This is a genomic window from Formivibrio sp. oc-25 (assembly GCF_055810895.1).
In genome coordinates this window covers 1-49,124 of the sequence record NZ_JBVVOL010000019.1, presented here as the reverse complement: position 1 = coordinate 49,124, position 49,124 = coordinate 1, and the positions used below count along the sequence as shown (strand labels likewise).

General features: G+C 56.7%; 51 protein-coding genes, 2 tRNA genes and 1 pseudogene. 26 read left to right on the top strand and 28 right to left on the bottom strand.

The window, feature by feature from the left end:
- Positions 1–78: 78 nt before the first annotated feature.
- A complete protein-coding gene (locus AC0KVQ_RS12375; RefSeq protein ID WP_473421470.1) occupies positions 79–375 on the bottom strand; it encodes a helix-turn-helix domain-containing protein in 297 nt (98 codons plus the stop codon).
- 125 nt (positions 376–500) lie between these two features.
- Between AC0KVQ_RS12375 and AC0KVQ_RS12370 the strand changes: the two genes are divergently transcribed.
- Together AC0KVQ_RS12370 and AC0KVQ_RS12365 are read left to right on the top strand one after the other, a co-directional pair.
- Positions 501–914 carry a hypothetical protein gene (locus AC0KVQ_RS12370; RefSeq protein ID WP_473421469.1) on the top strand — a complete coding sequence of 138 codons (414 nt, stop codon included), beginning with the start codon at positions 501–503 and terminating at the stop codon, positions 912–914.
- A 435-nt stretch (positions 915–1,349) separates the two neighbouring features.
- Positions 1,350–1,798: pseudogene (locus AC0KVQ_RS12365) on the top strand (recombinase family protein); the annotation flags it as partial.
- Between the two features lie 99 nt (positions 1,799–1,897).
- Here the strand turns inward: AC0KVQ_RS12365 and AC0KVQ_RS12360 are convergent.
- The 4 genes from AC0KVQ_RS12360 to AC0KVQ_RS12345 all read right to left on the bottom strand — a co-directional run bounded on the left by AC0KVQ_RS12360 (position 1,898) and on the right by AC0KVQ_RS12345 (position 4,449).
- The gene (locus tag AC0KVQ_RS12360) at positions 1,898–2,158 is read right to left on the bottom strand and encodes a hypothetical protein (protein WP_473421468.1); all 261 of its coding nucleotides are present in this window, start codon (positions 2,156–2,158) and stop codon (positions 1,898–1,900) included.
- A gap of 670 nt (positions 2,159–2,828) precedes the next feature.
- A tRNA-Glu gene (locus AC0KVQ_RS12355) sits at positions 2,829–2,904 on the bottom strand.
- A 9-nt stretch (positions 2,905–2,913) separates the two neighbouring features.
- Positions 2,914–2,990 (bottom strand) — tRNA-Arg (locus AC0KVQ_RS12350).
- A 373-nt stretch (positions 2,991–3,363) separates the two neighbouring features.
- On the bottom strand, positions 3,364–4,449 hold the full coding sequence (locus AC0KVQ_RS12345) for an Hpt domain-containing protein (RefSeq protein ID WP_473421467.1): 1,086 nt from the start codon (positions 4,447–4,449) through the stop codon (positions 3,364–3,366).
- A gap of 228 nt (positions 4,450–4,677) precedes the next feature.
- Between AC0KVQ_RS12345 and mscL the strand changes: the two genes are divergently transcribed.
- The 4 genes from mscL (at position 4,678) to phbB (ending at position 7,347) form a co-directional block, all read left to right on the top strand.
- The gene (gene mscL, locus AC0KVQ_RS12340) at positions 4,678–5,106 is read left to right on the top strand and encodes a large conductance mechanosensitive channel protein MscL (protein WP_473421466.1); all 429 of its coding nucleotides are present in this window, start codon (positions 4,678–4,680) and stop codon (positions 5,104–5,106) included.
- Between the two features lie 246 nt (positions 5,107–5,352).
- Entirely contained in the window at positions 5,353–6,066 is a 714-nt protein-coding gene (gene folE / locus AC0KVQ_RS12335; RefSeq protein WP_473421465.1) for a GTP cyclohydrolase I, read from the top strand.
- 11 nt (positions 6,067–6,077) lie between these two features.
- Complete coding sequence (locus tag AC0KVQ_RS12330; RefSeq protein ID WP_473421464.1) at positions 6,078–6,506, top strand: BLUF domain-containing protein; 429 nt, start codon at positions 6,078–6,080, stop codon at positions 6,504–6,506.
- A gap of 100 nt (positions 6,507–6,606) precedes the next feature.
- Complete coding sequence (gene phbB / locus AC0KVQ_RS12325) at positions 6,607–7,347, top strand: acetoacetyl-CoA reductase (protein WP_473421463.1); 741 nt, start codon at positions 6,607–6,609, stop codon at positions 7,345–7,347.
- A 48-nt stretch (positions 7,348–7,395) separates the two neighbouring features.
- Here the strand turns inward: phbB and AC0KVQ_RS12320 are convergent, their stop codons facing one another.
- The 4 genes from AC0KVQ_RS12320 to AC0KVQ_RS12305 form a co-directional block, all read right to left on the bottom strand.
- Positions 7,396–9,033: a hypothetical protein gene (locus AC0KVQ_RS12320; protein ID WP_473421462.1), complete on the bottom strand. Its 1,638-nt coding sequence runs from the start codon at positions 9,031–9,033 to the stop codon at positions 7,396–7,398.
- Positions 9,034–9,236: 203 nt separating this feature from the next.
- Positions 9,237–9,962: a substrate-binding periplasmic protein gene (locus AC0KVQ_RS12315; RefSeq protein ID WP_473421461.1), complete on the bottom strand. Its 726-nt coding sequence runs from the start codon at positions 9,960–9,962 to the stop codon at positions 9,237–9,239.
- A gap of 210 nt (positions 9,963–10,172) precedes the next feature.
- A complete protein-coding gene (locus AC0KVQ_RS12310; protein WP_473421460.1) occupies positions 10,173–11,114 on the bottom strand; it encodes a DMT family transporter in 942 nt (313 codons plus the stop codon).
- A 60-nt stretch (positions 11,115–11,174) separates the two neighbouring features.
- Entirely contained in the window at positions 11,175–11,765 is a 591-nt protein-coding gene (locus AC0KVQ_RS12305; RefSeq protein WP_473421459.1) for a host attachment protein, read from the bottom strand.
- 26 nt (positions 11,766–11,791) lie between these two features.
- On the opposite strand from AC0KVQ_RS12305, the gene AC0KVQ_RS12300 reads away from it, so the two are divergent.
- The 6 genes from AC0KVQ_RS12300 to dapE all read left to right on the top strand — a co-directional run bounded on the left by AC0KVQ_RS12300 (position 11,792) and on the right by dapE (position 17,968).
- Entirely contained in the window at positions 11,792–12,421 is a 630-nt protein-coding gene (locus tag AC0KVQ_RS12300) for an orotidine 5'-phosphate decarboxylase / HUMPS family protein (RefSeq protein WP_473421458.1), read from the top strand.
- A 74-nt stretch (positions 12,422–12,495) separates the two neighbouring features.
- Complete coding sequence (locus AC0KVQ_RS12295; RefSeq protein ID WP_473421457.1) at positions 12,496–13,104, top strand: YitT family protein; 609 nt, start codon at positions 12,496–12,498, stop codon at positions 13,102–13,104.
- Positions 13,105–13,201: 97 nt separating this feature from the next.
- Positions 13,202–14,860: an NAD(P)/FAD-dependent oxidoreductase gene (locus AC0KVQ_RS12290; protein ID WP_473421456.1), complete on the top strand. Its 1,659-nt coding sequence runs from the start codon at positions 13,202–13,204 to the stop codon at positions 14,858–14,860.
- A gap of 429 nt (positions 14,861–15,289) precedes the next feature.
- Positions 15,290–16,453, top strand: coding sequence for a PilT/PilU family type 4a pilus ATPase (locus AC0KVQ_RS12285; RefSeq protein WP_473421455.1), 1,164 nt, complete (start codon positions 15,290–15,292; stop codon positions 16,451–16,453).
- Between the two features lie 43 nt (positions 16,454–16,496).
- The gene (locus tag AC0KVQ_RS12280; protein WP_473421454.1) at positions 16,497–16,841 is read left to right on the top strand and encodes an ArsC family reductase; all 345 of its coding nucleotides are present in this window, start codon (positions 16,497–16,499) and stop codon (positions 16,839–16,841) included.
- The gene (dapE, locus tag AC0KVQ_RS12275) at positions 16,838–17,968 is read left to right on the top strand and encodes a succinyl-diaminopimelate desuccinylase (protein ID WP_473421453.1); all 1,131 of its coding nucleotides are present in this window, start codon (positions 16,838–16,840) and stop codon (positions 17,966–17,968) included. The genes AC0KVQ_RS12280 and dapE overlap by 4 nt, the downstream gene beginning before the upstream one ends.
- A gap of 59 nt (positions 17,969–18,027) precedes the next feature.
- Here the strand turns inward: dapE and apbC are convergent, their stop codons facing one another.
- Positions 18,028–19,110 (bottom strand): iron-sulfur cluster carrier protein ApbC, encoded by a 1,083-nt coding sequence (gene apbC / locus AC0KVQ_RS12270; protein ID WP_473421452.1) that lies wholly within the window; start codon positions 19,108–19,110, stop codon positions 18,028–18,030.
- A 106-nt stretch (positions 19,111–19,216) separates the two neighbouring features.
- On the bottom strand, positions 19,217–19,507 hold the full coding sequence (locus AC0KVQ_RS12265; protein ID WP_473421451.1) for a PsiF family protein: 291 nt from the start codon (positions 19,505–19,507) through the stop codon (positions 19,217–19,219).
- 169 nt (positions 19,508–19,676) lie between these two features.
- Between AC0KVQ_RS12265 and AC0KVQ_RS12260 the strand changes: the two genes are divergently transcribed.
- Entirely contained in the window at positions 19,677–20,351 is a 675-nt protein-coding gene (locus AC0KVQ_RS12260; protein WP_473421450.1) for a glycerophosphodiester phosphodiesterase, read from the top strand.
- Positions 20,352–20,429: 78 nt separating this feature from the next.
- On the opposite strand, the gene AC0KVQ_RS12255 is transcribed toward AC0KVQ_RS12260, so the two are convergent.
- From AC0KVQ_RS12255 to leuC, 8 genes are all read right to left on the bottom strand, one after another.
- Positions 20,430–20,834, bottom strand: a complete 405-nt coding sequence (locus AC0KVQ_RS12255) for a bacteriohemerythrin (RefSeq protein ID WP_473421449.1) — start codon at positions 20,832–20,834, stop codon at positions 20,430–20,432.
- A 19-nt stretch (positions 20,835–20,853) separates the two neighbouring features.
- Positions 20,854–21,258, bottom strand: coding sequence for a bacteriohemerythrin (locus tag AC0KVQ_RS12250; RefSeq protein WP_473421448.1), 405 nt, complete (start codon positions 21,256–21,258; stop codon positions 20,854–20,856).
- A gap of 144 nt (positions 21,259–21,402) precedes the next feature.
- A complete protein-coding gene (locus AC0KVQ_RS12245) occupies positions 21,403–23,715 on the bottom strand; it encodes a Tex family protein (protein WP_473421447.1) in 2,313 nt (770 codons plus the stop codon).
- A 98-nt stretch (positions 23,716–23,813) separates the two neighbouring features.
- On the bottom strand, positions 23,814–24,734 hold the full coding sequence (locus AC0KVQ_RS12240) for an AEC family transporter (protein ID WP_473421446.1): 921 nt from the start codon (positions 24,732–24,734) through the stop codon (positions 23,814–23,816).
- 120 nt (positions 24,735–24,854) lie between these two features.
- Positions 24,855–25,916, bottom strand: a complete 1,062-nt coding sequence (gene leuB / locus AC0KVQ_RS12235; protein WP_473421445.1) for a 3-isopropylmalate dehydrogenase — start codon at positions 25,914–25,916, stop codon at positions 24,855–24,857.
- Between the two features lie 107 nt (positions 25,917–26,023).
- Entirely contained in the window at positions 26,024–26,662 is a 639-nt protein-coding gene (gene leuD, locus AC0KVQ_RS12230) for a 3-isopropylmalate dehydratase small subunit (RefSeq protein WP_473421444.1), read from the bottom strand.
- Between the two features lie 13 nt (positions 26,663–26,675).
- Positions 26,676–26,801 carry an entericidin A/B family lipoprotein gene (locus tag AC0KVQ_RS12225; RefSeq protein WP_473421443.1) on the bottom strand — a complete coding sequence of 42 codons (126 nt, stop codon included), beginning with the start codon at positions 26,799–26,801 and terminating at the stop codon, positions 26,676–26,678.
- A gap of 23 nt (positions 26,802–26,824) precedes the next feature.
- Positions 26,825–28,231, bottom strand: coding sequence for a 3-isopropylmalate dehydratase large subunit (leuC, locus tag AC0KVQ_RS12220; protein WP_473421442.1), 1,407 nt, complete (start codon positions 28,229–28,231; stop codon positions 26,825–26,827).
- A 174-nt stretch (positions 28,232–28,405) separates the two neighbouring features.
- Between leuC and AC0KVQ_RS12215 the strand changes: the two genes are divergently transcribed.
- A complete protein-coding gene (locus tag AC0KVQ_RS12215; protein ID WP_473421441.1) occupies positions 28,406–29,203 on the top strand; it encodes a helix-turn-helix transcriptional regulator in 798 nt (265 codons plus the stop codon).
- A 404-nt stretch (positions 29,204–29,607) separates the two neighbouring features.
- Here AC0KVQ_RS12215 and cimA read toward each other — a convergent pair whose 3' ends face one another.
- The gene (gene cimA / locus AC0KVQ_RS12210) at positions 29,608–31,185 is read right to left on the bottom strand and encodes a citramalate synthase (protein WP_473421440.1); all 1,578 of its coding nucleotides are present in this window, start codon (positions 31,183–31,185) and stop codon (positions 29,608–29,610) included.
- A 157-nt stretch (positions 31,186–31,342) separates the two neighbouring features.
- On the opposite strand from cimA, the gene AC0KVQ_RS12205 reads away from it, so the two are divergent.
- Together AC0KVQ_RS12205 and AC0KVQ_RS12200 are read left to right on the top strand one after the other, a co-directional pair.
- Positions 31,343–31,771, top strand: a complete 429-nt coding sequence (locus AC0KVQ_RS12205) for a ribonuclease domain-containing protein (RefSeq protein WP_473421439.1) — start codon at positions 31,343–31,345, stop codon at positions 31,769–31,771.
- Positions 31,762–32,037 (top strand): barstar family protein, encoded by a 276-nt coding sequence (locus AC0KVQ_RS12200; protein ID WP_473421438.1) that lies wholly within the window; start codon positions 31,762–31,764, stop codon positions 32,035–32,037. Before AC0KVQ_RS12205 ends, AC0KVQ_RS12200 begins: the two co-directional genes overlap by 10 nt.
- Positions 32,038–32,081: 44 nt before the next feature.
- On the opposite strand, the gene AC0KVQ_RS12195 is transcribed toward AC0KVQ_RS12200, so the two are convergent.
- The 3 genes from AC0KVQ_RS12195 to AC0KVQ_RS12185 form a co-directional block, all read right to left on the bottom strand.
- Positions 32,082–32,954 carry a radical SAM protein gene (locus tag AC0KVQ_RS12195; protein ID WP_473421437.1) on the bottom strand — a complete coding sequence of 291 codons (873 nt, stop codon included), beginning with the start codon at positions 32,952–32,954 and terminating at the stop codon, positions 32,082–32,084.
- A 9-nt stretch (positions 32,955–32,963) separates the two neighbouring features.
- A complete protein-coding gene (locus tag AC0KVQ_RS12190; protein WP_473421436.1) occupies positions 32,964–33,425 on the bottom strand; it encodes a universal stress protein in 462 nt (153 codons plus the stop codon).
- Between the two features lie 110 nt (positions 33,426–33,535).
- Positions 33,536–33,994: a universal stress protein gene (locus tag AC0KVQ_RS12185; RefSeq protein WP_473421435.1), complete on the bottom strand. Its 459-nt coding sequence runs from the start codon at positions 33,992–33,994 to the stop codon at positions 33,536–33,538.
- Between the two features lie 98 nt (positions 33,995–34,092).
- On the opposite strand from AC0KVQ_RS12185, the gene AC0KVQ_RS12180 reads away from it, so the two are divergent.
- Both AC0KVQ_RS12180 and AC0KVQ_RS12175 read left to right on the top strand, forming a co-directional pair.
- A complete protein-coding gene (locus AC0KVQ_RS12180) occupies positions 34,093–34,554 on the top strand; it encodes an acyl-CoA thioesterase (RefSeq protein ID WP_473421434.1) in 462 nt (153 codons plus the stop codon).
- Positions 34,551–34,964, top strand: coding sequence for a hypothetical protein (locus AC0KVQ_RS12175; protein ID WP_473421433.1), 414 nt, complete (start codon positions 34,551–34,553; stop codon positions 34,962–34,964). Before AC0KVQ_RS12180 ends, AC0KVQ_RS12175 begins: the two co-directional genes overlap by 4 nt.
- A gap of 36 nt (positions 34,965–35,000) precedes the next feature.
- On the opposite strand, the gene AC0KVQ_RS12170 is transcribed toward AC0KVQ_RS12175, so the two are convergent.
- A complete protein-coding gene (locus AC0KVQ_RS12170) occupies positions 35,001–36,590 on the bottom strand; it encodes an ABC transporter ATP-binding protein (protein ID WP_473421432.1) in 1,590 nt (529 codons plus the stop codon).
- Between the two features lie 104 nt (positions 36,591–36,694).
- Between AC0KVQ_RS12170 and amrB the strand changes: the two genes are divergently transcribed.
- From amrB to AC0KVQ_RS12150, 4 genes are all read left to right on the top strand, one after another.
- On the top strand, positions 36,695–37,492 hold the full coding sequence (gene amrB / locus AC0KVQ_RS12165) for an AmmeMemoRadiSam system protein B (protein ID WP_473421431.1): 798 nt from the start codon (positions 36,695–36,697) through the stop codon (positions 37,490–37,492).
- Positions 37,489–38,040 carry an AmmeMemoRadiSam system protein A gene (amrA, locus tag AC0KVQ_RS12160; protein WP_473421430.1) on the top strand — a complete coding sequence of 184 codons (552 nt, stop codon included), beginning with the start codon at positions 37,489–37,491 and terminating at the stop codon, positions 38,038–38,040. The genes amrB and amrA overlap by 4 nt, the downstream gene beginning before the upstream one ends.
- Positions 38,025–39,098, top strand: coding sequence for an AmmeMemoRadiSam system radical SAM enzyme (gene amrS, locus AC0KVQ_RS12155; protein WP_473421429.1), 1,074 nt, complete (start codon positions 38,025–38,027; stop codon positions 39,096–39,098). The genes amrA and amrS overlap by 16 nt, the downstream gene beginning before the upstream one ends.
- A 72-nt stretch (positions 39,099–39,170) precedes the next feature.
- Complete coding sequence (locus AC0KVQ_RS12150; protein ID WP_473421428.1) at positions 39,171–40,118, top strand: AEC family transporter; 948 nt, start codon at positions 39,171–39,173, stop codon at positions 40,116–40,118.
- On the opposite strand, the gene AC0KVQ_RS12145 is transcribed toward AC0KVQ_RS12150, so the two are convergent.
- The 3 genes from AC0KVQ_RS12145 to AC0KVQ_RS12135 form a co-directional block, all read right to left on the bottom strand.
- On the bottom strand, positions 40,110–40,910 hold the full coding sequence (locus AC0KVQ_RS12145) for a polysaccharide deacetylase family protein (protein WP_473421427.1): 801 nt from the start codon (positions 40,908–40,910) through the stop codon (positions 40,110–40,112). The genes AC0KVQ_RS12150 and AC0KVQ_RS12145 overlap by 9 nt on opposite strands.
- Before the next feature lie 121 nt (positions 40,911–41,031).
- A complete protein-coding gene (locus tag AC0KVQ_RS12140) occupies positions 41,032–42,057 on the bottom strand; it encodes an ABC transporter permease (protein WP_473421426.1) in 1,026 nt (341 codons plus the stop codon).
- Positions 42,054–43,103: an ABC transporter permease subunit gene (locus AC0KVQ_RS12135; RefSeq protein ID WP_473421425.1), complete on the bottom strand. Its 1,050-nt coding sequence runs from the start codon at positions 43,101–43,103 to the stop codon at positions 42,054–42,056. Before AC0KVQ_RS12135 ends, AC0KVQ_RS12140 begins: the two co-directional genes overlap by 4 nt.
- 774 nt (positions 43,104–43,877) lie before the next feature.
- On the opposite strand from AC0KVQ_RS12135, the gene AC0KVQ_RS12130 reads away from it, so the two are divergent.
- From AC0KVQ_RS12130 to AC0KVQ_RS12115, 4 genes are read left to right on the top strand one after another with little or no spacing between them, the layout of a single operon-like run.
- Positions 43,878–44,456 (top strand): 2-oxoacid:acceptor oxidoreductase family protein, encoded by a 579-nt coding sequence (locus tag AC0KVQ_RS12130; protein ID WP_473421424.1) that lies wholly within the window; start codon positions 43,878–43,880, stop codon positions 44,454–44,456.
- Complete coding sequence (locus AC0KVQ_RS12125; protein WP_473421423.1) at positions 44,449–45,705, top strand: transketolase C-terminal domain-containing protein; 1,257 nt, start codon at positions 44,449–44,451, stop codon at positions 45,703–45,705. Before AC0KVQ_RS12130 ends, AC0KVQ_RS12125 begins: the two co-directional genes overlap by 8 nt.
- A gap of 12 nt (positions 45,706–45,717) precedes the next feature.
- The gene (locus AC0KVQ_RS12120) at positions 45,718–46,716 is read left to right on the top strand and encodes a thiamine pyrophosphate-dependent enzyme (RefSeq protein ID WP_473421422.1); all 999 of its coding nucleotides are present in this window, start codon (positions 45,718–45,720) and stop codon (positions 46,714–46,716) included.
- A gap of 18 nt (positions 46,717–46,734) precedes the next feature.
- Positions 46,735–48,372, top strand: coding sequence for an NAD(P)-binding protein (locus tag AC0KVQ_RS12115; RefSeq protein WP_473421421.1), 1,638 nt, complete (start codon positions 46,735–46,737; stop codon positions 48,370–48,372).
- 228 nt (positions 48,373–48,600) lie between these two features.
- On the opposite strand, the gene AC0KVQ_RS12110 is transcribed toward AC0KVQ_RS12115, so the two are convergent.
- Positions 48,601–48,933: a hypothetical protein gene (locus tag AC0KVQ_RS12110; RefSeq protein WP_473421420.1), complete on the bottom strand. Its 333-nt coding sequence runs from the start codon at positions 48,931–48,933 to the stop codon at positions 48,601–48,603.
- Positions 48,934–49,124: the final 191 nt, after the last annotated feature.

Genomic DNA, 49,124 nt, shown 5'->3' with positions numbered 1-49,124 from the left:
TCAGGCGCTCAAGGAGTGGCAGAAAAACAAGCCAGGATTATTCAATAAGCGCATTATCAATCGTCCGGGACTGGACAATTACCCCACAAAATTGCTCCGCTGAATGTCGGCCAGCTCAGCAATCGCGTCGGAGATTTGTTGTGATAGCAGTTTATCCTGGTGCTTTTGTGCATAGATGGCCAGGAAAAAGGTGAGCGGCTGTATGTCCATTTTTGCAGCCAGTCCTTCTATCATGACCAGCGTCGGATTCTTGAGCTCACGCTCAAGCTGCGAAATGTATTCCCTGCTGGCGACATCCTGAAAATCTTCCTGAGTCATTCCTTTGGCCTTGCGCAATTGCCGCAGAACGAGAGCAAACGCTGCATGCGTATCCACAGTTATCTCCGGTAATAGATAGATGTGGATCAGGCCATATTGCGCACCATAGTAACAGGTACTATAGTGCGCATTTATAACCACAGAAGGCTGTGGAATATTTGCTTGATACAGGAGACATGCTCATGACAAATCAAGAACCAGACGTTCCCGTGGAACTCCCCATTCCGCAAGACATTCACAAAAAGATAAAACGCATTCCATCCCTTGAACTGCAAGCTCTGGCTTTTATTGCCATCGCACGCAAGCAGAATACGCTTCAGGAAATTAAGCTCAGCAGAAATGGATTTCATGTTTCGGTTGTCTTTGAGCCCGAGCCCGGGATCGAAAACCTCGAATACATTGTCTGTATCCATGGCGTGCATGTCCCGACCCAATATCGTCATCGCGGCTGGTTCACGCAATTCTGGCAAATTTGTCAGCAGGCTGCCGGAGGCGTGTTAGGCATCATCGGCAAGCCACCACACCCATTGCGCGACAACATGCTCCGTCATGGGTTCAAAGACATGGGGAAATCATTCTGGTTGATCCAACCATAAGATCCGGGGAAAAGGAGGAAACCTTCCTTTTCGGTGACCACCAATTTTTTTCTGATTTATCGCGTCATGCTCAAAGTGCGTTCCTATACTCACCGATGCCCATTGAAAGGGCAGCGTTAAGACTAACGCACCGTGCCGGGTTTATCAGGCCAGTTATTTCGTATTCAGGTAGTTCAAGGACACATTCGCATTCCCTCGCATTTGGTGCTCTGATGGAGCATCCCTGTGTCCTTGCTTACCTGTTTTACCCGGCCTGCATCGAGTAGGTCGTTTGCCGTTTTACTTTGGGCGGGTTATGGCATCCCGTGGCTACCGACTTCGCGCAATCACATTGCCCGGAGGGTGCAATGAACCTGCGCGCCCTCCCCTCCATTGGCAGCCCCGATGTCAAAAAAGCCGTTTCTTTAGCCCTATATTTTTTGGACGATTTAGACCATGAGCACGAAAACGAATGTGAAAGCAGCCCTGTACCTGCGGAGCAGCAAAGACCGATCCGATGTGAGCATCGATGCACAACGCCGGCAATTGCAAGAACTTGCAACTGAGCGCGGCTATGTCATCACGGCTGAATTTCGGATGTAGTGGAGTCAGGCAAAGACGACCAGCGCCCTGGCTTTCAATCGCTACTTGCAGCGGTGCGCGATAAGAAGCGTAGCTGGGACACCCTTTTGATTCTCGACACTTCCCGGTTGGCGCGACGGCGCCATCTTGCTCTTATCTTTGAAGAGGTCGAATGCCGCAAGCACGGGGTCAAGATTGTTTTCAAAAGCTTGCCCGATGTCGACCCGATCACCGAAATGCTGTTGAAGTCCATCTTGCAAGCGATGGACGAATGGCACAGCCTGACTTCAAAAGCCAAGGGATTGGCGGGCATGGCCGAGAATGTACGCCAGGGCTGGCGTGCAGGGGGTCGTGCGCCAACGGGCTACCAGCTTGAGAGCGTCGAAACCGGTGCGATACGCGATGGCGAGCCGGTGGTGAAATCACATTTGGTACTGGCCGATGATGCCGAGAAGGTCAAGACCTACTTGAAGGCCAAGGCGGCAGGCGTTTCCCGTAAGTTGGCACTGGAAGAGGCAGGCTTGGAAATTTCGCAATCGACTGCGATTGGCATCGAGTGGAATGCCCTGACCTATGCAGGTCATACGGTATGGAACCAGCGCAATGAATTTGCCAATGGCAATTATCAAGGCGGTGAGAAGCGCCGGCCGCGCAGTGAATGGGTAATCCAGCATGACACACATGATGCCCTCATCACCGAGGAAGAAGCCGAAGCCATCTTGGGAGCGCTGGAAAATAGCAGCCGCTCTAAAGGCCGGCGCACGCCGGCCAACTATTTGCTCTCGGGAATTTTGAAATCGCCCGACGGCACGGCATGGCATAGTGACGGGGAAGGCAACTATCGTGCTGGCAAAGGTAAGCGCATTAAAGCGGCGACGGTGGATACTGCCGTCTTAAGCCAACTGGCTGAGAACTTGCAGGCTGAAGACTTTGTGTCGGCCTTTACTGCTGCGGCCAAGACTCAGGTGGAATCGCGGATGCGCGATACCGAACTGCCACGTCTGCGCAAGGAGCTGGCAAGTATTGATCGGCAAATCAGTCGGGTGACCGAGCTATTGGCCCAGACTGCAACCCCGGCACCCCTGCTGCGGCAGATTGAAACCTATGAACAACGCCGGCAGGCTTTGGAAGAGGATGTGGCGCAACGAGCAGAACTCGAAAAGGAGGCCCAAGCCGTCCGCAATCTCACCGAAATGCAGGTTGCACGCATTATGAAAGGATTGGCGGAAGACATGGGGTCTCTGGATCGAGACCACCTGAAAGACTTCATTCGTGGATTGATCGAGAAGGTTGAACTCGATCCTGATGCTGCCACTATCCAGTTGACGTATTACCTCAACGCCGGGGATAGAGTGGCGTCCCCACGGGGATTCGAACCCCGGTTATCGCCGTGAAAGGGCGGTGTCCTAGGCCTCTAGACGATGGGGACTGAGGCAAGTGGCGCGGCCGAAGAGATTCGAACTCCTGACCCTCTGGTTCGTAGCCAGATACTCTATCCAACTGAGCTACGGCCGCGCTGTCGAGAAGCGGGACTATACCTGCCTAGGCAGGTCGTGTCAAACACCCGCACAAAAAAATAATGATTTCCCACGTACTCTGGGACGCTCCAACCGGTTCAACTCTAGGCTCTGTCGACATTTGATTAATTTTTACGCGGCTGGGTATTTTGCTCCAGTACCAGGCATTTCCCAGGCCGCGGTACGGGTACCGCAAGTGGGAAATAACGCCGTAATGGAGCAAAAGACCCAGCCGCCCGAAGGGCAAGTCCGCCAATTTTGCCGGATGCTTTGTCGCCAATGCTCGCAATACACCAGTATTGCTTGCGCTTGGCTTCTCGCCCCGGCAAGTTGGCGGGCTTGCGTAAAAAACAATCAAACGTCAACAGAGCCTATGGGTTTCCAATCAAACGACGCGCCACAACTTCATAGGCGCCAATCAAGGCACTATCAAAGCGCGTCTCAAAACCCGCACTGACATCCAGCACCGTGCGCAAGATGGCGCGCCGATAATCCTCGCCTGCCAGACCTGCCACTCTGTCGGCAAATATATCGGCACAGGCCAGCATCAGCGCGCCTGGATGCGGTGGCAGCGGGTACGGCAATGCTTGAATGCCGGCACCGTTAAACCAGAGGTGATGCTGGCAAATGATCTGCATCGATTCCTGACAATCCGGCGCCACTTTTTGCAGCCAATCAGCAGCAAGCTGCGGATGATTTGCATAGGCAGGCCATTGGGCAGATTTTTCATCCGGCGGATTTTCAAGCACGGAATCCGGCAATGCCAGCAGCGCGACATCATGCCAATACACGGCAATTTCAAGTACGTCCGGATCAACCGGATAGAGGTACTCCCGATTGAGGGCAAGAATAAGGTTCTTTTGCTGAGCTGCCCGGTTGCGCCATTTGGGGTGACGGGCTTCCAACGCCTCCGCCAGCGCCCGACCCAAGGAGAGTGCACGCGTCACACTTTCTGGCGCAGCGGGCATGGGCATGACATAGCCATGGCCTCGCTCGCCCAATGCTTCATCATTCAGCGCCAGCAGAATATGCCGGGCGGCCTGGTCTGCCGCCTCCTGACTGCCCGCCGAGGCCAGATCCCCGATCAACTTGCCCAGCGCGGTGCGGGGCTTGGGATCAAATTGATGCGTGCTGGCCAGGATCTCCATCATCAGCAACACCTGGTCCATGTTCTGGATGATTGCTTCTGCAATCAAGGGTGTGCATCGAAATACCCGACTGCGCAAACTCTGCATCACACCCTCAAGCTGATGAATAAAATCAACGATCGGCTGTGCGTTGCAATAGCCAAAATCACCTTTGATGGTATGCATGTGCCGAAAGGCACTTGATAGCAGATCTTGTGATTCCGGGCTTGTCACCAAACGATGCAGATCATGCTCCAGCTCGCCGGCATGCTCCTGAACTTCAGTAATGACTTCGGGCAACAAACTGAAATCAACGTCGGCAGCACGCATGTTCAATGACCTCGAAGAAAGGCTTCCAATAGTAAATTTAATCCTGTGCGGCAACTGTGCAAGACCGATCCTGTTTACAAGCAGACCGGATGCGGCTTGCCGCAATCCATCACGCGTTGCATTGACAAGCACTGCTGCTACTTCTAGCCTTGCATAAGTAGTTCACAACCAGTCAGAAATATCATTTCATCATACATTTGAAACAGCATACGCACGGGGGTTGTCATCATGCTCGAGGAATTCAAGAAATTTGCCATGCGCGGCAATGTGCTGGATCTGGCCGTTGCAGTGGTCATCGGCGGCGCTTTTGGGAAAATCGTCACCTCGCTGGTCAATGACATCATCATGCCACCAATCGGCATGCTGCTTGGCAAAGTTGATTTCACCAATCTGTTTTTTGTGTTGCATGCCGGCACTGCCGAAGGCCCATATGCCACTCTGGCCGATGCGCAAAAGGCCGGTGCAGTGACCTTGAATATTGGCCTGTTCCTGAACCAGGTCATCAGCTTTCTGATTATTGCTTTTGCGGTTTTCCTGATCATCAAGCTGGTTAACCGGCTCAAGCGCGAGGAAGAGAAAGTCGAGGAAGCACCAGCTCCGACGCCGGAAGATGTCGAATTGCTGCGCGAGATTCGCGATCTGCTGAAAAACAAGTAAGCAATCCTCTCCTGCCAGCCATCTTCGCCCAGCCGCCTGGCTGCGTTAATCAATCCGTGTGGATGATGCTCAAGTGATTGCCACTTACGTGTCATCCACACGCGGCCCCAACCATTTCCATCACCCACTGCAACCGACCTTGCCCCAGGCGAGCCAGCATCAATAAAGATTCTCATCTTCTCTTGCAAAGAAAAAAGCCGGATCCATCTGCTAATCTGATATGGACAACGCAACAGGATGACCGGCATGACTGATTCCACTGCCTCCCCGCAATCCTCACGCTACACCCCTGCTTCTGCGCGCATTCGCGATCGCATCCGCAAGGCGCAGCACCGATTTCACGCCAACGACAATATTTCGGCCTTCATCGAACCCGGCGAACTCGACGAGTTGCTGACCGAGGTGGAAGCCAAAATGAAGGATGTGCTGGAAAGCCTGGTCATCGATACCGAAAGCGATCACAACACGCAGGATACGGCACGACGTGTGGCCAAGATGTACCTGAATGAAGTTTTTCGCGGTCGTTACGTTGCGGCTCCAACGGTAACTGAATTCCCGAATGCCGAGCATCTGAACGAGCTGATGATCGTCGGCCCGGTCAAGGTCCGGAGTGCCTGCTCGCACCACTTCTGCCCGATCATCGGCCGGCTGTGGATAGGTATCCTGCCCAACGAGCACTCGAACCTGATCGGGCTATCCAAATATGCGCGCCTGGCCGAATGGATCATGAGCCGGCCGCAGATCCAGGAAGAAGCCATCACCCAGCTGGCCAATGTGCTGATGGACAAGGTCAGTCCGGATGGTCTGGCCGTGGTGATGGAGGCGGACCACTTCTGCATGCACTGGCGCGGCGTGAAAGATGATGAAAGCAAGATGATCAACAGCGTGATGCGCGGCACTTTTCTGACCGATGCCAGCCTGCGCCGCGAATTTCTCTCCCTGATCAACCTGAACAAATAAGGATGCCCACCATGCTTGTCCGTCTGCTCTATGCAAGCCGCGCCGCCCAGCCGCTCACAGCGGAAGTCATCGATGGCATTCTGGCCCAATCGCGTGCGCACAACCCCGAACACGGCATCACCGGCATCCTGTGCTATAGCGGCGATATCTTTATGCAGGTGCTCGAAGGCGGACGCGATGCGGTGTGCGATCTGTACAACACCATCGCGCGCGACGAGCGTCACCGCAATGTGCGCATTCTCAGCTATGAGGAAATCTTCGAGCGCCGCTTCGCCAACTGGACGATGGGCCAGGTCAACCTGGCCAAGGTCAATCCTTCGCTGATGCTGAAATATGCCAAGAAAGCCGAACTCGATCCGTTCAGCGGCAGCGGTCAGGCCTCGATGGCACTGCTCGATGACCTGATTGCAACCGGTGCAGTGCTGGGCCGAGCATCCTGAACGTGAATACGTCACACACCTGCAACTTGTAAGGTTGAGAATCACTTCTTATAACGAATCCGTAGCCATACATTCACCCACATCAAAAAAGTGAGGAAGCATGCAACGCGTTGCATTGATTACTGGAGGCATGGGCGGTCTCGGTGAGGCTGCCTGTCTGAAACTGGCTGCATTGGGCGACAAGGTGATCACTACCTACAGCCCGCACAACACCAAGGCACATGACTGGCTGCGCCGCATGAATGACATGGGCTATGGCTTCAAGGCCTATCCATGCGATGTTTCCGATTTTGATTCCTGCAAGGAATGCGTAGAACTGGTCGTGGCAGAGAACGGCCCGATTGACGTACTGATCAACAACGCCGGCATTACGCGGGACATGACCTTCAAGAAGATGACCAAAGCCGATTGGGATGCGGTGATGCACACCAATCTGGATTCGGTCTTCAACATGACCAAGCAGGTGCTCGATGGCATGGTCGAGCGTGGCTGGGGCCGCATCATCAATGTTTCCTCAGTCAACGGCACCAAGGGCGCATTCGGGCAGACCAACTATTCTGCAGCGAAAGCCGGCATGCACGGCTTCACCAAGGCGCTGGCACTGGAAGTGGCTAAGAAAGGCGTCACCGTCAACACGATCTCGCCCGGCTACATCGGTACCAATATGGTCATGGCGATTCCGGAAGACGTGCTGGAAACCAAGATCATCCCGCAGATTCCGCTGACCCGCCTCGGCCGCCCCGAAGAAGTCGCTGGTCTGATCGCCTATCTGGCCTCCGATGAAGCAGCCTTCATCACCGGCGCCAATATCTCGATCAACGGCGGCCAACACATGTTCTGATGCAGCCGAAATCAAACAAAACCCCGGGTTTACCGGGGTTTTGCATTATTAGTCGATCATTTGCGTATAGATGGTTTTGAGGTCGGTGGTGTTCTTGCTGTGGCCATCAGGCAACAGCATGTCGCCATGTACATAACCGCCGCGACCGCGATAGACCGGCATTTCAGCGGCCTTGCCCTGCAAGGTTCCGATCAATGTGGCGAGCGCCAGCGCTTCGACATCATCGAAGCGGCAAAAAACATGCTTTTCACTCGGCGTGAACATGCCACGGTGGGCATGTGCATGGAACAGGTTATCCCCGATCACGCAGGCCAGATCCAGATAGGCCGGCAATCCGGTAGCGCGGAACATTTCCAGCGCGGCATACAGGAATACGGCATCGGCTGCGGGCGTTGCCAGATTCACGGCGGGCTTGGCAGCGTTCCAGTCACCCAGCTCAAAGTTTTTGGCCATCGCGCACATTACCGGCCAAAGCTTTTCACTGCGACCGACCGCCCAGTTGGTCACATAGGCCAGGAACACATGTGGGGGTAATGGGCGGCGCACAATGGGCGTACCCTGCTTGCCATAGTAGCCATAACGCGGAATCACCTGTCCGGTGAGATCACGCCCATCGGCGAACATCGGCTTGATTTCATTGCTGGCCGGGTCATAGGCATAGTGTGCCCAGGCTTCCATGCCTTCCGTGGTCCAATCGAGCATCTGCTTGCCGGCGGCGCCCAATTCACGAGCAAGTGTGGTCTGCGCATAGGCACAATCGCCATAGATGCCTTCCGGCCCGTTGAGTGCTTCATCATCCATCTTGAACAGCACCCAGGCTTCCTTGGCCACTTCGCCGTACTCCAGCCCAAACTGGCGCTGCGCCCGATCACCGAAGAAAGAAAAGGTATAGCGCGGATCATTTTCATCTGCAGGCGGCTCTGCTGTCTTGAGCGGGCGGTTGTACTGATAGACACCCAGCCTGGTCTGCGGGTGGCGGCTGTTGACGTACTGGCGCATCAGGAATTCGCCCCAGCCCAGCGCCTTATCGTCGCCATTGAGACGGTATTGCATGCCGGCGGCGAAGATCAGGTCATTACCAATATTGACGAAAGACAGGCCAACCATTTCACGCAGCGGCTCGAGCGCCTGATTCTTTGGGCGATCCCAGATGGTGGATTCGTCAAAAGTCTGGCCATACTCACCATGGCGGGACATCTGCATGATGTTCCAATCGGTAACATGACAATTCCAGATCGCCTTGATCATCCTCGCGGTAGCTGCCGGATCGACTTCATGCATCAACTCGTAGAATGGGCAGTGGTGCTTGAGTTCGTGGTAACGGTTTTTGTTTTCCGGGCCGACGACCTTCAGCGTTTTCAGGTCAAGGAAGCAGTGCCCGCCCCAGTGCACCAGACCGCTTGAATCGGCATGCTCAAAATGCCATGCAATCGCATCCTTGGCAGCCTGCTTGTACTTTTGCTCGCCGGTCAGTGTCGTCAGTGCGGTCAGGAAACGGAACAGGTTCTGCTGCGAGGCCAGATTGGAGAGCACCCATTCTGTTCCGTCGACATTGCGCCAGGTCACCGGCTCGCCGGTGAAGGTATTGCAGCCATCAAAAAACAACGGGGTACCATGCCATTGATCGCGATAACGATTCAGGATGGTATTGGCATATTCCAGCAGGTAATCAAGAATTTGTTGCATGGTGATCGGTAACATCTGTGATGCGCAAGCATAACTCAACTCATCTGCCGGCATGATCTGGATGTACAAAATACCGCACAATTGTCAAAAAAACCGGCAGCGGCATGACCACTCTCGTTTTTTAAAAATCTATTCAATGTCTGTAGCGAGAAGCCATCAGCGGGTTGAAGCGCGGCGCATGAATCCTGACCAGGCTCTGCGTCTTAATTCAGATATTTGCGGGCGAGTTCCCCATGCCGTGCAGATTTCACCTTATCCAGCGCACGCTGCCAGCGCCGGATCGTTTCATCATCCACATCAGCGGAAAAGGCAATATACAGCACCGAATCATAGAGCTTGAAACCCGTATTCTCGATCATATCCCTTGCGATACCTTCAGTTCGCAACAAGCTGCGTAGTGCGTTTTCACTCAGCGGAATTACATCGACACGTTTGTTGATCAAGGCGCGCAAGGTCAGCGCCCGGGTGCTGGCGTAGTGCAGATTGGTCAAACCAAGTTTGCTCAACACGTAATCGTCACGGATACCTTGTTGCACCCCGATACGTGTCAGTGCGCGCAGATCATCAAGGCTGTCCACACGGAGGGATTCGCCCTTGCGCTTGAACAGATAGACATCGCTTTCGATCAATGGCCCTACCCATTTGACAAGGCATTCGCGCTCGGATGAGCGAGAAACCGGAAACAGTACGGTAGATTTGGCTTGTCGTACCTGTTGCCAGCCACGATTGAACGAGGTCAGTTTAACCTCGGCAGAGACATCCAGTTCATGCTGGATTTCGCGTACCAGTTCATAGGCATAGCCATAGAAGCGCCCTGCCTCTTGCCAACTATAGGGGCGCAAATCATGCATGAGCACGGTCGGTTCGCTCGCCAGAACCGGCCTGCCCAGCAAGAGTACCAACACCACAGATACCAGCCCGCGCATCATTTCCCCTTATTCTATTTTTGGCCGCAAACATAACTGTAAGCTTGCTTGTAATCTTAGCCAGCACTGGTTAGGTCACAACCACATTCCTGACAGGCGGTCTCGTCTACCGATAACCGAGAACCCGGTCATGAAAAATTGCGGGAAAGATTCACTGGGGGGCTAGCACAGGAACCTGCGCTTGAGGGTGACAAAAGAGGATTTCGGGCAGCCCTATGCCACTTTCTGGCCGAATACACGCACACCGAGCATCACGCCAATCACCAGCAAGGTAATGCCGCCCAGTACCAACCAGCCTGGCAGCAGGCCGCGCCAGAGAAAAGCGTACAGAAACGCCGCCAGGGTTTCGAACACGATCAACTGGCCGGTCAATGCCGTCGGTAGCAACTGACTGGCACGATTCCACAACAGGGTACCCAGCCAGGAAGCCAGCAAGCCGATAGCCAGCATCAAACCTGCATACAGCAACGGTCTGGGCCCGAGCGGAAAATCAAACTGGCTGGAGTCGGCGAACCACCAAGCGGCCAACAGCATGCCAAGCAAGGACAAAGGCAGCGTCGCCAACCCTTGGGCCGTGGCCCACACGTCCGATCGGATCTGTGGTCGCAACTTGAGCCAGCGCGCATTGCGCACCGGATACCAGGTCCAGCACAGCATGGCGCAGACCGCCAACACAATACCCAGGACATAATCCCTGGTTACCACGCCCTGCAAGAGTGCCAGTTCCTGCTGATTGACCAGTACAATGCCCAGCGCAATCACGCCCAGCGAAGGTAACAGGCGCCGCCAGGGCAAGGTCCCCTCATGGAAGTTGGAAACCACGGCGATTACTACCGGCAATGTACCGATGATCATGGTCGGCAGTGGCGCTCCGGCCAATTGGATGGCAGCAGCCAGGCACAGGTAGTAGAAAATATTGCCGACCAGTGACAACTCCAACGCGGCGTACCAGTCACGCCGGTCAAGTGCCATCAGTTGCTGTCGGCCACGCAGGGCGAGTGGCAGGGCAATCACGCCAAACGCCAGGTAGCGGCCAAATGCCAGCATGGCAGGCGAATAATCATGCAGGATAAGCGGGGCTACAAAAACCAGACCCCACAGGAGCCCGGCCCCCAGTGCGCATAGCACACCAAAAAAAACAGGACGGGAATTCATTCTGCGATTTTATCAGCGAATGAATTCCCGTCCGACTTCGTGAGCAATCTGTTACGTTCTCTACTCCAGGCTGCCGATCAAGGTTTTCTCATCGGCCTGTGTGTAATCCTTGCCGATCTTGCCATCGATCAGCTTGGCGGTTTGCGTGTCGATCTTTTCCCCCAACAAACCCATAAATGCGGGCGGGGCGACCAGGACGATGCGTTCGAACTGCTGGCTGCACCGCCCCGAATTCAATTCTTGCGCCAATTCCTGCGCGAAATGCAGCGCTTCATTCTGTTTGGGCTCGGTCTGGGGCTGCTTGGAGCCATGACTATTGCCCGTACCTTGCATATAACCGGCCCGATCCGTGACTAGTTCTGAATTTTTCATTCTGCTTTCCGGATGCATCAACTCCTTCACCAAAGTCAGCTCCTGCTTGATACCGTTACGAAAAAAAATCCGTGCCTGGCTGGCATTGGCGACGAGAATCCATGTTTTGGCCATAATCCGCTCCCAAGTGAGTGACATAAGCACTTTCAGCGTAGGGCGAAGATAGCTCTCTGGCAAAGTGAATACCGTGCGCAAAAGATGGACGGCCATTTTTTGTAGTTGGCCATGCGCCAATACATTTTTTTGCCAAGGCCGACGACAATCGGCGACAATACCCATGCACAGAAAACAAAAAACCAGACATCATGAAACTCATTTTTGTGGTCGATCCGCTTGATGAAAAAACCGCCATGGATGCCGTGGCCAAGGTCGGCCATTACTTCGATCTGATTGAAATCGGCACCAACCTGCTGCACTTGTGCGGTCTGGGAATCATCAAAAAGATTCAGGCACTGTGCCCAGGCAAACCTATCTATGTCGACAGCAAGATCATCGATGGCCCGGAACGCGCCGCCACGCTCATGTGCCGATCCGGTGCACAAATGTTTTCCATGCTGGCATTGGCCTCTGATCAGGCCATTTCTTCCGTACTGAAAATTGCCAATGCCCACGGAGTGGATGTGATGTTCGACATGCAGCGCGTGCAGGATTACAAGGCCCGCTCGGCACGGCTCAAGGCACTGGGTGCGCGCTACCTGTGCGTGCATAAGAACGCCGATTGCGGCGACAGCCTGATCAGCAGCTTCCGCGAATGCCTCGACATCCAGAATCTCGGCGGCATCCACATGGCGATTGCCGGTGGTGTTGACGTGCCGACGCTGGAGCAGATCAAGCCGATCCTGACCCCGGAATACGTGATTGTCGGCAAATCGGTAATGAATGCCGAAGACATGGAAGCCACGGCCCGCCAGTTCCGCGAAATGGCAGACCGCTGATCGCGGCAAACCCTGATTGTTGTGCAACGCACACTCGACGATACTCGCCCGGTTCTGGCAACCGGGCGATTTTCATGGCTGACGTTACCCCCATTCCGCATACTTGGCAGGAAGACATTCAGGCTCTGCTGGTCAGCACGCTATTCATGGCGCTATCCGTCACACTGTTTCGCCATGCCGGTCTGCTGACCGGTGGTACCGCCGGCCTGGCCTTCCTGCTGCATTACCTCAGCGGCTACGCTTTCGGGCCGATCTTCTTCGTCATCAACCTGCCCTTCTACATTTTTGCCGTACGCGCACTGGGCTGGGCATTCACATTCAAGACCTTTGCCGCCATCGCCCTGCTCTCGATCTACAGCGAAATCTTGCCGGGCTGGATACAGCTTGGGAACCTGAACCCGATCTTCGCCGCCATCATGGCGGGCTTGCTGGCCGGTGTCGGCTTGCTGATGCTGATGCGACACCGGGCCAGCCTGGGCGGCATTGGCGTACTGGCCATCTACCTGCAGGAAAAACATGGCTGGCGCGCCGGCAAGGTGCAGATGGCCGCGGATTGCGCCATCGTACTGGCAGCGCTGCTGATCAAGGATTTTTCGCTGGTGATTCTGTCCATTCTGGGTGCGGTGGCACTCAATCTGGTCATCGCCGTCAATCACCGCCCGGGCCGTTATCTGGGCTTTTGACTGACGCATCCGGCAACGGGCGCTACAATGGCGGCCTCAGAACTTGTTCACGATCTGCGGCCACCTTGTGGCACCACCAGCTTTCTGGAAGACCCCCATGCTGCGCATTACCGAAATCAAACTCCCGCTCGACCACGCCCCCGAAGCCCTGCAAGCAGCGCTTCTCAAGAAACTGGATATCGCCGCCAGCGAACTGATCAGCTTCAGCATCTACCGCCGCGGCTTCGATGCGCGAAAGAGAAGCGACATCCTGCTCGTTTATACGCTTGATGCCGAGGTCAAGAACGAAGGCAGACTGCTCAAGAAATTCGCCGACGATCATCGCGTGAACCCGACGCCGGACATGACCTACCAATACGTCGCCCAGGCACCGGCAAACCTGGCCGAGCGCCCGGTGGTGATCGGCATGGGTCCATGCGGCTTTATGGCCGCACTGACACTCGCGCAGATGGGATTCCGGCCAATCGTGCTCGAACGCGGCAAGGCCGTGCGCGAACGCACCAAGGATACCTGGGGCCTGTGGCGCCAGGGCAAGCTTGATCCCGAATCGAACGTACAGTTCGGTGAAGGCGGTGCCGGCACGTTCTCCGACGGCAAGCTGCACAGCCAGATCAAGGATCCGAAATTCCACGGCCGCAAGGTACTGCAGGAGTTCGTCAAGGCCGGCGCGCCCGAAGAAATCATGTATATCAGCAAACCGCATATCGGCACCTTCCGCCTGGTGGGCATGGTCGAACATATCCGCGAGCAGATCGTGGCACTGGGCGGCGAGATCCGCTTTTCGGCCCGGGTGGAAGAAATCCTGCGCGAAGGCGATGCCGAGAATGGCAAGGTCACCGGCGTGAAACTCGCCAGCGGCGAAGTCATCGCTACCGGCCATGTGGTACTGGCGGTGGGCCACAGCGCGCGCGACACCTTCCAGATGCTGTTCGACAAGGGTGTGTACGTAGAAGCCAAGCCGTTCTCGATCGGCGTGCGCATCGAGCACCCGCAATCGATGATCGACAAGGCACGCTTCGGCAGATTTGCCGGCAACCCGATCCTGGGCGCGGCCGATTACAAGCTGGTGCACCATGCCAGCAACGGCCGGGCTGCCTACAGTTTCTGCATGTGCCCAGGCGGCACGGTCGTCGCGGCCACCTCCGAAGAAGGCCGTGTAGTCACCAACGGCATGAGCCAGTATTCGCGCAACGAGCGCAATGCCAACAGCGGGCTCGTCGTGAATGTCACCCCCGAAGTCGATTTTCCCGGTCACCCGCTTGCGGGGATCGCTTTCCAGCGAGAACTGGAGAGCAAGGCTTTCGTGGCCGGTGGCAGCAACTACAACGCGCCTGCCCAGTTGGTTGGCGATTTTCTTGCACGCCGGCCTTCCACGCATCTGGGGCATGTGATTCCGTCCTACACACCGGGCGTAACACCCACCGACCTGCGCCAATGCCTGCCGGAATTCGTGGTGAAAGCCATCCGCGAAGCCTTGCCGGCGTTCGACAAGCAGATCAAGGGCTACGCAATGGACGACGCGGTGCTCACGGGTGTAGAAACCCGTACCTCGTCACCAATCCGCATCAAGCGCGGTGATGATTTCCAGAGCATCAATACGCGCGGTCTCTATCCGGCCGGCGAAGGTGCCGGTTATGCCGGTGGTATTTTCTCGGCCGGGGTAGATGGCATCAAGGTGGCCGAAGCGGTGGCGCTCGACATGACTGGCGGGCCGGCCGCAACCGGCGGAAGCCGCAAGGGCGAGGACTGGAGCTGACGACCTTCCACTCCCACCGTGCACTACGGTAGACACACATCTATCGAATTGTGGGAGGAAGGTTAAAACAGTTGCGTGGTATTGCATGCAGCGATTGACCGGGAGTTCACCCCGGCAGGTGAGTTACTTTCTTTGCTTCTGCAAAGAAAGTAACCAAAGAAAGCAGCTCCGCGCTGCCCTGCGTCGATCGCGAGCCAGGGTCTCACTCTCTCCTCGGCGGCCTTGAAGGGGTTCAGGGTGTTCTTCCATGACGGTGAGCAATCGAACACGGACAACAAGCGTCAATGATATGTGCACACCGTAACCCGCCATACAGGAGAGGAAATCCACCTGACCTGATCACAATAACCATCCACCCGCCCAGATTTGCCACCCCAGCATCACACATGTCATCTAAAATCCGGAAGAATCCATCTCGCGGACTGTGCCATGAATCTGTTGCCGTTCTTCAAACTGATGGCGGAGCGCAATGCTTCCGACCTGTTCCTTTCCGCCAACTCGCCCATCATCATCAAGATTCATGGGGCCTGTCATCCGGTCAACAACCAGATTCTCAATGCCGAGCAGGTGAAATATCTGGTCTACCAACTGCTGCCGCCCGAGCGCATAGCCGTTTTCGAGCGTGACTGGGAGCTGAACACTGGCTATGAAATTCCGGGGGTAGGCAACTATCGGATCAATGTCTTCAGAAGCCGGGGTTCGGTTTCCATGGTGGTGCGCTTCATCAAGCCCAAGGCACCAACGATCGAAGAATTGCGCATGCCGGAAACGCTCAAGGATCTGGTGATGGAAAAACGCGGTATCGTGCTGGTGGTTGGCGCCACCGGCTCGGGCAAATCGTCCACGGTGTCGGCCATGCTCAATTACCGCAATGAAAATCACAGCGGCCATATCCTGACAATCGAAGACCCGGTCGAATTCATCTACACCCACAAGAAATCGCTGGTGAACCAGCGCGAAGTCGGGCTGGATACCAAGAGCTATTCCGATGCCTTGAAGAATGCCATGCGCGAAGCACCCAACGTGTTGATGATGGGCGAAATCCGCGACCAGGAAACCATGAGCTATGCGTTGCAATACGCGCTGGCAGGCCACTTGTGCATCAGCACGCTGCACGCCAACAACAGCTACCACTCGCTGGCGCGTATCGTGAATTTCTTCCCGCTCGAAGCACGCGAAAGTCTGCTCTACGATCTATCGAACGCCTTGCGCGCAATCGTGTCGCAGCGGCTGGTACGCAACAAGGCCGGCCAGCTGATCCCGGCCGTGGAAATCATGCTCAATACCAGCTATATAGCGGAACTGATCCGCAACGGCGATCTTTCCAAGATCAAGGAAGCGATGGAACAAAGCCTGACCGAAGGTTCGCAAACCTTCGAGCAATCGCTCTATCGTCTTTACCGCAATGGCGAAGTCGATCTGGATGAGGCATTGCGCAATGCGGATTCCGCCACCAATCTTTCCTGGATGGTCAACAACGCCCAAACCGTCGACGAGCGCGAGCAGCAGGCGCAACCTGCTCCACAGACCGTCAGCAAACCTGCCGGAAAAGAAGGCGATGACACGCTGATGTTCGACATGTCACTGCACTGATCGCCGCTACTGAAAACAAAAAACACCAAACACCGGAGAAACCATGAAGCTTTATGGCATCACCAACTGCACCACGGTCAAGAAGGCCCGTACCTGGCTGGAAGAACAGGGCCAGACGTATGAATTCCATGATTTCAAAAAATTCAGTGTCAGCCACGAACTGCTGCAAACCTGGATGAGCCAGACTGGCTGGGAAACACTACTGAACCGGCAAGGCACGACCTGGCGCAAACTCGATGCCGCCACCCAGGCAGGCATTGTCGATGCCGAATCGGCAATGGCACTGATGCAAGCACAACCATCGATCATCAAGCGGCCAGTTCTTGACAAGGATGGTAGGATATTCGTCGGTTTCAAACCTGAACTTTACGAGAGCCTGTTCCAATGATCACGCCTACCCTTGCGCTTGCCCAGGAATTGATTCGCCGCGCTTCCGTTACACCGGAAGATGCCGGCTGCCAGCCCTATATCGCCGAAAGATTGGCCAGACTGGGCTTCAATAACGAACACATGCCGCGTGAAGACGTGAAAAACCTGTGGGCACGCTTTGGCAGCAGTGGCCCGGTGCTGGTATTCGCTGGCCATACCGACGTAGTGCCTACGGGTCCTGTCGAGCGCTGGAAATCCCCCCCGTTTGCCGCCGAGATCATTGATGGCAAGCTGATTGGACGTGGTGCCGCCGATATGAAGGGCTCGATTGCCGCCTTTATCGTCGCGGTGGAAAACTTCCTGCAGAAGCACCCGAACCCGAAAGGCTCGATTGCCCTGCTGCTGACTTCCGATGAGGAAGGCCCGGCCGTGGAAGGCACCGTGCGCGTGATCGAAGCCCTCAAGGCACGCGGCGAAGCCATCGATTACTGCATTGTCGGCGAACCCACTTGCGAAAAGGTAGTGGGCGACACGATCAAGAACGGGCGGCGCGGCTCGCTTTCCGGCACGTTGCACGTGCATGGCATCCAGGGGCATATTGCCTACCCGCATCTGGCCAAAAATCCGATTCATATGGTTGCCCCGGCGGTAGCCGAGCTTTCCACCACAGAGTGGGACAAAGGCAACGAATTCTTCCCGCCCACCACTTGGCAGGTCTCAAATATCCGTGGTGGCACCGGTGCCACCAACGTGATTCCGGGTACCGTGGAAATCCTGTTCAATTTCCGTTTTTCCACCGCCAGCACCGAAGCCGGCCTGAAAGCACGCGTGCATGAAATATTGGATCGCCACGGGCTGCAGTACGATCTGAAATGGGAACTCTCGGGCGAGCCTTATCTGACTGGCAGCGGTGCGCTGGTCGACGTGATGCGGACAGCCGTTGCCGACGCCTGCGGCATCACCCCGGCGCTGTCGACCAGCGGCGGCACATCGGATGGCCGCTTCATCGCCAAGCATTGCCCGGAAGTGGTCGAATTCGGCCCGCTGAATGCCACGATCCACAAGATCGACGAATGCGTCGGCGTGGAAGATCTGGACCTGATCCGCGAAGTGTTTGAAAAAACGCTGGAACGATTGATTGCCTGATAATCAGGCAAGGAAAACAAAGGCGGCTCAAAAGCCGCCTTTGTTTTTATCCAAACCCGCTATTTCTTGATCACGATCGTCGGGAATTTGCTGCTGTAATCGCGCGCCTTGTCGGCAATCTTGATCGCAGTCTTGCGCGCGATTGCCTTGTAAAGCCCGGCAATCCTGCCATCCGGCTCGGCCGCCACACTGGGGCGACCACCATCGGCGCCGACTCGAATCGACAGATCCAGCGGTAACTGGCCCAGCAGTTCCACCCCGTAATCGGCACACATCTTGGCCGCACCACCTTCGCCGAAGATGGGCTCGACATGGCCGCAGTTCGAGCAGACATGCATGCTCATGTTCTCGACGATTCCCAGAATCGGCACGCCGACCTTTTCGAACATCTTCAGCCCCTTGCGCGCATCCAGCAGGGCAATATCCTGCGGCGTGGTCACGATGACCGCACCGGTCACCGGCACTTTTTGCGACAGGGTAAGCTGGATATCGCCAGTACCCGGCGGCAGGTCGATGATCAGGTAATCGAGCTCGCCCCATTCGGTATCGTTGAGTAACTGGGTCAGCGCCTGCGTGACCATGGGTCCGCGCCAGACCATCGGCTGTTCCGGATCGATCATGCTGCCGATCGACATCACTTTCACGCCGTAGTTGCGCAGCGGCAAAATATGCTGGCCATCGGTTTCGGGTTGCTGCCCGGCCACACCCATGATAAGCGGCTGCGATGGGCCATAGATGTCAGCATCGAGCAGACCGACTTCCGCACCTTCCGCCGCCAGCGCCAGTGCCAGGTTGGCCGAGGTGGTCGACTTGCCCACCCCACCCTTGCCGCTGGCCACGGCGATGATGTTCTTCACACCCGGCAGCAGCTTCACGCCCGGTTGCACGGCATGGGCGATGATCTGGCTGGAAACCTCGACCCTGACTGTTTCGACTCCGGGCAATCGCACCAGCGCGTTGACAACTTGTGCGCGCACTTGCTCGAAGCGGCTGCGAGCCGGGTAGCCGAGCGCAATTTCCAGGCTGATCTGGCCTCCATCACACTTCAGGTTCTTGATGCATTTGGCGGAGACATAATCCTTGCCGGTTTCCGGGTCGATCAGGTTGGCAAGGGCTGACTGGATAACATCTAGGGACGGCATGGCAAATTCCGGGTTATGTGAATCAGAAAACGAGATGGCATCCAAACCCTTTTTTTCAAGCTGCCGGATGCCACGCAGGCCATTATCGCCGAATTCGTTTACCAGACTATTTCTTCAGGCACTCGCTCATGAACTGCTTGCGCTCGTCGCCCTTGAGCGCCTTGGCCGATGCGTCCTTATTGCAGACAGTCATCTTTTGCTGCTGGGTCAAGGGGGCAGGCTTGGCATCCGCCTTCAGACATTCGCTCATAAACTGCTTGCGTTCATCGCCTTTGAGCGACTTGGCCGTTGCTTCCTTGTTGCAGGCCGCCATCTTGTTTTGCTGGGAATTGGCAGCATACACGTTAGTTGCGAGCACCATGGCAAGACCGCATGCCATCAAACGAGACGTGATCATGAAATTTCCTCCTGGTCAGATTAAGCACCGAAATGGGCTGATTTCAGTTTAGACAACCCTGCGCAAGACACATGGCGTACATTTATCGCCCCACAAGAAGGAATTCATTTTTTTTGCCTGGAATGGTTCTAGACTGGGGATAGGATTTTTCCAGGTTATTGCTTTTGCCATGCGATTGATTGCTCATCGAGGTCTTGCACATCTCGCGCAGGAAAACACCCTAGCGGCCTTCGCCTGCGCGCTGGCGACGGGTTTTCATGGCATCGAAACGGATGTCCGCCTTGCTGCCGACGGCGAACTGGTACTGTTTCACGACCGCACGACTCCGGATGGCCAATCCGTTGCGGGCCTGAGCCGCAATGAGTTGTCGCTGGCGCTTGGTTATCTCGTCCCCACCCTGCCCGAGGCGCTTGAGGCATTCCCCGATGCCGTCTGGAACATTGAAATCAAGACCCCTGCCGCCGCCCCGGTGATTTTTCCGCTACTGGAACTGATCGCCGACCAGCGCAAGATCCTGCTGACCTCTTTTCGGCACGAACTGATCATGCAGGCAGCAGAATCACTGGATGTGGATTGCGGCCTGTTGCTGGCTCATCGACCGGCAGCACTCGGCTCGCTACTCTACCCTGCGCTACCACACCCGCGCTTGCGTACACTGGTCTGGCACTATGAAGTGCTGGACCCGCAACTGCAGCAGCAGGCACAAGCATTGGGATTCAACAACTGGGCGTATGGTGCCGAAACCGATTTTGAACATGCGTTATGCAGCGAATTCGGTTTGAACGGCATCATCACCGATTATCCGGAATTCGTGGGTCTGCGAACGCAATGCGGCCTGCAGTGAATGCAGGTAGTGGCGCATAAACAAAACGCCGGCAATGCCGGCGTTCTTATGATCTGCAATCATCCGATTGGGTACGTTTCAGGCAGAAGCCTTGGCGATTGTTGCGGCAAGTTTCTTGTCCAGCCCCAAGATGTGCTTCACCAGCCAGTCGGACAGGAAATTGCTCACACTGACGGTAATGGTGATCGTGCCGGCATTGAAGCGGGATTGCAGATCCCTCACCTCACGCAGCAGACGTTCATGCTCGGCCTTGTGTGGCAGATAATCCACATAATTGATCTTGAGCATGAAGCCTTCCTCGCGCTCAAAATGCTCCTCGGTGCTGCGGACCAGATCATCCAGAATGGCACCCACAACTTCCTTGCTTTGCCCGGTTCGCATGGCCTCATGCAAACGTCCGACGGTGTCGATCAACACCTTGTGATCATCGTCGATATTCTGATTGCCTACGCTTAGCGCGCCATCCCATTGATACGTTGCCATGCCCTTGCATTCTCCTGCGCTATTCGGCCGCAGCATTGGCTGCTTCGGCCAGTTTTTTATCTGTGGTCGCGGTGTGGAAATTCAACCATTCCGACAGGTAGTCGAACAGGTTCTCCGAGAGCGCAATTGAACCGGAATTGAAACGCACTTGCAACTCCCGTACTTCCTCGAGCAGCATATCGTGCTCGGCCTTGTGCTTGGCAAACCCCGTATAAGCGATCCGCTGCATCAGCGCCTCTTCATGGCGAAAATGCTCGGCAGTGCGCTCGATCAGCGTATTGAAGATCTGGCGTTGATCCTCCAATGCCCACTGCTCGGTGATTGCATCATGAAGGCAATTCATCTGCTCGACCAGTTCACGGTGATCGGCATCGATCAATTCATGGCCCGTGGTAAATTTTTCCGGATTATCAACCTGCACCATCTCGCTGCTCCCTGCATACCAATATCGCTATTATGGCCTCTCCGTTGCCAGAAAGGGAAACCGCTTTTGAGTACCTGTTCCAGGCCTGTTACGTGAGGCCCTCAGCCAGGCGCATGAACCGCCTGGCAAGACAATGAACGGGTCTCAGCGCTTCAGCTTCAGGCCGGCCAAGGCTGCCGACAGGGCATTCTGCGGTGCATGCTGACTGCTGGTTTCCTTGCGTGCACGCGGGCTGGCCGCTTCGTGCCGGATCTCGCCGCTTGCGTGATCGCGTGCGGAATCACTCAGGCGCATGGTCAGCGCGATGCGACGGCGCTTGATATCGACTTCCAGCACCTTTACCTTGACCACATCACCCGCCTTCACCACCTCGCGCGGGTCTTTCACAAAGCGGTTGGCCAGCGCCGAAATATGCACCAGGCCATCCTGATGCACGCCAATATCCACGAACGCGCCGAAGTTGGTCACATTGGTCACCACGCCTTCAAGCACCATGTCCGGCTGCAGGTCTTTCAGATCTTCCACGCCTTCGGCAAAACTGGCGGTCTTGAATTCAGGACGCGGATCGCGACCGGGTTTTTCCAGTTCCGCCAAAATATCCTTCACCGTGGGCAAGCCGAATTGCGCGTCGGTGAATTCTGCCGGATTGAGCTTCTTGAGGAAGGCAGTATCGCCAATGATGGTTTTCACTTCGCGCTGCACGCGCGCCAGAATCTTTTCGACCACCGGGTAGGCTTCGGGGTGCACGGCCGAGGCATCAAGCGGATTATCGCCATTGCTGATGCGCAGGAAACCGGCGGCCTGCTCGAATGCCTTTTCGCCCAGACGCGGCACTTTCAGGATCTGGCGCCGATTGGCAAATGCGCCGTTGCCATCGCGATAGCTGACGATATTGGCCGCCAGCGTTGGTGTCAGGCCGGAAACCCGCGCCAGCAAGGCTGCCGATGCCATGTTCACGTCCACGCCGACCGCGTTCACACAATCCTCAACCACGGCATCGAGCATGCGTGCCAGATCAGTCTGATTCACGTCATGCTGGTACTGGCCCACGCCAATGGCCTTCGGATCAATTTTGACCAGCTCGGCCAGCGGATCCTGCAGGCGGCGTGCAATCGATACCGCACCGCGCAAGCTCACATCCAGTTGCGGAAATTCCTTGGCTGCCAGTTCGGATGCGGAATACACCGAGGCGCCAGCTTCGGATACCACCAGCTTTTGCAAACCGAGTTCAGGATGACGCCGGATCAGCTCGGCGGCCAACTTGTCCGTATCACGACTGGCCGTACCGTTGCCGATCGCGATCAGCCGGACCTGATGCTGGGCACATATCTTGGCCAGGATGGCAATCGACTGATCCCACTGATGACGTGGCTCATGCGGGTAGATGGTTTCAGTATCCACCAGCTTGCCGGTGGCATCGACCACGGCCACTTTCACGCCGGTTCGCAGGCCCGGATCGAGCCCCATCGTCGCTTTCGGGCCTGCCGGCGCTGCCAGCAGCAGGTCTTTCAGGTTGGTGGCGAATACCTTGATTGCCTCGGTTTCCGCCGCCTCGCGCACGCGGCCAAGCAGTTCGGTTTCCAGGCTCAGGAAAATCTTGGCGCGCCACGCAAGGCGCACGGTATCGGACAGCCACTTGTCGGCAGCGCGCCCTTGGCTGGCAACACCAAAACGCGCAGCAATCTTCTGCTCGCATACGCCTGGGCCAACGGGTTTGGTGGCAGCCTCCAGCTCTTCTGGCAACACCAGCGCCACCTGCAGCACACCTTCATTGCGACCGCGCAGAACGGCCAGCGCCCGGTGCGAGGGCATCTCGCGTATCGGTTCGTGGTAATCGAAGTAATCGGCAAACTTCGCACCTTCGCTGGCCTTGCCTTCGGCCACGGTGGTTTTCACGTGCGCATGTGTCCACAGGAAATCGCGCAACAGGCCGATCAGCTCGGCATCTTCGGAGAATTGTTCGATCAGGATCGCACGCGCGCCATCCAGCGCAGCCTTGGCATCGGCCACGCCTTTTTCAGCATTCACATAGGCGGCGGCTTCGGCTTCAGGATTCAGATCAGGATTGGCAAGCAGTGCCTCGGCCAAGGGTGCCAGGCCCGCTTCCCGCGCAATTTGCGCCTTGGTACGGCGTTTCTGCTTGTACGGCAGATACAAGTCTTCGAGACGCTGCTTGTTGTCGGCTTCGAGAAACTGCGCATGCAGCTCGTCGGTGAGCTTGCCCTGCTCGCGCACATTCTCGATGATCGATGCGCGGCGTTCTTCCAGTTCGCGCAGATAACGCAGACGCTCTTCCAGGAGGCGCAATTGCGTGTCATCCAGCCCGCCGGTGACTTCCTTGCGGTAACGCGCGATGAACGGCACAGTCGCCCCGTCATCGAGCAGTTGCACGGCAGCAAGTACCTGGGCTTCGCGGCAGGAAAGTTCTTCGGCAAGACGCTGGCTGATCGATTTCATGGACTAGGCACCTGTAACGGAAACGAGCGCGGATTGTAGCGAGCTTGTTCCCCGGTTGCACTTACTCTGGAATCTACGTCCCCGAATTGGCTAACTCATCAGGCATAACGCAAAGCCATGCCTATCACCAGCGGCATCGACACGGCGCTCAGCAGCGTCGAAAACAGAACGGTTTTGGATGCGAATTCCGCATCGCCCTTGAATTCAAGTGCCAGCACCACCGTATTCACGGCCGAGGGGGCGCCGGAGCAGATGATGATCACCTGCGCCGCCACGCCCTCGATCCCCAGCAAACGCACAATAGCCCAGGCAACCAGCGGGCCAATCAGCAGGCGCAGAAAACCGGACACCCAGACATCGAGCGGAAACTGCCCGATCTTCGAGGTAGCAAGCTGCGCCCCCAAGGTGACCAGCGCCAGCGGGACCAGTCCGGATGCCAGCACGTTCAGCGACACCATCATCGGCTGCCACACCGTGACATCCAGCAACCGGCAGGCCACGGCAGCGAGCATGGCCAGCGTGGTCGGCATATACAGCACTACCCGCAACAGCTTGGCCAGATTCAATCCCTTGGCATCGGTGTTGTAGATGCCAAAGGTATTGGTCAACACCGATTGCACCAGCACGATCACGATCTGCACCGAATACGAAAACGGCGTGTTGTAGAGCAACTGGATCAGCGGGATGCAGTAGTTGCCGCTGTTGTAGATGGTCACCGCGTTATACAGCGCATGGCGTTTTTCCATGTCGAGCCGCGCACCGCGGACCACCAGCCAGGAAATTCCGAACAGCGTCAGCGCAACCAGCACGCAGCTCGCAATGATTGCCAGCAGCAGGCTGCCACCCAACGTGGTTGTATACAGGCTGGTAAAGGCAATCGCCGGAATGAACACGTAGAACTGCACCTTGCTCAGGCTGCCGATTTCAGTCGGAAAGCGTTTTTGCAGCAGGAAACCTGCAAAGACCTGCAGGAAAATCGGCATCAGCACATTGAGGAACAGATAGCTGGCTTGCTGCATGGGCAGTTACTCTGAATTTTCATTAAATCGAACAGGAACTTGCACTGCACATTCCATGTGCAACAAAACAAAAGGCGCGGTAACTTCCGCGCCCTTGTCTGTAATTTATTGCACTGCCGTTTACAGCGCAGCAATCACGGCATCGCCCATTTCCGAGCACGATACCTTCTTGGTGCCTTCTTCGTAGATATCGCCGGTACGCAGACCATCGGCCAGGACCTTTTTCACGGCATTTTCGATGCGGGTTGCGGTGGCTTCGTCAGCAAAGGTGTAACGCAGCATCATCGCCACCGACAGGATCATGGCCAGCGGGTTGGCCAGGTTCTTGCCAGCGATATCCGGGGCCGAGCCGTGGCACGGTTCGTACATGCCCTTGTTGTTCTGATCGAGCGAAGCCGACGGCAGCATGCCGATCGAGCCTGTGAGCATGGACGCTTCATCGGACAGGATGTCACCGAAGATATTGCCGGTGACGACCACGTCGAACTGCTTCGGATTGCGCACCAGCTGCATTGCGGCGTTATCAACCAGCATGTGGCTGAGTTCGACATCCGGATACTCGGCCGAAATCTCGATCATCACGTCACGCCAGAGCTGGGTAGTCTCAAGCACGTTCATCTTGTCGACCGAACACACCTTTTTGTTGCGCTTTTGCGCAGCCTTGAACGCGACATGGCCGATGCGGCGGATTTCGTCTTCGTTGTAGATCATGGTGTTGCGACCTACGCGCTTGCCGTCTTCCACGCTGATGCCGCGCGGCTCGCCGAAGTAGATGTCGCCAGTCAGTTCACGCACGATCATGATATCCAGGCCCGACACCACTTCCGGCTTGAGCGTGGAAGCATTGGCGAGTTCCGGGTACAGCACGGCCGGGCGCAGATTGGCAAACAGGTTCAGATCCTTGCGGATGCCAAGCAGGCCACGTTCCGGACGTTGCGGGCGCGGCAGGCTATCCCACTGCGGGCCACCCACGGCTGCAAGCAGCACGGCATCGGCTTCACGCGCCAGCTTCTGCGTGGATTCCGGATACGGCGAACCGGTGGCATCGACGGCACCACCGCCGAGCATGCCTTCGGTCAGCTCGATATCCATGCCTTCTTTCTTGAACACATCCAGCACGCGCAGCGCCTGCGCCATGATTTCCGGACCAATGCCATCACCCGGCAGATAACAGATTTTCATTGTTTTTCCTTGTAGGGCAGGTTCGCTGCCTTGCGGCGTAACCCGCCTTGATTCATGCAAACATTCGGCGGGTTACGGCTGCGCCTAACCCGCCCTGCATTAATTGATTACGCGAACAGCCAAGGCTGACTTGCCTTGTGCTTTGCTTCGAACGCCTTGATTTCATCCGCATGCTGCAGTGTCAGGCCGATATCATCCAGGCCATTGAGCATGCAGTGCTTGCGGTGCTCGGTGATATCGAACTTGAAGCTGAAACCGGATGGCGTGGTCACGGTTTGCTCGGCCAGATTCACATCCAGCTTGTAGCCTTCGGTCGCCTCACACTCCTTGAACAGGCGATCAACGATCTCGGCACTGGCCACAATCGGCAACACGGCATTCTTGTAGCAGTTGCTGAAGAAGATATCGGCAAACGACGGGGCGATGATCACGCGAAAACCGTAATCCTCAATCGCCCACGGCGCATGTTCGCGCGAGGAGCCACAGCCAAAATTATCGCGTGCGATCAGAATCTGTGCGCCCTGATAACGCGGCTGGTTCAGCACGAACTCCTTGTTGAGCGGGCGGTTGGTACAATCCATGCCCGGCTCGCCATAGTTGGTGTAACGCCATTCATCGAACAGGTACGGGCCGAAGCCGGAGCGCTTGATCGACTTCAGGAACTGCTTGGGGATGATCGCGTCGGTATCGACGTTGGCACGATCCAGCGGGCACACCAGCCCGTTGAGTTGCGTAAATGCTTTCATGGGAAATCCTCGCTTATTTCTTGGCGGCATCGCCAATTTTTTCGCCAACCTTTTCCAGATCCCTGCCAAAGCCCTGAACGGTGTTGCAGCCGGTCAAGGCAATCATGCTCAACAAGGCAACAATCAGAATTCGCTTCATCACAAGATCCTCCAGGAAAATGATTACTGTGCGCGCACGTCAACGAAATGACCGGCAATCGCAGCAGCAGCAGCCATGGCCGGGCTCACCAGATGGGTACGGCCACCCGGGCCCTGACGGCCTTCGAAGTTGCGGTTGGAGGTCGAAGCGCAACGCTCGCCCGGCGAGAGGCGGTCGGCATTCATCGCCAGACACATCGAGCAACCCGGTTCGCGCCATTCGAAACCGGCTTCGATAAAGATCTTGTCCAGGCCTTCGGCTTCGGCCTGGCGCTTGACGATGCCCGAACCCGGCACAACCAGCGCCAGCTTCACATTGCCAGCCACTTTCTTGCCCTTGGCCACGGCAGCAGCAGCGCGCATGTCTTCAATACGGCTGTTGGTGCAGGAACCAATGAAAACCTTGTCGATCTGGATGTCGGTGATCGGCATGTCAGCCTGCAGGCCCATGTACTGCAGGGCGCGCTCAATGCCGGCACGCTTGACCGGATCGGCTTCGTTGGCAGGATTCGGCACCTTGCCGCCTACTGCCAATACCTGCTCGGGCGAAGTGCCCCAGGTCACTTGCGGCTCGATTTCTTCAGCCTTCATCTCGATCACGGTATCGAACTGGGCATCAGCATCGCTATGCAGGGTGTTCCAGTATTCAACCGCACGATCCCAGTCTGCACCTTGCGGGGCATGCTTGCGGCCCTTGAGATAGGCAAACGTGGTTTCATCGGCGGCGATGATACCGGCGCGGGCACCGGCCTCGATCGCCAGGTTGCACACGGTCATGCGGCCTTCCATCGACAGACCCTTGATCGCGGAACCGGCAAATTCGATACAGTAACCGGTGCCGCCAGCGGTACCGATCTTGCCGATGATGGCGAGTGCTACATCCTTGGCGGTCACGCCGGCACCGAGCTTGCCTTCGACCTTGATCTGCATGGCCTTGGATTTCTTCTGCACCAGCGTTTGCGTGGCCAGCACGTGCTCGACTTCGGAAGTGCCGATACCATGCGCCAGCGCGCCGAAGGCACCGTGGGTGGCCGTATGGCTGTCTCCGCACACCACGGTCATGCCCGGAAGGGTGGCGCCGTTTTCCGGAGCGATCACGTGGATGATGCCTTGGTTTTCGTGCTTGAACGGGAAGTAGATCAGCGCGCCGAATTCCTTGATGTTGGCATCGAGCGTATCGACCTGCGCCTTGGAGATCGGATCTTCGATATCGCGATCCCAGTGGTTGGTCGGGGTATTGTGATCCGGCACAGCCACGATCGAGGTATTACGCCATGCCTTGCGGCCAGCCAGACGCAGCCCTTCGAAAGCCTGCGGGCTGGTCACTTCGTGCATCAGGTGACGATCGATATAGAGAAGACAGGTACCGTCGCTTTCCTCGCGGACAACGTGCGACTCCCACAATTTGTCATACAGCGTCTTGCCAGCCATGGGTGACTCCTTGATTCGGCCTGGAAAATTGAAATACTACCGATCCATCAGACACTTGCATCCAGATTTGGTGCATTTGCCGGATCAGTGTTGATTCGCATGGTAGGCAGTCTTTGATACCAGAACAAGACTAGCAGTTATACTAGTATCAAAACTAATAGCCACGAGGAAGAAATGGATACCCGTCGCAAGGAGCTGGGCGATTTTTTGCAGGTATTGCGCCAGCGCTGCGCGCCGGAATCATTCGGCTTTCCCGCCGGCAGCCGACGCCGCACGCAAGGCCTGCGCCGCGAGGAAGTCGCCCAGCTCGCCGGCATCAGCCCTACTTGGTATACCTGGATCGAGCAAGGGCGTGAAGTCAATGTTTCGGCCGAAGTACTCGATCGGCTTGCCCAGACGCTGCAACTGACGCGCACCGAACGTGCCTACCTGTTCGAAATGGCCGACCGGCGCGACCCGCAAGCGAGCGAAACAGGCGAAGACGATGCGCCGCCGTCGCTGACCGGTTTACTCGACGACATCCACATTCCTGCCTACATCATGGGCCGCTACTGGGACATGCTGGCCTGGAACACACAAGCAGCAGAGCTCTTCAGTGGCTGGCTCGATCAACCGCATCCAACACCACCCAATCTGCTGCGTTATGTGTTCCTGATGCCACAGGCACGCCACTTTCTGGTTGATTGGGAAACGCGCGCACGGCGCATCACCGCTGAATTCCGTGCCGATTGCCGCTCACGTCTGGAAGAACCGGCATTGCAAAAACTGGTGGAAGAACTCACCAATGCCAGCCCCGAATTCGTGCGTTTCTGGAAGCAGCATGACGTACTGGAAAGACAAGGTGGCCGGCGCGAATTCAACCATCCGAAGCACGGTTTGATCGCCTGCCTGCAGACAACCTTGCGCCCTGTCGAGCAGGAACAGTTGAAGCTGGTGATGTTGAAGCCGGTGGTAGATCAAGGGAATCCTTGATCACAAGGTGCAGTTTGCGTCTCAAGCGCAACTGATTTGTATGCCAATCCAGCTGGCGCCCTTGAAGGAGTTAATGTGTTCTTGTGCGGCTCAGGTATTCGATACAGTGTCTAATACCACCCTTCCCCTTGCCACGCCGAGCATCGCAGAAGATCGTGGGAATTCGGCGAGGACTGTCTGAGGGCGCAAGCCCGAGTCCCGCAGCCGCCACGATTTTCGAGAAGCGCAAGGGCACCCGAAGGGCGTGGCAGCGGGGTCGCCTTCTTTTGGTTTCTTTTCTTGGCGAAGCAAGAAAAGAAACTCGGCCGCCGGGACGAACTCCCGGCCAACCCAAGTATCCAATGCACAAGTTAATCGAACTTCCCGGGTTATGCCTGCGGCAAACCCTTGCTGCAGACCAAGGTCTACCCCTGCCGCTCCTGCTCCCGCACCAGCTTGTATTCGATCGCATCAACCAGCGCCTGCCACGAGGCATCGATCACGTCGGTGGAAACGCCAATGGTTGTCCACGATCCGAAGCGGTCAGCCGACTCGATCAGCACACGCACCTTGGCCGCCGTGGCTTTGTCCGAATCGAGTACGCGCACCTTGTAATCGGTCAGCTTCATCTCGCGGATGGCCGGATAGAAACGCTCGAGCGCCCGACGCATCGCCTTGTCCAGCGCATTGATCGGGCCATCGCCCTCCGCTGCTGAAATCTCGTTTTCGCCATCGACAGCGATCTTGATCATGGCCGACGAGTTTTCGCCATCGATCGCCGGTTCATTCACGATCACCCGGAACGCCTTCAGATCAAAAGAAGGCTGGAATTTGCCCAGCAACTTGCGCACGATCAGCTCGAACGAACTCTCGGCCGTCTCGAACTGATAGCCTTCGTGTTCCAGTTCCTTGAGCCGGTCGACAATCTTCTGCGTTTCGGGCGAATCCTTGGTGAGTGTCGGATCCACCAGATTGATCTTGGCCAGCAGCGTGCTGCGCCCCGCCACCTCACTCATCAGGATGCGACGATTGTTGCCGACCATTTCCGGGTTCACATGCTCATACGAAACCGGATTCTTGTTCACGGCATCAATATGCATGCCACCCTTGTGCGCAAAGGCATCATTGCCCACGTAGGCCGCCTTGTCGTTGAGCGGCATGTTGGCGATCTCGCTCACATAGCGGGCAGTGGAAGTCAGATGCACCAGATTGCCGTTGGGCAGGCAGTCCAAACCTAGCTTGAGCTGGATATTGGGGATGATCGCGCACAGATTGGCGTTGCCACAGCGCTCGCCGATGCCATTGATCGTGCCCTGCACCTGCGTGGCACCGGCCTGCACGGCAGCTACCGAGTTGGCCACGGCCATCTCGCAATCGTTGTGGCAGTGGATACCGATAGCCGTGCCCGGAAATTCAGCAGCAACCAGCTCCGTCACCTTGCGCACCACATCGGGGAAAGTACCGCCATTGGTGTCGCACAGAACCAGGCAATCGGCACCGGCCTTGGCTGCGGCTGCCAGCGATTGCATGGCATATTCCGGATTGAAGCGGTAACCGTCAAAGAAGTGCTCGGCATCGAACACCACCTCCTTGCCTTCCCCCTTGAAGAAGGCAATGGTGTCGCCGATCATGGCCAGATTTTCTTCCAGCGTGGTGCGCAGGATGTCGGTAACCTGGTAATCCCAGCTCTTGCCGAAAATCGCCACGGCCTGCGTACCGGCTTTCAGCAGCGATTTGACGTTGTTGTCATCCTCGACCGCGATGCCGACCTTGCGTGTACTGCCAAAGGCGATGATCCTGGCATGCGTCAGTTTCAATTCGCCAACGCGCTTGAAAAACTCCAGATCCTTGGGATTCGAGCCAGGGTTACCCGCTTCGATATAGCTGATACCCAGTTGATCGAGCCGCTCGACAATCTTGATTTTGTCATCCACCGAGTAGGAAATACCCTGGGCTTGCGCACCATCTCGCAAGGTGGAATCGTAGGCATGGATCTGGGTCATCTGCTGTGCTCCTGCATCTTCCGCACGCCAGGCGGAACGGTATCGGTACATGTGAACCTGCTATTTTGACAGAAAACAAGGTTTTCTCGCAGCCTTCTCCTTTGACATCTGCGTGCGCAATTCAAATAATCAAGCACCGCCACGATCCGGGAAAAGCATGCGCCTATCTTTTTTTGCCCTGTTATTGACTGCCAGTGGCCTCCTTCACGCAGCCAGTTGTGAAATCGTTGCCGAACAACTCAACCGGCAATTGCGCCCCACCGTCAATGCGGTTGAGCTGGCACAAGTCTTGAGCAACTTGAATCAAACCGGCGATCTTCCTGCAAAATTTGTGACCAAAAAAGAAGCGGCGGCGGCGGGGTGGCGACCCGGCAGCGATCTGCATCGCGTGCTGCCGGGCAAATCAATTGGCGGGGATCACTTCGGCAATTACGAAAAGCGCCTGCCTGCCGGGCGCTACAAGGAAGCCGATCTGGATTATCGTGGCGGCAAGCGCGGGGCCAAACGCATCGTCTTCAGCCGCGAATCCCGCTTTGTGACCGTGGATCACTACCGGACTTTCCAAGAGGTGCCGCCATGCCAGTAACCCGCATCGAATTCATTGCGCCCGTCAGTCTGGAGGAGGTATACCGGCAATTGGCAGTACAAACCGAACTCCCCGCACATTTTGGGCACAATCTGGATGCACTGTTCGATGTACTGACCACGGATATCCCCGGCCCGGTCCAGATCGTCTGGCACCGGCATGACGCTTCGGCCACTGCGCTCGGCCATGAACATTACACGGCACTGCTCGCCGTATTGCGCGATGCCGCCAATGACCGGCCGGATCTTGAATTGATTCTTGATTGAAAACGCGGCCAGGCGGCCGCGCCGTGGATGCCCGACAATGATAATCAGAGACTGAGTTTTACCGGCAAACCCAGCTCCTCGATCCTGACCTTGAGCGCTTCCATCCATTCGGCCGGGGCCGGGCTCAGATGCTCGGTTGCACCGGGCAACATCGGCTGCCGTGCCAGCCCGTACAATAAAACCCCCTGCAGCGGCACGCCCTCACTCAGTCGTTCACCGACAAACCCCAGCCAGGCTGAAATCTCTGCCTCATCAGGCAGATGGCCATCCTGCATGAACATGCAGGTCTGCAACCAGGTTGGGCAATGTGCTGCTGCGGCCTTGAGCCGTCGCGCCACCTGAAGCGGAGAAAGCACCACCTGATTCACCGCATTGAAACGGCCATCGGGCGCGCGATCAAACTTGAACCAGGCCTCGCCATTGAGCTGCTTCATCTGCGCAAGCGCCAACAGCACATCTGGCCTATCCATCTGGCTGCCATTGGTGATCAGCACCAGCTTGATTTTGCCAACCAGATCGAAATCGGCAAGCACCCTGCCGACCAACTCTACGCACTGCGCGAATTGCTTGCTGGTGGTGGGCTCGCCATTGCCGGAAAACGCCACGTCGTTCAACCGGCGTACATCTTCTGGCACACGTATCTGCATGAAATCGCCATGCACAATCTGACCAAGCATCCAGCGCAACTCGTCTTCAAGCTGTGCCAGATCGATGGGCGGAGCCGGGCCGCGCTTGAGATCGGGAACCTGGCAGTAGATGCATTGCCAGTTGCAGGCGTTATTGGGATTGAGGTTGATGCCGACAGAGACACCGCCGGCCCGACGGGAAATCACCGGGTAGACGTAGGTCAACCCGGCACTGTCACGATCATGATTCTCGACGCGCAGGCGGTGATTCAGGGGTTTTGTTTCAGCCAATTTGATTTCTTATTCCTTGCCCGGTTTTTCCTTGTTGCGTACCAGCAGCACTGGTACCGGCGTATGGCGCATCACGCCTTCAGCCACACTGCCCAGCAGCATGTGCGTCAGGCCGCCATAGCCATGCGTGCCCATCACGATCAGGTCCGCTTTCCAGCTATTGGCATCTTCGACAATCGCCTTGGCCAGAATACCACCCCAGGTTTCCAGCAATGCCGTTTCAGCCTCGATACCGCGTTCGCTCACCAGGGCGAGGCTTTCTGCCAGCACCTGTTGGCCACCTTCCTTGAGCGCAGCTTGCAACTGCGGTACATCCAGAAATTCGTTGGCACTCCAGGCGAATTGAGCAAGATCGATCACATGCACCAGTCGCAGCTGAGCCTTTTCATTTTTGGCAAAGCGCAAGGCCTCATCCAAAGCATTGCGGCTGGTGGCGCTATTGTCTACCGGAACCAGAATTCGTTGGTACATGATCCACTCCCCTCTTGTGTTTGCAATTCCAGTCTAGCAAAAACAGCGCCCAGTCGCCGTGGCAGCGAGTTGGCGGGCTTGTCTACGGCACCCACATTGCCATGACTCGACTACCCGCGTGTATGCACCAGCAATACCGGCACGGTTGCATGGCGCACTACACCCTCGGCCACGCTGCCCATCAACAGGTGCGACAGGCCGCTGTAGCCGTGCGTACCCATGATGATGATGTCGGCATTCCAGTTTTTGGATTCGTCGACAATCGCGCTGGCCAATTGCTGGCCATAAATCTCCAGAACAGTCGCTTCCGGTACCAGACCGGCTGCCTTGGCTTGCGCCACTGCAGTATCGAGCACTTCGGCACCACTGCGCTTGATCGCACTTTCGACATCGGTAATGGCGGAGGGACTCATGAATTCTGTTTCAGATGAAGTTGCCGGCGCCAGGTCGACCACATGCACCAGCTTGATGGTTGCGCTCGGGCAAAGCTTGGCAAACCGGGCTACTTCGGCCAGCATGACCTTGCTGCTTGCGCTGTTGTCCACAGGGACCAGTATGCGTTGATACATGATTAAAACCTCCTTGCAAGGATGGGCTTTAAATCTAGCAAACAAACCTCTCGATTGCCGGTACTGCCACATACCGATACACTCGAACGGTATTTTTGTTGAATATCTCGCTGAAAATGCCGCGTTTGCGCCTTGAACTACCGGAAAAAACCATCTTTGTGGCCGAGCTCGCCGTGCGGGTTACCGATCTCAACTATGGCAATCACCTGGCCAACAATGCCGTACTGGGATTGCTGCATGAAGCCCGCTTGCAGTGGATTCGTGCGCTGGGCCATGTTGATGAGCGCGATCTGGGCGGCGCGGGCATCATCCTGACCGATGCTGCCATCATGTTTCAGAGCGAGGCCTTCGCCGGAGAATGGCTGCGCATTGAATTGCGCATTGGTGAAATCAGCCGCGCGGCATTTGACCTCTACTATGTGGTCACCGAAAAAAACAGCGGCCGACAGGTAGCCAGCGCCAAAACGGCCATTGTGTTTTATGATTACGCGACGCGCCGCACAGTGGCCATGCCCAAGGCATTTCGCACAGCAATTGAAACTGCAGGAATCCAAAAATGAAAAAATATCCCTACAACAGCCCGCAAGCCATGGCCCGTATCCTGATCATGCAGATGATCGGCGACGGCAATTTTGATCCGTCGGAAATCGACGAACTTGAACACCTGAATGTTTATGAGTTGCTTGGCATCAGCCGCAAGGATTTCATTACGGTGCTGCAGGATTACTGCAACGATCTGACCGACGAAGCCGATGCGGAGGGCAAGATCAAGCTGATCGACAAGCAACGTATCGACGACTTGCTCGAAACAGTGGACGAACCGAAAAAACGCACGCTTGTCGCAGCCGTGGCCCTGGATATCGCCAAGGCAGACGGTGATTTCAGCGAAGCAGAAATGGCTATTTTCTCCCGTCTGCTGCAGCGCTGGCACCTCACCCTGGAAGACCTGCAGGCAGCGCTCTCCGACTGAAGCAATACACGCATCCCATCAGCAAAATCGACCTTTTCAGGTCGATTTTGTTGTGTCATGCAAACCACTCGCCTTCAGTAATGCCTTGGTATAGGCATGTTGTGGCTTATTCAGCACATCATTCACACCTCCGCGCTCGATGACTTCTCCATCCTTGAGCACCAGCACCTGATGCGCCATGGCGCGCACCAGATGCAGATCATGCGTGATCAGCACAAAGGCGATCTGGTACTGGCGCTGCAAGCTGGCGAGCAGTTCCAGCACCTGGCGCTGCACAGTGGCATCCAGGGCCGAGGTCGGCTCATCCAGAACCAGCAGTTCGGGCTTGAGAACCAAGGCCCGCGCAATGGCGATACGCTGGCGCTGACCGCCGGAAAACTCATGTGGGAACCTATCCAGCGCGGCCGCATCCAGCCCCACCTGCTGCAAGGCCTGCTCCGCTGCCGTCAATCGCTCCGCCGCGCTGAGTTCGGGCGCATGCACCAGCAGCCCTTCGGTCACGATTTCCGCCACATTTTGCCTGGGTGACAAGGCCCCGAACGGATCCTGAAACACGATCTGCATGCGGCGGCGAGCTATCCGCCTTGCCTTGCCGGCGAGTTGGTCAAAACGCTGCGAACCACAGCTGATTTGCCCTGCAGCGCCCGAAGCCAGCCGCAACAAAGCCATGGCCAACGAGGTCTTGCCGCTACCGGATTCGCCGACCACCGCCAGTGTTTCACCACGGCGCAGACTGAAATCCAGTGGCTGTAACGCCGGGTAGTACTCATCACGCCAAAAGCGCCGCTTGGTATAGGTTTGCGCCAGTCCTTGCGCCTGTACCACCACCTCATCGGAAGCAGCCTCCATATCGGCCAGACGGGCCACCTGGCTCGCCAGCAACTCGCGGGTGTAGGCCATGCGCGGTGCGGCGAACAAATCGCTGGCGGGCGCGGTTTCCACGATTTTCCCCTGATGCATCACCGCAACATGGTCGGCGAAATCGCGCACCAGGTTGAGATCGTGCGTGATCAACAGCACGGCCATCTTGCGTTCGCACTGCAACTCGCTGATCAACGCCATGATCTGCGCCTGCAATGTCACATCCAGAGCAGTGGTCGGCTCGTCCGCGATCAGCAATTCCGGCTCGCCGGCCAGTGCCATGGCAATCATTGCGCGCTGGCGCTGACCGCCGGACAACTGGTGCGGAAACGACTGCATGCGTCGGGCTGAATCGGCAATGCCGACCCGCTCCAGCAATGCCCCGGCAGCATGCCAGGCTGCAGCCTTGTGCATGCCGCGATGCAACTGCAGTACCTCGCCGATCTGGTCTCCAATCGGATAAAGCGGATTGAATGCACTCATCGGCTCCTGAAAGATCATGGCGATACGCCCGCCACGCACTCCCCGGAGCTGGCGATCATCAATTTCCAGCAGATTCTTGCCATCAAAGCGGATCGAACCGCGGCATCGGGCTGCCTGATCCAGCTGCAGAATCGCCCGTGCCGTCACACTCTTGCCACTGCCCGATTCGCCCACCAGCGCCAGCTTGCCACTCGCCGGCAACACCAGACTAATGTCATCCACCGCAACAGCGTCACAGCCGGGAAAGCGCACTGTCAGTCTCTCGATTTCCAGTAAAGCCATACCTTATCCATCCGACAATCGGTTTCCCGAACCTGTAATTTGTTCCTGACAGCCCATGGTGGGTGTCTATGATGAGGGCAGGATTTCTTGCGGAGATACCGGCCATGCCCCCTGTACGCCCTGCCGCCGTCGCCGGCTATTTCTACCCTGCCGATCCGATCGAGCTGGCCGATGCCGTACGGGACATGCTCGGCCAGGTCCAAGCGCCGCCCGCATCCCATCCACCCAAGGTCATCATCGTTCCGCATGCGGGCTATGTCTACTCCGGCCCGGTTGCCGCCACAGCTTATCACGCGATCGCGCCATGGGCCGGCCGCATCCGGCGCGTGATATTGCTGGGTCCGTCACATCGCGTTGCCCTGCGCGGACTGGCACTGCCGGAGGCCGAGGCCTTTGCCACGCCATTGGGTTCGGTGGCCCTGGATCTGGAGTTTTGTGAACGGCTTGCACGCTTGCCGCAGGTCCAGCGCATGAATGCCTGCCATGCCATGGAGCATTCACTCGAAGTCCAGCTGCCTTTTTTACAAAGCGTGCTGAACGATTTCAAGCTTGTTCCACTGATTGTCGGTTTGGCCAGCCCGCAGGATGTGGCCGATGTACTGGAATTTGCCTGGGGCGGCCCGGAGACGTTGATCGTGCTGAGTTCTGATCTTTCGCATTATCTGCCCTACGATCAGGCAAAGTCCCGCGATCAGGAAACCCTGCGCCGCATTGTCACGACCGATAACCATATCAGCGATCAGGATGCTTGCGGTTGCATGCCCATTCGGGGCTTGCTCCTGCACGCACACGAGCTAGGCTTGAAGGGAGAGTTGCTCGATTACCGCAATTCCGGGGATACGGCAGGAGACAAGAATCGGGTAGTGGGTTATGCCGCTATCAGCTTCTCGGAGGAATCATGAATCAAGACGCTCTGGGCCAGGAACTGTTACGCCAGGCGCGTGCAGCCATCAGCGAAGCCTTGGGTGGGCCGCCCTGCCCTGTGCCCGTGGAATTTCCGCTGCTAACGCAGCAGAGTGCAACCTTCGTGACCCTGACCAAACAGGGCCAGTTGCGCGGGTGCATCGGCTCCCTGCAGGCGCATCGACCGCTACTGGAGGATGTGCGCGCCAATGCGGTGGCGGCCGCCTTGCATGACCCACGTTTTTACCCGCTGGAAAAGGAAGAATTCAAACAGGTGCAGGTGGAAGTCTCGCTGCTGACCCCTCCCGAGCCACTCACTTTCACCGATGAGGCCGATCTGCTGCAAAAAATCGTACCGTTCGAAGACGGCATCGTTATCAGTTGTGGACTGCACCGGGCCACATTCTTGCCTCAGGTATGGGAACAACTCCCTGATCCGCGCCTGTTCCTGGCCCATCTGAAGCAGAAAGCCGGCCTGCCCAGCGATACGCCGATCGATCAATTCACCGTACAACGCTATCGAGTACAAAAATGGAAGGAAAGCTGACCGGGCGCTGGCAGCATGCCTTGCCCGATGGCCGCATCCAGTGCGATCTGTGTCCGCGCGATTGCCGCCTGCACGACGGACAGCGTGGTGCCTGTTTCGTGCGTATGCGCCAGGGTGAGGTGATCGTCCTGACAGCCTACGGTCGCTCATCCGGCTTTTGCATCGACCCGATCGAAAAAAAACCGCTCAACCATTTTTATCCCGGATCAAGCGTGCTCTCGTTTGGTACGGCAGGGTGCAATCTCGCCTGCAAATTCTGCCAGAACTGGGATATTTCCAAATCACGCGAAATGGAAACGCTTGCAGACAGCGCCAGCCCGCAAGCGATCGCACAGGCTTGCCAATCATATGGAACGGCCAGCGTTGCCTTTACCTATAACGACCCGGTGGTTTTCGCCGAATATGCCCTGGATACGGCCGATGCCTGCCATGCGCTTGGCATCCATACCGTTGCCGTTACCGCCGGTTATATCGGCGACGAAGCACGGCGTGATTTTTTCGCCAAAATGGATGCTGCCAATGTCGATCTCAAAGCCTTCAGCGACGATTTCTATGTGCGTCTGTGCGGCGGCCATCTGCAGCCGGTGCTCGATACGCTCATCTATCTGCGACACGAAACGACTGTCTGGTTTGAAATCACCACGCTGCTGATACCAGGAGAAAATGACAGCACGCAGGAAATCGAAGCCATGTGCCGCTGGATTTTGCACGAACTCGGTGCCGATGTGCCGTTGCACTTCACCGCTTTCCATCCAGCCTGGAAATTGCTCGACAAGCCCCCCACACCAGCCTCGGTGCTGATCCGCTCACGCGAAATTGCCCGCCAGATCGGACTGCAGCATGTCTACCTTGGCAACATTTACAGCACCGAGGGCGCCACCAGCTATTGCGCCCATTGCCATGCTCCGTTGATCCGGCGCAGCGGCTATGACATCCTGGAATACCGGCTCACCGAATCCGGCAGGTGCCCGGATTGCGGCACGCCACTGGCCGGCCGCTTCGCAACAAGCGCCGGATCTTTTGGGGCAAGGCGCATCCCCGTTCATCCGCACACATAAAAAACATCGCGCGGTTAATCGTTTTATCTGACAATACCGACTTTCTCTCGCAGCGCACCATCTTTTCGCGTCATGTCGATATTGCTGAATCAGGTCATCAACTCTTCGCCGTTGTTCATTCTGGTTTTTGTCGGTTACGCCGCCATGCGCGTGGGGAAATGGCCACGCAGCATGTCCGAATCGCTTTCGCGTTTTGTTTTCACACTGGCTTTTCCGGCGCTGCTGTTTCACCTGATGAGCGATCTATCCAAATTGCCTCCGGTGGATGCACGGCTGCTGATTGCCTTCTTTGGCGGCTGCTTTGTGGTGTTTGCGCTGGGGCGCCTGCTGGCATGGAAATGTTTCAAGCTTGATGGCACCGGCCAATCGGTTTTTGCATTGGGCGGTGTCTTCTGCAACAACCTGATGCTGGGCTTGCCGCTGGCCAAGATGCTGCTGGGCGATCAGGCGCTGCCAAGCGTGGCACTGGTCGTCATCTTCAATTCCCTGATTTTGTGGACCTTGGTCACCATCTCGGTGGAATGGGCCAAGCATGGCAGCCTGTCGGTACAAGGCTTCGGGCGTACCCTGAAAAATGTGCTGATGAACCCGATTGTGGCGTCCATCATGACCGGCACCGCCTGGGGGCTGTCCGGGCTGGGCATGCCGGCTATCGTCAACACCACCTTGGACATGATTGGCAGCGCCACCGCGCCCATGGCACTGATCGCACTGGGAATGGGGCTGGCGGAATACGGTATCGGCAAGGACTGGCGCATGCCGGCGGCGATTGCCCTGCTGAAACTGGTTGCCCATCCGCTCGCCGTGCTGCTGATTGCCATGCTGCTGGGCCTGCCAGAAATGGAAACGCTGGTTGTGGTGCTGATGGCCTCGATCGCCACGGGTGCGAACGTCTACCTGATGGCGCGCCAGTTCCAGACCCAGGAAGGCCCGATCGCCAGCAGCCTGATCCTCACAACCGTTCTGGCCTCGATTACCTCGCCATTGGTACTCTCGGCTGCCAAATATGCGCTAGCTTAGCGCGCACAGCCTGCCGGACGGAATCTCGCGCACGTCGCCCTCAACACTGATCCACACCGTTTGCGCCGATGGATTGAACACCCGGTCGCAATCCATGGTGAACTGCAAGCGTCTGGCGGCATCCAGATAATCGACAATCTCGATATTGGTCGCATACCAGATCTCGGCACGACCACTCATCAACGCGCAGAATTCCTCGATCAGGCCCCAGTTGTTGTCATTGTCGAATTCGTAGCTATGACCCCAGACGTAGAACAGATACGGCATGTGCTGCTTGAACAGTGCATTGAAGGCATGAGCATGCCCCAGCAGATTGTCATTGTGATGGCAGGTGGCAGGCCAGCGCAGCCAATCATCGGGCAAGTCAAACCGGCCCGTTGAAACGATCGTACGCGCATACATCAGCCCCAGATGCGGCAGCAGGCTGGCGATTTCATCATTGAATGCCCCATTCGGGTACGACATGCCGCGCACCGGATAGCCCGCGATCCTTTCCAGCCCGCGCCGATCTTCCAGCAACTGCTGCACCACCAGTTCCCTGGGCATGCGCGTCAGGGTTGGGTGCGTGAGCGAGTGTGCAGAAATCTCGTGACCGGCATATAGCGCGGCGACTTCATCGCGCTCAATGCGGCCATCGCGGCCAAACTTGCCGGCATTGAGATGAAACGTGCCGCGAATACCATGCCGGTTCATGATGTCGACCAGCCGGCGATCGGCTGTCTTGCCGTCGTCGTAGCTCAGTGTCAGTGCCTTGTGACGCCCGCCCGGAAAACACCAATAGATTGTTTTCATGAAATTACTCATTTGAAATAGCCATTTAGGCAGGCGAACGAGCCAAAGCAGGTGTGGGCGGATGGAATGCAGGAACCGGAATGTTCATCAGCACCTCGCCGCAAGATTTTGAACAAGTCATTTACGCGCGCGGATCAAAAGCCTGCCGCAACCCCTCGCCAATAAAGATCAACAGCATCAGCATGCCCACCAATGTGGAAAATGCCGATAGCGAAATCCACCAGGCATCGAGGTTGGCCTTGCCTTGGGCCAGTAATTCGCCCAATGAAGGATACTGGCCAGCGATACCCAAGCCGAGAAAATCCAGGCTGGTCAGCGCCAGCACGGCCGCGCTCATGCGAAACGGCATGAAGGTCAGCACCGGCGTCAGGCTGTTGGGCAATACATGCCGCCGGATAATCTGCCAGTTCGACAATCCCATGGCCCGCGCGGCGGTGACATATTCCAGATTGCGCGTGCGCAGGAATTCGGCACGCACATAATCGGACAATCCCATCCAGCCGAACACACTCATGATCGCCAGCAGAATCAGCAGGCTGGGCTCGAAGATCGACGCAAATACCAGCAACAGGTAAAGCTCGGGCAATGACATCCAGATTTCAGTCAAACGCTGCCCGATCAGATCGAGCTTGCCACCGAAATAGCCCTGCAGGCCGCCGATCAGCATGCCCAACACGCTTCCCACCAGCGTCAGTGCCAGCCCGAACAACACGGAAATACGGAAACCGTACAAAAGTCGCGCCAGCAGATCACGGCCGCGATCATCAGTACCCAGCCTGTTGTCAGCCGATGGCGGCGCCGGATTGGGCAAACTGGTGAAATAATTGATCGTATTCGGGCCATAGTGATTGGGCGGGAAGATGGCCCAGTTGCCCGGGGTCGCCAGTTGCCCACGAATGAATGGGTCAAGATAATCGGCGGGTGTCGGAAAATCGCCGCCGAATACGGTTTCCGGATAATCGCGCATTAGCGGATAGTAATATTCGCCCTGATACTTCACCAGCAAGGGCCGGTCATTGGAGAGCAGTTCTGCACCCAGGCTCAGCACGAACAGTACTGCAAACAGTATCAGACTCCACCAGGCGCGGCGTTGTTGCCGAAAACGCTGCCACGCCCTGCCCCAGTAACCCAGACCACGCCGCATCATCTTGCCTCCTCGAAGCCGACTCGCGGATCAACCAGTGCATAACAGATATCGGAAGCCAGACGCCCGAACAAGCCCAGCAGGGTGAAGAAATACAGCGTGCCCAACACCACCGGATAATCGCGGCGTAGGATGGACTCATAAGATAGCAGACCGAGACCATCGAGCGAAAAAAGCGTTTCAATCAGGATGCTGCCAGTAAAGAACGCAGCCAGAAATGCTTCGGGCAAACCGACCAGCAGCGGAATCAGCGCGTTGCGCAAAATATGTTTCCAGAAAATGCGCTGCTCGGACAAGCCCTTGGCCCGGGCCGTCATCACGTATTGCTTGCGGATTTCTTCCAGAAAAGCATTTTTGGTCAGCAGCGTCTGGCTGGCAAAGCTGCCCAGTGTCATGGCAATTACCGGCAGCACCAGATGCCAGAGGTAATCCATCAACTTGCCCATCAGGCTCAGTTCGGCCCAGTTGTCCGATACCAGCCCGCGCAAAGGGAATACCTGCCAGAAACTGCCACCGCCAAACAGCACCAGCAGGACCACCCCCAGCACAAAACCCGGGATGGCATAACCTGCCAGCAGCAGCAATGTCGTAACCAGATCAAAACGGCTGCCATGACGCACGGCCTTGGCCACGCCCAACGGCACCGCCACCAGATAGGCCAGCAGAAAACTTGTCAGTCCGATGCTGATCGACACCGGCAGCTTGGATTTGATCAGTGTCCAGACATCGGCATGATGGAACCAGCTTTGGCCGAGATCGAAACGTGCAAAACGCCCGAGCATTTCCAGGAAACGCACGTGCGCAGGCTGGTCGAAACCGTAGAATGCCTTGATTTCTGCCAGCTTCTCGGCATCCACGCCTCTGGCTGCCTGATATGCGCCCGAGGAAGAAACCGCAGCGGCTTCACCGGATCCGCGCCCCTTGAGTTCGTACATCATCTGCTCGACCGGCCCGCCCGGCACGAACTGGATGACGACAAAGGTTGCCAGCATGACGCCCAGCAGCGTTGGCAGCATCAATAAAAGGCGTTTGATCAGATAACGCGCCATGATCCTCTTTTTTTAGAACTGGTTCTTTGACCGCATTTTCCCATACAAGATACAGGTCCATTTACCAGTCTGCATTCAATGATCCGGATCGGTCGGGCCCGGCGAAAGCCGCGCGCCCATCAAATCGTTAAAATTACCAAGAAAGACCCAAACAAGTTACAGCTTGGCATTGTTTGATTTCGATCATTTCGTATGCAATGCAATTGCTGCATCATCCGCTCCGTAACAAAGTTGCAACCGACTCTTGTTACGTCCAAAGACTTTATTTCATTGCATGTTGTATCCGACAGACGAATATGCAACGAAATAATATCTTATAAAATCAAAGTTCCTGTGCGGTTTTGGTCAGGTTTTGGCAACGGTTTACGCAATTGAGATCGATACGCAACACGATTTTTACTGCAACAAGCTGATTGCCGGTTTATCCAGCCCTATTTCCGTACTGCCAAGTTCAGCAGTCTGTTTGCAAGACCAACGATCCCATTGTCGGATCAGGATAGCCGGAATCTCAGTTCCGGATTGGCCTGACCAACAAAGCATGGCGGGATATGCAGCTCGCAACAACGCTCCCAGTTTTTGACCCAGTCATTCCGGCCTGACACAAACCAGTTTGTGTCATCACGGGCATACGTGCGCCTATCGGCCGGTTGGCGTCATCCAGATTTTCGGTTCAGGCATTGCATCTTCACCGATCCCGCGTGCAGGCCGGCGCTCGCCGGCATGCGCCAGGGATCAAACATGCACTCATCCACTACTGGATAGGAGATTTACACGATGTTCCAAGTACGAATCCACGGTCGTGGCGGCCAGGGGGTTGTGACGGGGGCAGAAATGCTCTCGATCGCTGCCTTCCTGGAAGGTCGCAATGCCCAGGCATTTCCGAGCTTCGGTTCCGAGCGTACCGGCGCGCCAGTCGTTGCCTTCTGCCGCATCGATAACAAGGAAATCCGCCTGCGCGAGCCGATTATCGAGCCCGATGCACTGATCATCCAGGATCCGACCCTGCTCTACACCGTGGACGTGTTCTCCGGCCTGCGCCCGGATGGCTACGTCATCCTGAACACCAGCAAGACTTATGACGAATTGGGCCTGAGCGATCTGGCCAAGCGTTTCCGCCCCGAGCGTCTTTTGACTGTTCCGGCTACAGATCTTGCACTGAAGCACGTAGGCCGTCCGGTTCCGAACGTGCCGCTACTGGGCGCCTTTGCTGCCGTATCGGGCCTGATTTCGATCGATTCGGTGGCTGCCGCCATTCGTGAAAAATTCTCCGGCAAGATCGCTGAGGGCAACATTGCCGCCGCGACCGAAGCCTACAACACCCTCAAAGCCGAACTGGAGGCTGCCCATGCTTAAGCAATGCGAAGGCTCCCACGCCGTAGCCGAAGCGGTCGGCCTGTGCCGTCCGGAAGTGATCTGTGCCTACCCGATTTCCCCGCAGACCCACATCGTGGAAGGTCTGGGCGAAATGGTCAAAGCCGGTGATATCAAGGATTGCGAATACCTGAACGTGGAATCCGAATTTGCTGCCATGTCGGTAGCCATCGGCTCCTCTGCTGCCGGTGCGCGCACCTACACTGCCACAGCCTCGCAAGGCCTGCTGTTCATGGCCGAAGCAGTCTACAACGCCTCCGGCCTGGGTTTGCCGATCGTGATGACCGTGGCCAACCGTGCCATCGGCGCGCCGATCAATATCTGGAACGATCACACCGATTCGATGTCGCAGCGCGATTGCGGCTGGATCCAGATCTTCGCCGAAAACAACCAGGAAGCCGCCGACCTGCATATCCAAGCCTTCAAGCTGGCCGAAGAACTCAGCCTGCCGGTGATGGTCTGCATGGACGGTTTCATTCTGACCCATGCTTACGAACAGGTAGACATGCCGACGCAGGAACAGGTCGATGCCTTCCTGCCGCCGTATAGCCCGCGCCAGGTACTCGATCCGACCAGCCCGGTCTCCATTGGTGCCATGGTCGGCCCGGAAGCCTTTACCGAAGTGCGTTATCTGGCGCACGCCAAGCAGATGCAGGCGCTGGAACTGATCCCGAAGATCTCGGCCGAGTTCAAGGAAATCTTTGGGCGCGAATCCGGTGGCCTGATTCGCCAGTACAAGTGCGAAGACGCCGAAACCATCGTCGTGGCCCTGGGCTCCGTGCTGGGCACGATCAAGGACACCATCGATGAAATGCGTGAAGACGGCATCAAGATCGGCGTGGTGGGCGTGCATTCGTTCCGTCCGTTCCCGATTGCCGCGATCCGCCGTGCCCTTTCGCACGCCCGCCGCATCATCGTGCTGGAAAAGAGCTTGGCCATCGGCATCGGCGGCATTGTTGCCACCGACGTACGTCTGGCCATGGATGGCCTGGATACCAAGATCTACACCGTGGTGGCCGGTCTGGGTGGCCGCAACATCCTGCGCAGCTCGCTGCATCGTGTATTCCGCCAGGCCACGCATGACCAGCTTGAGCCCCTGCACTTCCTCGACCTTGACTGGAACAGCGTCAACCGCGAACTGGAACGCGAGCGCAAATCGCGCCGTTCAGGTCCGATCGCAGAAAACATTCTGCGCGATATCGGCGCGGTCCGTTCCAGCAGCGTGGGCTAAGGAGATTCGAACATGGCATATCAACCGATCAAGTTTTACCAAACCGGCACCTTCACCATCGGCAACCGTCTGCTGCCACCAGAGCAGCGCTCGGTACAATCCGAAATCGGACGTACCAACTCGCTGAACTCCGGCCACCGCGCCTGCCAGGGTTGCGGTGAAGCACTGGGCGCGCGTTACGCTATCGACGCGGCCATGAAGGCCACCAACAACCAGATGATTGCCTGTAACGCCACGGGTTGTCTGGAAGTGTTCTCCACGCCGTATCCGGAAACCTCCTGGCAGATTCCCTGGATCCACTCGCTGTTCGGCAATGCCGCAGCCGTGGCATCCGGCGTAGCCGCTGCGATGAAGGTGAAAGGTCGCAAGGATGTACGCGTGATTGCCCAGGGCGGTGACGGCGGCACCACCGACATCGGCTTCGGCTGTCTTTCCGGCATGTTCGAGCGCAATGATGACGTGCTCTACATCTGTTACGACAACCAGGCCTACATGAACACTGGCGTGCAACGTTCGTCTGCCACCCCGCCGGCAGCACGTACCGCCACCACCATGCCGGTCGGCGAAGAGCCGGGCAACGCCTGGGGTCAGGGCAAGAACATGCCGCAACTGGCCATGGCGCACGGCATTCCTTATGTGGCCACCGCCACAGTCGCCGACCTGCACGATCTGGAAGCCAAGGTGAAGCGTGCCATGGAAGTGCGCGGCGCCCGCTATATCCATATCTTCGTACCCTGCCCGCTGGGCTGGGGTTCGGCCAGCCACGACACCATCCGTCTGGCACGTCTGGCCAAGGAAACCGGCTTGTTCCCGGTCTACGAAGCGGAATATGGCGAAGTCACCAATGTCTCGCCGATCCGCCAGAAGACCCCGGTAGAAGAATACCTGCGGCCGCAGCGCCGTTTTGCCCACCTGTTCGGCAAATCGCCCAAGGTGGAAGTCATCGCCCGTTTCCAGGAAATGGCCGATCGCAATATCCGCAAGTTCGGCCTGATTGCCGAAGCCAAGTAAGCGCGAGGAACACAGATCATGAACAAGGAAATCAACAAGCCATTCGCGATTACGCTGGATGTCGGTTCGTCGCTGGCCAACAAGACCGGTAGCTGGCGTACCTTCAAACCCACCTACCTCAAGCGTCTGCCGCCGTGCAACAACGCCTGCCCGGCCGGGGAAAACACCCAGGAATGGCTGTTCCATGCCGAATCCGGTGATTACCTCCAGGCCTGGAAAACGCTGACTGCCGACAACCCCATGCCGGCCGTGATGGGCCGCGTGTGCTACCACCCGTGTGAAAACGCCTGTAACCGTGGCCAGCTTGATTCGGCGGTGGGCATCAACTCGGTTGAGCGCTTCCTCGGCGATGAGGCATTGAAACTCAACTGGCAATTCGACAAACCGGCCAAGCAATCCGGCAAGCGCGTGCTGGTGGTAGGTGCCGGCCCGTCCGGTCTGTCGGCGGCTTACCAGCTGTACCGCATGGGCCATCAGGTTTCGATCTATGAAGCCGGCCCGTATGCCGGCGGCATGATGCGTTTCGGCATTCCTTCCTACCGTCTGCCGCGCGAAGTGCTCGATGGCGAAATCCAGCGCATCGTCAATCTGGGTGTTGAGTTGAAGCTCAACACCAAGGTCGACAACATCCTGGAAACCATGAAGGAAGGCAAGTTCGACGCCATTTTCCTGGCAGTGGGCGCGCATATCGGCAAACGCACCAATATCCCGGCCTGCGAATCATCCAAGATCCTGGATGCCGCAACCGTATTGCGCAGCATGGAAGGTGAAGAAAAGCCGATGCTCGGCCGCAAGGTGATCGTGTACGGTGGCGGCAATACCGCCATCGACGTGGCACGTACCGCCAAACGCCTGGGCGCGGAAGAAACCATCATCGTCTACCGCCGCACGCGTGAAAAAATGCCGGCACACGACTTCGAAGTGGAAGAAGCACTGGAAGAAGGCGTGATGATGAAATGGCTCTCCACCATCAAGAGCATGGAAGGTGGCGCCATCACGGTCGAGAAAATGAAGCTCGACGAGGAAGGCCGCCCAATCCCGACTGGCGAGTTTGAAACGCTGGAAGCCGATTCGCTCGTACTGGCACTTGGCCAGGACGTTGACCTGTCGCTGCTCGATGGCGTACCGGGCCTGGAAATCGCCAATGGTGTGGTCAAGGTCGGCACGAACATGATGACCGGCCACCCCGGCATCTTCGCCGGTGGCGACATGGTACCTTCCGAGCGTACCGTGACGGTTGCGATTGGCCACGGCAAGAAGGCTGCGCGCCATATCGATGCCTGGCTCAATGGCACCGAATACGTCAAGCCGCCAAAGAACGAGCTCGCCACCTTCGACAAGCTCAACACCTGGTATTACACCGACGCACCGAAAACCGTGCGCCCGACGCTCGACATCATCCGCCGCCAGACCAGCTTCGATGAAGTGGTCAGCGGCCTTGACGAAGGTACTGCGCTGTTTGAAGCACGCCGCTGCCTTTCCTGCGGCAACTGCTTCGAGTGCGACAACTGCTACGGCGTGTGTCCGGATAATGCGGTGATCAAGCTCGGCCCGGGCAAGAAGTTCGAATTCAACTACGACTACTGCAAGGGTTGCGGTATATGCGTGGAAGAATGTCCGTGCGGTGCGATCAAGATGGTGCCGGAAGATATCTGATCTTGCTGATGGCCCTGCTCATGAAACCGGTGATCAAGCGCCATGTGGAGTAAAACCACCGAGTTGCGCGTGAGTGAATACCTGCAAGCCACTCACCATTGTGAACCGTAATAAATCGCCCAGGCTCCGGTCTGGGCGATTTTCTTTGAAACGCTGGCTCGAGGACAAGTAGTTCATTAATTGTCCGTGCGCTTATGTCTAGCCCAACGTCAAAGCTCAGGCTCAGTATTAGCTTGCACCTTTGCAGCCTTTTGTTTCCATTGCATTGCGCACCGCTTCTCGTTCGCCGCGCACATTTGCAAGCTCACTTGCTTCGATGCCATCACCTTGGCCATAGCCATACCAAAATGCTTGGGTTTCACTTGTTTTGATTCTCTGAGTTTGTGCACTCACCAGTTGGTTCTCTCTCCGAGAAAGAGAAGCTAGTTCTGCAGACAAACGCGAACACTCGAATCCTTCGTATTTGAGTGACGAGACATAGGCTCCAGTAATCTGAGCTGGCGGGGTCGGCATGTTCATACAACCAGCAAGGGCAATACCAACAGCCACAGCCATAACCATGAATTTCCTTGTATCCACAAATTTCTCCTATTACTGATGAAATTTAACGTTTGAAATAAGGGGCGCCGAGTGCCAGCAAGGGGGGTTTAACAGGATGGTGAAAAACCAAACCCCACCTTCGGTTTTTCACCCCTGAATTTCAAAAAACTGCTTCCTCTTCAAAATCAGCCTGATTTTTCGTCAAATCAGAC

Bases quoted from the DNA above. Each gene is read 5' to 3' on its own strand.
- AC0KVQ_RS12370 (WP_473421469.1), top strand. From the start codon at position 501: ATGACAAATCAAGAACCAGACGTTCCCGTGGAACTCCCCATTCCGCAA.
- AC0KVQ_RS12360 (WP_473421468.1), bottom strand. From the start codon at position 2,158: ATGTGTGTCATGCTGGATTACCCATTCACTGCGCGGCCGGCGCTTCTC.
- AC0KVQ_RS12345 (WP_473421467.1), bottom strand. From the start codon at position 4,449: ATGCGTGCTGCCGACGTTGATTTCAGTTTGTTGCCCGAAGTCATTACT.
- mscL (WP_473421466.1), top strand. From the start codon at position 4,678: ATGCTCGAGGAATTCAAGAAATTTGCCATGCGCGGCAATGTGCTGGAT.
- folE (WP_473421465.1), top strand. From the start codon at position 5,353: ATGACTGATTCCACTGCCTCCCCGCAATCCTCACGCTACACCCCTGCT.
- AC0KVQ_RS12330 (WP_473421464.1), top strand. From the start codon at position 6,078: ATGCTTGTCCGTCTGCTCTATGCAAGCCGCGCCGCCCAGCCGCTCACA.
- phbB (WP_473421463.1), top strand. From the start codon at position 6,607: ATGCAACGCGTTGCATTGATTACTGGAGGCATGGGCGGTCTCGGTGAG.
- AC0KVQ_RS12320 (WP_473421462.1), bottom strand. From the start codon at position 9,033: ATGCAACAAATTCTTGATTACCTGCTGGAATATGCCAATACCATCCTG.
- AC0KVQ_RS12315 (WP_473421461.1), bottom strand. From the start codon at position 9,962: ATGATGCGCGGGCTGGTATCTGTGGTGTTGGTACTCTTGCTGGGCAGG.
- AC0KVQ_RS12310 (WP_473421460.1), bottom strand. From the start codon at position 11,114: ATGAATTCCCGTCCTGTTTTTTTTGGTGTGCTATGCGCACTGGGGGCC.
- AC0KVQ_RS12305 (WP_473421459.1), bottom strand. From the start codon at position 11,765: ATGGGTATTGTCGCCGATTGTCGTCGGCCTTGGCAAAAAAATGTATTG.
- AC0KVQ_RS12300 (WP_473421458.1), top strand. From the start codon at position 11,792: ATGAAACTCATTTTTGTGGTCGATCCGCTTGATGAAAAAACCGCCATG.
- AC0KVQ_RS12295 (WP_473421457.1), top strand. From the start codon at position 12,496: ATGGCTGACGTTACCCCCATTCCGCATACTTGGCAGGAAGACATTCAG.
- AC0KVQ_RS12290 (WP_473421456.1), top strand. From the start codon at position 13,202: ATGCTGCGCATTACCGAAATCAAACTCCCGCTCGACCACGCCCCCGAA.
- AC0KVQ_RS12285 (WP_473421455.1), top strand. From the start codon at position 15,290: ATGAATCTGTTGCCGTTCTTCAAACTGATGGCGGAGCGCAATGCTTCC.
- AC0KVQ_RS12280 (WP_473421454.1), top strand. From the start codon at position 16,497: ATGAAGCTTTATGGCATCACCAACTGCACCACGGTCAAGAAGGCCCGT.
- dapE (WP_473421453.1), top strand. From the start codon at position 16,838: ATGATCACGCCTACCCTTGCGCTTGCCCAGGAATTGATTCGCCGCGCT.
- apbC (WP_473421452.1), bottom strand. From the start codon at position 19,110: ATGCCGTCCCTAGATGTTATCCAGTCAGCCCTTGCCAACCTGATCGAC.
- AC0KVQ_RS12265 (WP_473421451.1), bottom strand. From the start codon at position 19,507: ATGATCACGTCTCGTTTGATGGCATGCGGTCTTGCCATGGTGCTCGCA.
- AC0KVQ_RS12260 (WP_473421450.1), top strand. From the start codon at position 19,677: ATGCGATTGATTGCTCATCGAGGTCTTGCACATCTCGCGCAGGAAAAC.
- AC0KVQ_RS12255 (WP_473421449.1), bottom strand. From the start codon at position 20,834: ATGGCAACGTATCAATGGGATGGCGCGCTAAGCGTAGGCAATCAGAAT.
- AC0KVQ_RS12250 (WP_473421448.1), bottom strand. From the start codon at position 21,258: ATGGTGCAGGTTGATAATCCGGAAAAATTTACCACGGGCCATGAATTG.
- AC0KVQ_RS12245 (WP_473421447.1), bottom strand. From the start codon at position 23,715: ATGAAATCGATCAGCCAGCGTCTTGCCGAAGAACTTTCCTGCCGCGAA.
- AC0KVQ_RS12240 (WP_473421446.1), bottom strand. From the start codon at position 24,734: ATGCAGCAAGCCAGCTATCTGTTCCTCAATGTGCTGATGCCGATTTTC.
- leuB (WP_473421445.1), bottom strand. From the start codon at position 25,916: ATGAAAATCTGTTATCTGCCGGGTGATGGCATTGGTCCGGAAATCATG.
- leuD (WP_473421444.1), bottom strand. From the start codon at position 26,662: ATGAAAGCATTTACGCAACTCAACGGGCTGGTGTGCCCGCTGGATCGT.
- AC0KVQ_RS12225 (WP_473421443.1), bottom strand. From the start codon at position 26,801: ATGAAGCGAATTCTGATTGTTGCCTTGTTGAGCATGATTGCCTTGACC.
- leuC (WP_473421442.1), bottom strand. From the start codon at position 28,231: ATGGCTGGCAAGACGCTGTATGACAAATTGTGGGAGTCGCACGTTGTC.
- AC0KVQ_RS12215 (WP_473421441.1), top strand. From the start codon at position 28,406: ATGGATACCCGTCGCAAGGAGCTGGGCGATTTTTTGCAGGTATTGCGC.
- cimA (WP_473421440.1), bottom strand. From the start codon at position 31,185: ATGACCCAGATCCATGCCTACGATTCCACCTTGCGAGATGGTGCGCAA.
- AC0KVQ_RS12205 (WP_473421439.1), top strand. From the start codon at position 31,343: ATGCGCCTATCTTTTTTTGCCCTGTTATTGACTGCCAGTGGCCTCCTT.
- AC0KVQ_RS12200 (WP_473421438.1), top strand. From the start codon at position 31,762: ATGCCAGTAACCCGCATCGAATTCATTGCGCCCGTCAGTCTGGAGGAG.
- AC0KVQ_RS12190 (WP_473421436.1), bottom strand. From the start codon at position 33,425: ATGTACCAACGAATTCTGGTTCCGGTAGACAATAGCGCCACCAGCCGC.
- AC0KVQ_RS12185 (WP_473421435.1), bottom strand. From the start codon at position 33,994: ATGTATCAACGCATACTGGTCCCTGTGGACAACAGCGCAAGCAGCAAG.
- AC0KVQ_RS12175 (WP_473421433.1), top strand. From the start codon at position 34,551: ATGAAAAAATATCCCTACAACAGCCCGCAAGCCATGGCCCGTATCCTG.
- AC0KVQ_RS12170 (WP_473421432.1), bottom strand. From the start codon at position 36,590: ATGGCTTTACTGGAAATCGAGAGACTGACAGTGCGCTTTCCCGGCTGT.
- amrB (WP_473421431.1), top strand. From the start codon at position 36,695: ATGCCCCCTGTACGCCCTGCCGCCGTCGCCGGCTATTTCTACCCTGCC.
- amrA (WP_473421430.1), top strand. From the start codon at position 37,489: ATGAATCAAGACGCTCTGGGCCAGGAACTGTTACGCCAGGCGCGTGCA.
- amrS (WP_473421429.1), top strand. From the start codon at position 38,025: ATGGAAGGAAAGCTGACCGGGCGCTGGCAGCATGCCTTGCCCGATGGC.
- AC0KVQ_RS12150 (WP_473421428.1), top strand. From the start codon at position 39,171: ATGTCGATATTGCTGAATCAGGTCATCAACTCTTCGCCGTTGTTCATT.
- AC0KVQ_RS12145 (WP_473421427.1), bottom strand. From the start codon at position 40,910: ATGAAAACAATCTATTGGTGTTTTCCGGGCGGGCGTCACAAGGCACTG.
- AC0KVQ_RS12140 (WP_473421426.1), bottom strand. From the start codon at position 42,057: ATGATGCGGCGTGGTCTGGGTTACTGGGGCAGGGCGTGGCAGCGTTTT.
- AC0KVQ_RS12135 (WP_473421425.1), bottom strand. From the start codon at position 43,103: ATGGCGCGTTATCTGATCAAACGCCTTTTATTGATGCTGCCAACGCTG.
- AC0KVQ_RS12130 (WP_473421424.1), top strand. From the start codon at position 43,878: ATGTTCCAAGTACGAATCCACGGTCGTGGCGGCCAGGGGGTTGTGACG.
- AC0KVQ_RS12125 (WP_473421423.1), top strand. From the start codon at position 44,449: ATGCTTAAGCAATGCGAAGGCTCCCACGCCGTAGCCGAAGCGGTCGGC.
- AC0KVQ_RS12120 (WP_473421422.1), top strand. From the start codon at position 45,718: ATGGCATATCAACCGATCAAGTTTTACCAAACCGGCACCTTCACCATC.
- AC0KVQ_RS12115 (WP_473421421.1), top strand. From the start codon at position 46,735: ATGAACAAGGAAATCAACAAGCCATTCGCGATTACGCTGGATGTCGGT.
- AC0KVQ_RS12110 (WP_473421420.1), bottom strand. From the start codon at position 48,933: ATGGTTATGGCTGTGGCTGTTGGTATTGCCCTTGCTGGTTGTATGAAC.